Annotated in this window: 39 protein-coding genes, 1 tRNA gene, 2 rRNA genes and 1 pseudogene (1 of these 43 only partly in view); 30 read left to right on the top strand and 13 right to left on the bottom strand. The window is 65.0% G+C overall.

Translation table 11 applies throughout. The features are described 5' to 3' along the window. The 20 genes from NUW87_RS01870 to NUW87_RS01775 form a co-directional block, all read left to right on the top strand. Window positions 1-124: ribosomal RNA gene (locus NUW87_RS01870) — 23S ribosomal RNA — on the top strand; the annotation flags it as partial. Between the two features lie 167 nt (window positions 125-291). Continuing rightward, window positions 292-409, top strand: a 5S ribosomal RNA gene (rrf, locus tag NUW87_RS01865). 1,018 nt (window positions 410-1,427) lie between these two features. Beyond that, window positions 1,428-2,420, top strand: coding sequence for a tetratricopeptide repeat protein (locus NUW87_RS01860; RefSeq protein ID WP_269027008.1), 993 nt, complete (start codon window positions 1,428-1,430; stop codon window positions 2,418-2,420). 4 nt (window positions 2,421-2,424) lie between these two features. Beyond that, window positions 2,425-3,408, top strand: coding sequence for an HAD-IIA family hydrolase (locus NUW87_RS01855; protein ID WP_269027007.1), 984 nt, complete (start codon window positions 2,425-2,427; stop codon window positions 3,406-3,408). 5 nt (window positions 3,409-3,413) lie between these two features. Further along, entirely contained in the window at window positions 3,414-3,584 is a 171-nt protein-coding gene (locus tag NUW87_RS01850; RefSeq protein WP_239218988.1) for a hypothetical protein, read from the top strand. Window positions 3,585-3,605: 21 nt separating this feature from the next. After that, window positions 3,606-4,430, top strand: coding sequence for a TlyA family RNA methyltransferase (locus NUW87_RS01845; protein ID WP_269027006.1), 825 nt, complete (start codon window positions 3,606-3,608; stop codon window positions 4,428-4,430). Beyond that, on the top strand, window positions 4,431-5,345 hold the full coding sequence (locus tag NUW87_RS01840; protein ID WP_269027005.1) for an NAD kinase: 915 nt from the start codon (window positions 4,431-4,433) through the stop codon (window positions 5,343-5,345). Window positions 5,346-5,366: 21 nt separating this feature from the next. Then, window positions 5,367-7,094, top strand: coding sequence for a DNA repair protein RecN (gene recN / locus NUW87_RS01835; RefSeq protein WP_269027004.1), 1,728 nt, complete (start codon window positions 5,367-5,369; stop codon window positions 7,092-7,094). Between the two features lie 52 nt (window positions 7,095-7,146). Then, window positions 7,147-8,379: a putative cytokinetic ring protein SteA gene (gene steA / locus NUW87_RS01830; protein WP_269027003.1), complete on the top strand. Its 1,233-nt coding sequence runs from the start codon at window positions 7,147-7,149 to the stop codon at window positions 8,377-8,379. A 14-nt stretch (window positions 8,380-8,393) separates the two neighbouring features. Beyond that, window positions 8,394-9,242 carry a copper transporter gene (locus NUW87_RS01825; RefSeq protein ID WP_239218978.1) on the top strand — a complete coding sequence of 283 codons (849 nt, stop codon included), beginning with the start codon at window positions 8,394-8,396 and terminating at the stop codon, window positions 9,240-9,242. Window positions 9,243-9,261: 19 nt separating this feature from the next. Next, complete coding sequence (locus NUW87_RS01820) at window positions 9,262-9,909, top strand: NUDIX domain-containing protein (RefSeq protein WP_239218976.1); 648 nt, start codon at window positions 9,262-9,264, stop codon at window positions 9,907-9,909. Window positions 9,910-9,912: 3 nt separating this feature from the next. Continuing rightward, entirely contained in the window at window positions 9,913-10,833 is a 921-nt protein-coding gene (xerD, locus tag NUW87_RS01815) for a site-specific tyrosine recombinase XerD (RefSeq protein ID WP_269027002.1), read from the top strand. 45 nt (window positions 10,834-10,878) lie between these two features. Then, on the top strand, window positions 10,879-12,012 hold the full coding sequence (locus NUW87_RS01810) for a hypothetical protein (RefSeq protein WP_269027001.1): 1,134 nt from the start codon (window positions 10,879-10,881) through the stop codon (window positions 12,010-12,012). Window positions 12,013-12,073: 61 nt separating this feature from the next. Further along, a complete protein-coding gene (locus NUW87_RS01805; RefSeq protein WP_034999074.1) occupies window positions 12,074-12,943 on the top strand; it encodes a ParA family protein in 870 nt (289 codons plus the stop codon). Next, entirely contained in the window at window positions 12,943-13,764 is an 822-nt protein-coding gene (locus NUW87_RS01800; RefSeq protein WP_269027000.1) for a segregation and condensation protein A, read from the top strand. Before NUW87_RS01805 ends, NUW87_RS01800 begins: the two co-directional genes overlap by 1 nt. A gap of 40 nt (window positions 13,765-13,804) precedes the next feature. Next, entirely contained in the window at window positions 13,805-14,377 is a 573-nt protein-coding gene (gene scpB, locus NUW87_RS01795; protein WP_269026999.1) for an SMC-Scp complex subunit ScpB, read from the top strand. Window positions 14,378-14,388: 11 nt separating this feature from the next. After that, a complete protein-coding gene (locus NUW87_RS01790) occupies window positions 14,389-15,318 on the top strand; it encodes a pseudouridine synthase (protein WP_269026998.1) in 930 nt (309 codons plus the stop codon). Beyond that, the gene (gene cmk, locus NUW87_RS01785; protein ID WP_269026997.1) at window positions 15,319-16,020 is read left to right on the top strand and encodes a (d)CMP kinase; all 702 of its coding nucleotides are present in this window, start codon (window positions 15,319-15,321) and stop codon (window positions 16,018-16,020) included. After that, window positions 16,017-17,660 carry a ribosome biogenesis GTPase Der gene (der, locus tag NUW87_RS01780; protein ID WP_269026996.1) on the top strand — a complete coding sequence of 548 codons (1,644 nt, stop codon included), beginning with the start codon at window positions 16,017-16,019 and terminating at the stop codon, window positions 17,658-17,660. The genes cmk and der overlap by 4 nt, the downstream gene beginning before the upstream one ends. A 4-nt stretch (window positions 17,661-17,664) precedes the next feature. After that, window positions 17,665-18,378 carry a CE1 family esterase gene (locus NUW87_RS01775; protein WP_269026995.1) on the top strand — a complete coding sequence of 238 codons (714 nt, stop codon included), beginning with the start codon at window positions 17,665-17,667 and terminating at the stop codon, window positions 18,376-18,378. Here NUW87_RS01775 and NUW87_RS01770 read toward each other — a convergent pair. Continuing rightward, a complete protein-coding gene (locus NUW87_RS01770) occupies window positions 18,375-19,157 on the bottom strand; it encodes a class I SAM-dependent methyltransferase (protein ID WP_269026994.1) in 783 nt (260 codons plus the stop codon). The genes NUW87_RS01775 and NUW87_RS01770 overlap by 4 nt on opposite strands. Before the next feature lie 20 nt (window positions 19,158-19,177). Here NUW87_RS01770 and NUW87_RS01765 point away from each other — a divergent pair, with 20 nt between their 5' ends. The 4 genes from NUW87_RS01765 to NUW87_RS01750 are packed head-to-tail and all read left to right on the top strand — an operon-like array spanning window position 19,178 to window position 22,650. After that, the gene (locus NUW87_RS01765; protein ID WP_269026993.1) at window positions 19,178-20,119 is read left to right on the top strand and encodes a CE1 family esterase; all 942 of its coding nucleotides are present in this window, start codon (window positions 19,178-19,180) and stop codon (window positions 20,117-20,119) included. 48 nt (window positions 20,120-20,167) lie between these two features. After that, window positions 20,168-21,133, top strand: a complete 966-nt coding sequence (locus tag NUW87_RS01760; protein ID WP_269026992.1) for a diacylglycerol/lipid kinase family protein — start codon at window positions 20,168-20,170, stop codon at window positions 21,131-21,133. Between the two features lie 43 nt (window positions 21,134-21,176). Next, window positions 21,177-21,713: a gamma carbonic anhydrase family protein gene (locus NUW87_RS01755; RefSeq protein ID WP_269026991.1), complete on the top strand. Its 537-nt coding sequence runs from the start codon at window positions 21,177-21,179 to the stop codon at window positions 21,711-21,713. A 46-nt stretch (window positions 21,714-21,759) separates the two neighbouring features. Beyond that, complete coding sequence (locus NUW87_RS01750; protein WP_336296906.1) at window positions 21,760-22,650, top strand: 3-hydroxyacyl-CoA dehydrogenase; 891 nt, start codon at window positions 21,760-21,762, stop codon at window positions 22,648-22,650. A gap of 415 nt (window positions 22,651-23,065) precedes the next feature. Here the strand turns inward: NUW87_RS01750 and NUW87_RS01745 are convergent, their stop codons facing one another. From NUW87_RS01745 to NUW87_RS01735, 3 genes are read right to left on the bottom strand one after another with little or no spacing between them, the layout of a single operon-like run. After that, window positions 23,066-26,245 (bottom strand): type I restriction endonuclease subunit R, EcoR124 family, encoded by a 3,180-nt coding sequence (locus NUW87_RS01745; protein ID WP_269026990.1) that lies wholly within the window; start codon window positions 26,243-26,245, stop codon window positions 23,066-23,068. 15 nt (window positions 26,246-26,260) lie between these two features. Then, window positions 26,261-27,445 (bottom strand): restriction endonuclease subunit S, encoded by a 1,185-nt coding sequence (locus tag NUW87_RS01740; protein ID WP_269026989.1) that lies wholly within the window; start codon window positions 27,443-27,445, stop codon window positions 26,261-26,263. Window positions 27,446-27,503: 58 nt separating this feature from the next. Beyond that, window positions 27,504-30,116, bottom strand: a complete 2,613-nt coding sequence (locus NUW87_RS01735) for a type I restriction-modification system subunit M (protein ID WP_269026988.1) — start codon at window positions 30,114-30,116, stop codon at window positions 27,504-27,506. A 122-nt stretch (window positions 30,117-30,238) separates the two neighbouring features. Here NUW87_RS01735 and NUW87_RS01730 point away from each other — a divergent pair. Further along, window positions 30,239-30,361, top strand: a pseudogene (locus tag NUW87_RS01730) (glutathione-dependent formaldehyde dehydrogenase); the annotation flags it as partial. A gap of 60 nt (window positions 30,362-30,421) precedes the next feature. Here the strand turns inward: NUW87_RS01730 and NUW87_RS01725 are convergent. The 3 genes from NUW87_RS01725 to NUW87_RS01715 all read right to left on the bottom strand — a co-directional run bounded on the left by NUW87_RS01725 (window position 30,422) and on the right by NUW87_RS01715 (window position 32,217). After that, window positions 30,422-30,495: transfer RNA gene (locus NUW87_RS01725), tRNA-Pro, on the bottom strand. Between the two features lie 97 nt (window positions 30,496-30,592). Beyond that, window positions 30,593-30,991, bottom strand: a complete 399-nt coding sequence (locus tag NUW87_RS01720) for a YchJ family protein (protein ID WP_269026987.1) — start codon at window positions 30,989-30,991, stop codon at window positions 30,593-30,595. After that, window positions 30,991-32,217, bottom strand: coding sequence for a bifunctional alpha/beta hydrolase/OsmC family protein (locus NUW87_RS01715; RefSeq protein WP_269026986.1), 1,227 nt, complete (start codon window positions 32,215-32,217; stop codon window positions 30,991-30,993). Before NUW87_RS01715 ends, NUW87_RS01720 begins: the two co-directional genes overlap by 1 nt. Window positions 32,218-32,326: 109 nt before the next feature. Between NUW87_RS01715 and secA2 the strand changes: the two genes are divergently transcribed. The 5 genes from secA2 to NUW87_RS01690 all read left to right on the top strand — a co-directional run bounded on the left by secA2 (window position 32,327) and on the right by NUW87_RS01690 (window position 37,158). Next, on the top strand, window positions 32,327-34,618 hold the full coding sequence (gene secA2 / locus NUW87_RS01710; protein ID WP_269026985.1) for an accessory Sec system translocase SecA2: 2,292 nt from the start codon (window positions 32,327-32,329) through the stop codon (window positions 34,616-34,618). 87 nt (window positions 34,619-34,705) lie between these two features. Further along, window positions 34,706-35,131: an oxoglutarate dehydrogenase inhibitor Odhl gene (odhI, locus tag NUW87_RS01705; protein WP_034999061.1), complete on the top strand. Its 426-nt coding sequence runs from the start codon at window positions 34,706-34,708 to the stop codon at window positions 35,129-35,131. A gap of 20 nt (window positions 35,132-35,151) precedes the next feature. After that, a complete protein-coding gene (ftsR, locus tag NUW87_RS01700) occupies window positions 35,152-35,913 on the top strand; it encodes a transcriptional regulator FtsR (protein ID WP_377734526.1) in 762 nt (253 codons plus the stop codon). Further along, complete coding sequence (locus NUW87_RS01695; protein WP_269026984.1) at window positions 35,913-36,473, top strand: bifunctional nuclease domain-containing protein; 561 nt, start codon at window positions 35,913-35,915, stop codon at window positions 36,471-36,473. The genes ftsR and NUW87_RS01695 overlap by 1 nt, the downstream gene beginning before the upstream one ends. Window positions 36,474-36,600: 127 nt before the next feature. Next, the gene (locus tag NUW87_RS01690) at window positions 36,601-37,158 is read left to right on the top strand and encodes a MerR family transcriptional regulator (RefSeq protein WP_034999379.1); all 558 of its coding nucleotides are present in this window, start codon (window positions 36,601-36,603) and stop codon (window positions 37,156-37,158) included. 185 nt (window positions 37,159-37,343) lie between these two features. Here NUW87_RS01690 and NUW87_RS11735 read toward each other — a convergent pair whose 3' ends face one another. The 6 genes in view from NUW87_RS11735 to gnd are tightly spaced (at most 48 nt apart) and all read right to left on the bottom strand, a layout consistent with a single transcriptional unit that may run on beyond the window. Further along, window positions 37,344-38,795: a vWA domain-containing protein gene (locus NUW87_RS11735; protein ID WP_269026983.1), complete on the bottom strand. Its 1,452-nt coding sequence runs from the start codon at window positions 38,793-38,795 to the stop codon at window positions 37,344-37,346. 48 nt (window positions 38,796-38,843) lie between these two features. Then, window positions 38,844-39,701, bottom strand: coding sequence for a 3-methyladenine DNA glycosylase (locus NUW87_RS01680; RefSeq protein ID WP_269026982.1), 858 nt, complete (start codon window positions 39,699-39,701; stop codon window positions 38,844-38,846). Beyond that, on the bottom strand, window positions 39,701-40,753 hold the full coding sequence (locus NUW87_RS01675) for a hemolysin family protein (protein ID WP_269026981.1): 1,053 nt from the start codon (window positions 40,751-40,753) through the stop codon (window positions 39,701-39,703). Before NUW87_RS01675 ends, NUW87_RS01680 begins: the two co-directional genes overlap by 1 nt. Continuing rightward, entirely contained in the window at window positions 40,750-42,144 is a 1,395-nt protein-coding gene (locus NUW87_RS01670; RefSeq protein WP_269026980.1) for a hemolysin family protein, read from the bottom strand. The genes NUW87_RS01675 and NUW87_RS01670 overlap by 4 nt, the downstream gene beginning before the upstream one ends. Window positions 42,145-42,161: 17 nt before the next feature. After that, complete coding sequence (locus NUW87_RS01665; RefSeq protein ID WP_269026979.1) at window positions 42,162-43,472, bottom strand: DEAD/DEAH box helicase; 1,311 nt, start codon at window positions 43,470-43,472, stop codon at window positions 42,162-42,164. Window positions 43,473-43,514: 42 nt separating this feature from the next. Continuing rightward, window positions 43,515-44,941, bottom strand: the 3' portion of a protein-coding gene (gnd, locus tag NUW87_RS01660; RefSeq protein ID WP_269026978.1) for an NADP-dependent phosphogluconate dehydrogenase. It continues 43 nt past the right edge of the window; 1,427 of the gene's 1,470 nt are visible here — the last part of the coding sequence; its start codon lies beyond the right edge, outside the window; its stop codon occupies window positions 43,515-43,517.

Raw genomic sequence — 44,941 nt, 5'->3', positions numbered from 1 at the left:
AAGCCTGTTTTAAGATGAGGTTTCATTTGAGGTTCCCAGGAGACTACTGGGTTGATAGGCCGGACCTGGAAGCACAGCAATGTGTGGAGGCGACCGGTACTAATACACCAATAAACACCATTCACACACACCAACAAGGTTGTGAACACCGCGAAGAAACACAAAAGCATTCTGCTTGCGTCCACTGTGCAGTCACTGACACAACACACCACCACCGCCACTAAGCGGAGGTTGGCCAACATAATTGCATAACGCTGACTTTGATCAGCCGAACATGCCCCGTATAGGTGTGTCGGTGGTTGATGGCGGCGGGGAAACGCCCGGTCCCATTCCGAACCCGGAAGCTAAGCCCGCCCGCGCCGATGGTACTGCTCCCGGGAGGGAGTGGGAGAGTAGGTTACCGCCGACCCAACAACTTCACACACAAACACCCGCCGCACCAACACTGATGGTGCGACGGGTGCTTTGGCATGTGCGCCGGCAGTGACCCACCGAGACCACCCCGCTGGACTCCGCATTGCGGACAACCACAGCACCACCCATGATTGGCCCACACCCACCAAATCCTTGCCCGGTCCATGCTCCGCATTGCGGACAACCACGCCGGCACCAACAATGGGTGCTTACCCACGGACCATGTCGCTGGCGGTGTCGCAAAAGTTCACGCCGGCGATTTTCCACCTGGGTAAACAGCCGCCGAAAACGGCCGACTCGTCAGCTTTTACGAGACCAACCCGGTGATGATCCGCATTGCGGACAACCACGACGGCACCCATCATTGGCCCACACCCATGAAAAGCCGGGGCGAAACTACCCGGCGGGGCGCGACCTGCCAACTGGGGGTCACAGAGGTCGCGGGGCCAGCACACGCAGCCACGATGACGTCTCCTGTTCGGCGGAAGTCGAGTACCGGACGTCGAGCACACCCGCCTGCACCGACGGACTCGACCTCCACCACTCGACCAACAACACACCCACAACAACCCGAGACCGGTCCACACTCCGCACTGCGGACAACCCCAGCAACACCCATCATTGGTGCGCACCCACAAATATTTCCGAGTGGCACCCCCACAAACCGACAATCCACCTGGGCAAACAACGGCCGAAAATGGGCGGATCGTCAACGTTTACGAAAACCGCCCCCGCGAACATCCGCAATGCGGACAACCACGACGGCACCCATCATTGGCGCACACCCACCAATTACCGGGTCAGGCACCCTGCACCGGCACCCCACGAACCGACAATCCACCAGGGCAAACACAGCGCGACGTGTACGACCAGTGCGATAGCCCGTAGGTAGGTTCTGGTTGCGGGGGCTGCGAGCGCGGGAGCGCGCGGCGGAACCTGCAGGTGGTGGGAGTCATCTGTGCCGGAGTGCGCAGCTTTCCTATAATGGTCGAGATTAGAAACGGAGGTCCCCTATGGCAGATGTGGACGAGGGAAGAGAGCGGGAGCGCTCTTTCGGCGACAACGGTCGCAAGGACGGCTCACGCGGGGAACGCGGCGGCCGCGATGCCCGTAACCGTGATGGTCAGAGCGGATCCCGTGGTGGTGGATCCCGTCGGGGCGAAGGCCGTGGTCGAGACGGTGAGCGTCGCCGAGATGGAGGACGCAACGGCCGGCGCGGCGACGGTCGGCGCGGTGAGGGCCGCGGACGCGATGGTGACCGTCGCAGGGGCCGTGGCGGCGTGCGTCACGACCGTTCCAACCCGCGCCGTGAGGGCTTCCGCGAGGACCGCATGGCGCAGAAGGAGCAGGAGCCCGATCTGCCGCAGGGCCTGGAGGTCTCCGACCTGGATCCTTCTGTGCTACAGGATTTGAAGGTGTTGTCGAAGGATAATGCGGAGCGCGTCGCAAAGCATATGCTCATGGCGACCGACCTGCTTTACGACGATCCGAAGCTCGCGCTTCAGCACGCGCGCGCAGCGAAGAACCGCGCGGGGCGCGTCGGAGTGGTGCGCGAGACCAACGGTGTCGTCGCGTACCACGCCGGCGAGTGGAAGGAAGCGCTGTCTGAGCTGCGTGCCGCTCGTCGTATCTCAGGCGGTCCTGGCTTGCTGGCTGTGATGGCGGACGCTGAGCGCGGTCTTGGGCGCCCGGAGAAGGCGCTGGAGCTTGGCCGCAGCCCTGAGGCGCGCGAGTTGGACGAGGCCGGCCAGATTGAGTTGGCGATTGTCCTGGCTGGTGCTCGTCATGATCTCGGCCAGCATGAGTCTGCAGTTGCGCAGCTGCAGCGGTTGAACCCGTCGCTGGATTCCCAGGGCTTTGAACACGCCCGCCTGAGCTACGCCTACGCGGACGCGCTTCTGGCTACTGGTGAGAAGGCTGAGGCGAAGCGGTGGTTCGAGCACGTGGCCAAGATTGACGTCGACGGCATGACTGACGCGTCCGAGCGTGTGGCGGAACTGGGCTAGGCCTATGACGCTTGCGGCGAACCACGACGGCCTGCTGCTGGACCTCGATGGCACCGTCTGGTCTGGTGGCGAGGCGATTGAGCACGCCGTCGAGGCGATTAACGCCTCGGGCCTGCCAGCGATGTACGTGACCAACAACGCCTCTCGCAGTGCCAAGGATGTTGCGGAGATGCTCCGGGCCATTGACCTTGATGCGGCTGAGGGGGACGTGCTCACGTCCGCGATGGCGGCGGTGACCATGGCGGCGCGCTATCTCGATCAGGGCGATGCGGTTTATGTCGTGGGCGCGCCGTCGCTGCGTCAGCTCGTTCAAGAGGCCGGCTACCGGATCGTGGACAGCGCCGACGACGCGCCAAAGGTGGTGCTGCACGGCCACAACCCGGACACCGGGTGGCGCCAGCTGTCGGAGGCGGCGCTGAGCCTGCAGCGAGGGGCGAAGTACCTGGCCACGAACCTGGACACCTCGCTGCCGATGGAGCGCGGCTTCATAGTGGGCAACGGGTCCATGGTCGCGGCTGTGACCTCGGCGACCGGGGTTGTGCCGGAGGCGGCAGGCAAGCCGGAGCCGGCAATGTTCACCCAGGCTGCGCAGTCGCGCGTCATGAAGAAGCCCCTCGCCGTGGGCGACAGGCTGGACACGGACATCGCCGGCGGCGTCGCCGCAGGCATGACCGCTCTGCACGTGCTCACCGGCGTTTCCGGCCCGCACGCGCTGCTGCAGGCGCCGCCGGAGCACCGCCCGACCTACATCGCGGCGGACATGCGCGGTCTCAGCGAGTCGCCTGAGCAACTCTCTCCGGGTGCGCAGGAGGGCTTTGCGGCGCGTATCGACGGCTCCGCCATCGTCCTCACCGGCGGCAACGCCAACGCCTCCAGCTTGGCTGCCCTCCGCACCGCGCTCGACGTGGCGTGGCAGCAGCCTGACCCGCCGGCTGAAGTGCGCGCGGATTCTGACGCCGCTGAGGCGGCGCTCGCAGAGTGGTGGTGACGCTGATGAACCCCGCTCCGATTCCCCGCGATCCGCGGGCACCGAAGGTCAGCGCCGACGAGGTGACACAGCGCGTTGAGTCGATCCTGGCCGAGCCGACGGATGGCCTCGCAGCGGAGGTGGACGCGCTGACTCGGGCGCACGCGGTGCTGCACGAGGCGCTGTCCGACAATTAGTTAAGAAAGGGGGCCGCTACCGTGGCACCGAAACGCACCCGGCTCGACGCGGAACTGGTCCGCCGTAAGATCGCGCGCTCGCGTGAGCAGGCGCAGAACTGGATCAAGGAAGGTCGCGTCCAGGTCGGCGGTTTTACCGCCACGAAGCCGGCGACGGTGGTGGAGCCGGATGCTTCCATCAAGGTCAACACTGACGATGTGGACGATTGGGCATCGCGCGGGGCGCACAAGCTGCTTGGCGCGCTTGAGGTGTTTGGCGGGGGCGGGCTTGTCGTCGAGAAGCGAAAGGCGTTGGATGCTGGCGCCTCGACCGGCGGGTTTACTGATGTGCTGCTGTCGCGTGGCGTAAGCGAGGTCGTCGCGGTGGATGTGGGCTACGGGCAGTTGGTGTGGCGGCTGCAGAACGACGAGCGCGTGCGCGTGCTGGACCGCACCAACATCCGCAACCTCACCCCAGAGATGATGGGCGGGCCGGCGGATCTGATGGTCGGAGACCTGTCGTTTATCTCGCTGAAACTGGTGCTGCCAGCGCTGGTGGAGTGCATGGTCGACGGTGCGGACATGCTACCCATGGTCAAGCCGCAATTCGAGGTAGGCAAGGACCGCCTCGGCAGCGGAGGCGTGGTGCGCTCCTCAGAGCTGCGCGCGGAGGTCACCCTGGACGTCGCGCGTTTTGCGCAGTCGCTGGGCCTGTCCGTGCGCGGGGCGACGGCGTCCCCGCTGCCGGGGCCGAGCGGCAACGTGGAATACTTCCTGTGGCTGGTCAAAGACGGGGGCGAGCAACAGCTTGACGACGACCCACTGGCCGCGCTGGTCAACCGCGCGATCGAGGAAGGACCGAAGTAGATGGGAACACGCCGCGAGATCCTGTTGGTGCCGCACTTGTTCAGGGCCTCCAACATTGATTCGGCGGCCCGGGCGGCGCAGCTTCTGCAGCAGGCGGGCATTGAGGTCCGCCTGCTCGAACAGGAGCAGATGGATGTCATCGAGACCAACCCGGTGCTGTGCGGGCTGACCCGCGCGAAGGCGGACGACTCCGCGGCTGCGGGGTGCGAGTTGGTGCTGGTGCTCGGCGGCGACGGGACGTTTCTGCGGGCGGCGAGCTACGCGCGTGCGCAGGATATTCCGGTGCTGGGCATCAACTTGGGCCACGTGGGGTTTCTCGCGGAAGGAGAAGCGTCGAGTCTGGAAAAGGTCATCGGCCAGGTGATCGACCGCTCGTACCGCGTGGTGGAGCGGATGACGTTGGACGTTTCTGTGCTCGGCGAGGGCGGCGAGGTGCTCGGCCACAGCTGGGCGCTCAACGAGTGCAGTATTGAAAACTCGGATCGCACCCGCGTGCTGGACGCGACGCTGGAGGTGGATTTCCGCCCCGTGTCCTCATTCGGCTGCGACGGCGTGCTCATTTCCACACCGACGGGCTCAACTGCGTACGCGTTTTCCGCGGGCGGGCCGGTGATGTGGCCGCAGCTGGAGGCGATCCTGGTGGTGCCGAACAACGCCCACGCGCTGTTTGCCAAGCCCCTGGTGGTCGCGCCGACGTCGACTGTTGCGGTGGAATCGGAGCGGCAGACCACGCAGGCCACCGCGGTGATGGACGGCCAGCGCCGCCTGACGGTGCCCGCCGGTTCGCGCGTGGAAGTGGTGCGGGGCGAGCGTGGGGTGCGCTGGGTACGCTTGGACGACAGACCGTTCACGGACAAGCTCGTGGACAAGTTCCAGCTCCCGGTTTCCGGGTGGCGCGGCCCGCGCGGGGCGTAAATCTGACAGGGAGGCACGTTTTTGCTCGCTGAGATCGCTATCTCCAACCTTGGCGTGATTAGCCACGCCTCGTCTGAGCTTTCGCCGGGGTTGACTGTGCTCACCGGCGAGACGGGCGCGGGTAAGACGATGGTGGTCACAGGCCTGCGCCTGCTCACCGGCGGGCGTGCGGACGCCTCCCGCGTGCGCACCGGCGCCAACAGTGCGGTGGTGGAGGGCGCGTTTGGCACCCAAGGCTTGCCGGATGAAGTGCGCGAGGCTATCGACGCTATTGCGGCCGGCGCAGGAGCCGAACCGGACGAAAATGGCGAGTACCTGGTGTCGCGCTCTGTGAAGGCCTCGGGGCGCTCCAGCGCGCACCTCGGCGGGCGCAAGGTGCCGGCGGCGACGCTGAGCGAGCTAGCAGGCCACCTGCTTACCATCCACGGTCAGAACGACCAGCTGCGGCTGATGGCGCCGGAACAGCAGTTGGCGGCCCTCGACCGCTTCGATCCGGCCATCCAGACCAAGCTGGACGCGTACCGCGAGGCATACACCGCGTGGCGCAGCGCCGCGAAGGAGCTGAAGGAGCGCACGGAAAAACGCCTGGAGCTGGCGCAGGAGGTGGACCGCCTCCAGTTCGCCATCGACGAGATCGATGCGGTAGCACCGCAGGCCGGCGAGGACGAGGAGCTGGTGGCCACCATCAACCGTCTCCAGGATGTGGACGCGTTGCGCGAGGCGGCCGAGACCGCGCTTGTGGCTATCGACGGCGCGGACGCCGTCGGCGGTGTCGGCGGGGAAGAAGAGCCCGCCTCCGACCTGATCGGCCGCGCCCAGGCCGCACTCGAAGGCGCGAGCGACCAGGAGCTGCGGGACCTGGGGGCCAGGCTGGGCGAGGTCGCCGGCGTGCTCTCCGACGTCTCCGCGGAGCTGGGCAGCTACACCAGCGGCCTTCCGTCCGACCCCGAGGAGCTGGAGCGGTACCTGCAGCGCCAGCAAGAGATCAAGGGTTTAACCCGCAAGTACGCCCCGGACGCGGCTGGTGTGGTGGCGTGGCGCGACAAGGCTGGGGCACGGCTGGCGAAGATCGATACGTCGGAAGGTGCCGTCGAAAAGCTCAAAGCGAAGGTGGCCGAGCTCGAGCGGGCGATGACAAAGCATGCGGCCGCGCTGACGAAGGCGCGCACGAAGGCCGCGGGCAAGTTGGGCGAGGCGGTGACCGAGGAGCTGCACGGGCTGGCGATGCCGAAGGCGCAGCTCACCGTCAACGTCACACAGGCCCAGTACGGCCGCGACGGGGCCGACGCGGTGGAGATTCTGCTCGCGCCGAATAGCGCGCTTGAGCCGAAGCCGCTGGCCACGAGCGCCTCCGGCGGCGAGCTGTCGCGCGTGATGCTCGCGCTGGAGGTCATCTTGTCTGAATCCTCCAGTGGCGCAACGCTCGTCTTCGACGAGGTGGACGCGGGCGTGGGCGGGCGCGCAGCAGTGGAGATTGGCCGGCGCCTTGCGCGTCTGGCCCGCGGCAACCAGGTCATCGTGGTCACGCACCTGCCGCAGGTCGCAGCCTATGCTGACACGCACCTGCACGTGTCCAAGGACATCGGTGACGTGGCCGTGACCTCCGGTGTTGCTGCACTGCAAACGGAAGAACGCATCGAGGAGTTGGCCCGCATGATGGCCGGCATGGACGATTCGGACACCGGCCGCGCCCATGCCGCCGAGCTGTTCGAGCGCGCACAGGGTGAGGTGGCGCAGTTGCGCGGTTAGTTCCCCGCGCGCCTCCCCGGTTCAGGCAGGTCATCGTTGCACAATGGTGCGCATGACTGTTGCACCCTCCGCTCAAGAACCGACCAAGGAACCGCCCGCGTCCGAGCTGCGCGGCACCTTGCGCGACTGCTCCCCGCAGGGCAAGGGACTGGGCAAGCTTAGCGAGGGCGACATCGTATTCGTGGACGCACCCGACATGCAGCGCCGCCTGGCTGAACAGATCATCGCGCGTCGCCCCGCGGCGGTGGTCAACCTCGCGCCATACTCCACTGGCACGCTGCCCACGTTCGGCCCGCACTTGCTTCTCGACGCCGGCGTGCCACTGTTCGAGGCAGCTGGCACGGACCTGCGCGGGAAGATCCGCGACGGCAAGAAAGCTACTGTCTCGCCGACCGGCCAGATCACCGTGGGGCGCAAGGTTGCCGGCCAAGCGCAGCCGGTGACCCGCACCGAGGTGGACGCCACGTTCTCCCAGGCTCAGCGCGGTCTGGTGGAGAACATGGAGGCTTACTTCGGCAACACCATCGAGTTCATCCACTCGGAGGCGGCGCTGCTTATCGACGGCGTCGGCGCCCCGGAACTCGGCGACATCATGACAGAGCGCAAGGTGTTGGTTGTCTCGCCGGCTCCCGACACTCGCCAGCGCATGGAGGAGCTGAAGAACTTCATGCAGGAATACACGCCGGTTGTCATCGGCGTTGGTGCCGCCGCGGACACGCTTGCGTCCATGGGCTACGCGCCGGACATCATCGTGGGCGACCCGAAGGACGTGGCGTCTGAGAACCTGCGCTCGGACGCGAAAGTGATCCTGCCCGCGGAGCCGGACGGCTACGCGTCTGGTTTGGAACGCATTCAGGATCTGGGCGTGGGGGCCATGACGTTCCCAGCTGCGACGGATTCCCCGACGGACCTTGCGATTTTGCTGGCGACGTTCCACGACGCCGAGATGATCGTCACCGTGGGCCAGCCGGTGGAACTGGACCGTATCTTCGCGGATTCCGCTACCACCGCGGGCACCCCGGCCACGGAACCGGCGGCGCTGCTCGCGCGGCTGAAGGCGGGGCGCAAAATCGTGGATTCCTCCGTGATTACCAACCTGTACGCTGTCGAATCCAGCGCAGGTGTGGCATGGGCGTGGGCGATCCTCGGCGTACTGGTCGCCGCCGCGGTGGCGATCCTGATTGCCGGGCTGGGCGGCGACGGCAACTTCGCCGACAACCTCGTAGACACCTGGAACACCATCGCGCTGACGGTGCGCGGCTGGTTCGACGGCTGGACTAACTAGGAGGGCAGTGTCTGATGGCAAAGACTCAAGGCAGGGTAGGCCTCATCGCAGCTGGCCTGGGATGGGGCGCAGCGCTCGGAATTGCGCTGGGCGCTTTAGTGCTGGCACCAGCGATGCCGGGAAAGGTGGACCTCGGCTTCTCCCAGTACAAGGCTGACGCCGCCGCGAAGCCCGCTGTAGACGACGCGGAATTCGAGGCGGCACAGGCGCGAGCAGAGGAGGCGAACGACCTGTTGGCGCAGGAATCCGGCTCCATCGTCTCTGGTGCGCTGAAGGACGTGCCGGTGACCATCGTGCGCACGGCCGCGGCGGACTCGGAAGATGTCGAGTCCGTGCGCTGGCTGCTCAACGCCGCCGGAGCGTCCGACTCCGGCGAGCTGACACTGACGGAGCGTTTCTCCGACCAGGCAGGCGCGGACGAGCTGTCAAGCATCGTCGCAAACACGCTGCCCTCGGGTGCGAAGCTGTCGGTGGAGGACCGCTCCCCGGGACTTCACGCAGGACAGTCTCTCGCGACCGTGCTGTTCGACGACGGCACTTCCGGGGAATCCAAAACTTTGCCGGATGACCGCACGCTTGTGCTGGATTCGCTGCAGCAGGCCGGGTTTATCGAATTCAGCGGTTCCATCGTGCCCGCCGGCGCGGTGGTGATCGTGGACGGGCCAGCGCGTAGCAGCGACTTCAGCGCACAGGTCATCGGCGACTTTGCCAAGGCGCTCGGGGCAGAGGGCAAGACCGCCCTGGCTTCCCAGGGTGCAGAGCCCGATGCCATCAGCGGGGTAAAGACTGTCGGCGGCGTGGACGCGGAAGCTGGGCGCATCAAGTCCGTGCTCGCAGTGTCCAGTGGTGGCGGCGGGGCTTAAGGCTCGTAGGCTTGTGCCCATGAGCCACGAATTCACTGTCACTGGATCCGAAGTCGTCCTTGACGCGCCAATTATCGCGGTGCGCCGCGACCAGGTAGTTATGCCGGGAGGCAACGAGGCTGCGCGCGAGATTGTGGAGCACTTCGGCGCCGTCGCCGTGGTCGCGTTGGACGATCAGGGACGCGTGGCGCTGGTGGAGCAGTATCGCCACAGCGTGGGTGAGCGCCTGCTGGAGCTACCCGCCGGGCTGTTGGACATGCACGCGGAGGACGAGCTGACCTGCGCGAAGCGCGAGCTGCAGGAGGAGGCGGGCCTGGCTGCGGACGAGTGGGGCGTGCTGGTGGACTTAGTCACCTCCCCAGGGTTCGCGGAGGAAGCAGTGCGGGTGTTCATTGCCCGGGGCCTGCACGAAGTGGAACGTCCCGAGGCCGAAAACGAGGAAGCCGACATGGGCTTTGCGTGGGTGGACCTGGAGGAGGCCGCCGATAAGGCGCTACGCGGCGAAGTGGTCAACTCGATTGCGGTCTCCGGCATCCTCGCCGCCGCGCGTTTGGTGGCCCGGGCTGAAAATCCCAGGTCAGTCAACGAGCCGTTTCACCTGCGCCCGACTTCGTTGGCCAGCCGCCGCGCGGAAGAAGGCATCGTGCCGGACATGAAACGGGTCTAGCCGGTGGACGCGGAGGCGCTGGCGAAGCGCTGGCTGACGCATCTTGCCGTCGAAAGGGGCGTGTCACCCCACACGCTGAGCAACTACACCCGCGATGTGCACCGCTACACCGCGTGGCTGGCCGCGGCAGGCAAAACGGATTTGAGTCAGGTCAGCGCCGCCGACATCGAAGCGTACGTCGCGGACCTGCGCCGGGGCGTGGACGGGGCGAAGCCCCTGGCCGCGTCTTCGACGGGGCGCGCGCTGACCGTCGCGCGCGGTCTGCACAAGTTCGGTGTGGACGAGGGCGTCCTGCCAGCTGACGCGGCCGCTGAGGTCTCGCCGCCTCGGACCGGCGAGCGGCTGCCAGACACCTTAAGCATCGAAGAGGTGGCCAAGCTTCTCGACGCATGCCCGACCGAAACCCCATCCGGCCTGCGCGACAAAGCACTACTGGAGACGCTCTACGCCACCGGCGCCCGTGTCTCGGAAGTGTTGGGCTTAAGCGTCGACGACGCCAGCGCCGCCTTGGACGGCGAGTACGGCGGCGTGCTCGCGGTGACCGGCAAGGGCAACAAGCAACGTTTGGTGCCGCTGGGATCAAAGGCGCAGGAAGCGCTAGAGGCGTACTTGGTGCGCGGGCGTCCGGCGTTTGCCAACGGGACCTCGCACGCGCTGTTGCTAAACAAGCGCGGGGGAGCGTTGTCCCGCCAAAGCGCGTGGAACGCGATCAAGGCTGCGGCAGCCCGGGCGGGGATTGAGAAGGACATCTCGCCGCACACCCTGCGGCATTCGTTTGCCACGCACCTGCTGGAAGGCGGGGCGGACGTGCGAAGCGTTCAGGAACTCCTCGGGCACGCCTCAGTGACCACCACGCAGATTTACACCCACATCACAGCCGATAACCTGCGCGAAGTTTGGCGCAGTACGCACCCACGTGCGTAGACTCGGCTGCTTGATTGACCCACACAATTAACGGGAGAACTATCTATGCGACCCGCATCTTCTACATCGCGCACCACGCGCCGCGCTGCGCTTCTCGCCGCGCCTGCCGCGCTACTTCTAGCGGCTCCGATCGCTCCGGTGGCGCACGCGCAGCTTCCAGAGGGCATGAGCCCGGAGGAGGTGCAGTCCATGATCCCCGGGGAGATTTCTGTTCCGGCGGGCGAGAGCACGACCGTGGACGTGGGCGTTCCGGTGGACGTGAACTACTCCTCGGGTGGATGGACGGTAACGTCCTCGGGCACGTCTGTGACCGTGAGCGCACCGAACCAGCCGGGTGCTACGGCGGCGGTGCCGGCTAGCGCGGGCGGCTACTCGGCGACGGTGAACCTGGTCGCTGTCGACGATGGCTCCGCGGATGTCGGCGGGGACTCCGGCGAGTCCGGTGGTACCAGCGGGGGAGGCGCCGGTGCCGCTGCTGCCGGCGAGGCCGCGGATGGTGAGGCTGAAGGTGGCGCTTCCGGCGGGGAGGGTGATGCCGGCAGCTCCGGCGGCGGGGCCAGCGACGGCAAAGACGGCCAAGGTGGCCAGCCCGGCGAGTCCAGCACAGAAGATAACGGAGGGGGCGGCAGCGCCCCGGCGGTGTCGCGCCCGTCGCGATCCAAGGCGGAGCCCGCTGACGATGCTGCCGCGACCAAGCTGTACTTCGATGGCGAAATTCGGGACAACACGATCGTGGTGAAGGTGCCGCTGAGCCGCGTCAAGGACCTGATGAAGTACGCCAGCTACGACACGGAGGGCGCCACGCTGCGGTACCTGGACGTCAACGGACAGGTCATTGAGGGCGTGAAGCGCGAGATTGATAAGGGCAAACGCACGATCACCCTGACCTATCCGGAGGGGGAGACGCCGGACAACCCGTTCATCATGGAAATGGTGCGCGACGGCAAGGCGGATTTCGTCGCGGTGATCACCTCGACCAACGTTCCTGTGGAGCAGGCCGGCGACAGCAACGGGGACAATCAGTACGGCAGCTACGCGAACCAGGATGGTCAAGGTCGTGGGGTTGACGGGACGTCGTCGTTAAGCGATGTTGTGCCCCTTGCGATCGCTGGAGCTGCGTTGCTGGCAGCAATCGCGGTGTTGATTGTGTTCCTGCGCCGGAGGCGCGCGCAGGCGTAATGACAACGTTGTAAGATGGCGGAAGTCAAGGGTTTGGACGTGATTGAGGGAAGGACCGGCCATGGCGGACGAGGCGCTGTTTGACGCTGCGGACCAGAAGACGTTTCTGACCGGGCGGCCGTGGCGCGAATTTGCCCAGCCGAAGGAGCTGGACAAACACGGGCCCGCCACGGTGATCTCCATGGTCAACCAGAAGGGTGGCGTGGGCAAAACCACCTCGACGATCAACCTCGGCGCCTGCCTGGCGGAACAGGGCCGCAAGGTGCTTCTCGTGGACCTGGACCCGCAGGGCGCGCTTTCAGCGGGGCTCGGCGTTTCATACGAAGAGGAGCAGGTCACCGTCTATGACCTGTTGTTCGACAACACCGCAAGCATTCACGCCGCGATTAACACGACCAACGTCTCCGGCCTGGATGTGGTGCCCGCCAACATTGACCTTTCGGCGGCGGAGATCCAGCTGGTCAACGAGGTTGGTCGCGAGCACACGCTCGCCCGCGCCCTGCGTCCGGTGCGAAACGAGTACGACTTCATCATCCTCGACTGTGGTCCGTCCCTCGGCCTGCTCACTGTCAACGCGCTTGCCTGCTCCCACGGCGTGATCATTCCAATGGAGTGCGAGTACTTCTCCCTGCGCGGCTTGGCACTGCTCACGGACACGGTGGAGAAGGTGCGCGACCGCATCAACTTCGACCTGGACATTGTGGGCATCCTGGTGACCATGTTCGACCGCCGCACCACCCACGCCCGCGAGGTGATGGACCGGGTGGTGGAGGTCTTCGGCGAGCGCGTCTTTGACACCGTGATCACCCGCACCGTGCGCTTCCCGGAGACGTCTGTGGCCGGCGAGCCGATCATCACCTGGGCGCCGAACTCCCAGGGCGCGGACCAGTACCGCAACCTTGCGCTCGAGGTGCTGGAGCGCACCAGCTAGTGGCGGCGGCAGCGCCCGATCCGTACCCCCAGCCGGAGATCACCGGGTTTACCCTGGCTCTGCAGAACTTCGAGGGGCCGTTCGACCTGCTGCTCACGCTGATCCAGTCGAAGAAGCTGGACGTGACAGAGGTGGCGTTGGCAGAGGTGACCGACGAGTTCATCGCGTATACGCGCGCGCTCGGGGAGACGGAGGCGCTGGATGAGGTCACCGAATTCCTCGTCGTCGCAGCGACCCTGCTGGACCTGAAAACCGCGCGCCTGCTTCCAGGAAACGACGGCGAAAACATCGAGGACCTCGAGCTTTTGGAGGCGCGCGACCTGCTGTTCGCCCGCCTGCTGCAGTACCGCGCCTACCAACGCGTGGCCGACCAGTTCGCCGAGTGGCAAAAACTCGCGCTTCGGCGCTACCCGCGCGCGGTGTCCATGGAGCCTAGGTTCGTGGACCTGCTGCCGCCGGTGGATCTCGGACACACGGCTGCGAGTTTCGCCGAGCTTGCCGCCAGCGTGTTCCGCCCCCGGCCGCCGGAGGAGGTGCGCACAGACCACCTGCACGCACAGGCGGTGTCTGTGCCAGAACAGGCGGGCAAGATCCTGGACACGCTGAAACTGGCGGGTACCGGCTCCTGGCTGACGTTTGCGGCGCTCACGCGCGATTGCACCCGTTCCATGGAGGTGGTGGGCAGGTTCCTGGCACTGTTGGAGCTGTACAAGGCCAAGGCCGTGGAGACGGAGCAGCCGGAAGCGCTGGGACGCCTGGACGTGTCCTGGACCGGGCTTGAGGTGGACCCAGCGGTCGTTGCCGCCTCGAACTGGACGTAAGCGTCGGGCCGGCACACGGTACCCGATACACTGCCGAATCATGGATAGCTTGCCCATGGTCTCCCAGCTGCGCTCCCGCATTGAGTCGGTGCTGCTGGTCATCGACGCGCCTGTTGCGGTGGAGCAGCTGGCAAGTGCGCTCGGCGCGACGAACGAGGAAGTATCCGACCTGCTGCGCGAATTCGCCCGCGAGCTGGACGAGCGCCGCTCCGGCATGGACCTGCGCGAAACCGCGGAGGGCTGGCGCCTCTACACCCGCACCGACAACGCCGACGCGGTCGAGGCGTTCCTGCTGGACGGCACGCAAAAGAAGTTGTCTCGCGCGGCGATGGAAACACTCGCGGTGGTGGCCTACCGTCAGCCGGTCACCCGCGCGCAGGTCGCGGGCGTGCGCGGCGTGAACGTGGACGGCGTGATGCGCACGCTCGCACTGCGAGGCCTGATCGCCGAGGTGGACCCGGGCGAGGCCGGGGAGGACGTGCCGGATCACGGCGCGCACCGCTACGTCACCACCGAGCTGTTTTTGGAGCTTTTAGGCATCGATTCCTTGGAGCGCCTGCCGGAGCTTGCGCCGCTGCTTCCGGACATCGATTCCATCGAGGATGCCTGGTAAACTCCCGGGGCATGACACCACCCGCTCGCCGAGATGGCACACCGGATAAGCGTGGGAAGGACGATACGTTCTACATCTCCTACGCCAAGCCGGCTAAGAAACAGAATGTCCGCCTGAACAAGAGGCGCCAAAACGCCGCGAAGAATCAACCCAACCCGCTGGACGATAACTGGTGGGACGAAGACCCAGCAGCGGCGAAGGCCGCGGCTGAAGGCGTTCGACTGCAGAAGGTGCTCGCGCAAGCGGGCGTAGCTTCCCGTCGTCACGCAGAAGCGATGATCGAGCAGGGCCGCGTCGAGGTTAACGGCGAAATCGTGATGCGCCAGGGCATGCGCGTGAACCCGAACGTGGATATCATCCGCGTCGACGGCGCGCGCATCAACGTCAACGAGGAGCACGAGTACTTCGTCTTCAACAAACCCCGCGGCGTGCACTCGACCATGAAGGACGAGATGGACCGCATCTCCGTGGGCTCCTACCTGGCGGAGCGCACCGCGTCCGGTCAGCGCCTGTTCCACGTTGGCCGCCTCGATGCGGACACCGAGGGCCTGCTGCTGCTCACCAACGACGGCGAGATGGCCAACCGCCTGACGCACCCGAAGTACGAGGTGGCCAAGACGTACTTGGCCACGGTGCTCGGCGAGGCCAACAATGCGGTGGTCAAGCAGCTCAAGGAGGGCATCGAGCTTGACGACGGACCCGCGAAGGTGGACTACGCGCAAATCGTGGACGTGCACAACGGCCAGTCCATCATCCGCGTGGAGCTGCACGAAGGCCGCAAGCACATTGTGCGTCGCATGCTGAAACATGCCGGGTTCCCGGTGCAGCGCCTCGTTCGCACGAAGTTCCACACGGTACAGCTCGGCGACATGAAGCCGGGCTCCATGCGCGCGCTGAACTCTTCTGAGCTGGCGTCGCTGTACAAGGCGGTGGAGATGTAAATGACTGACACACTTTCCAATATGGAAAACGGCGGGCTCATCGTGGCTGTGGACGGGCCTTCGGGCACCGGCAAGTCCACCATGTGCCGCGCGCTGGCGAAACGCCTGGACGCGAAGTACGTGGACACCGGGGCGATGTACCGCGTTGCCACCTTGGCTGTGCTGCGCGCGGGAGTTGACCCGGCCGACACGGCAAAGGTAGTTGAGACGACCGCGGACCTGCCGTTGGAGGTCTCCGACGATCCGGATTCCACCGAGGTGCTCTTTGCTGGCGAGGACGTCAAGGCGGAAATCCGCGGCGCCGAGGTGACCAAGCACGTCTCCGCTGTCTCCGCCATTCCCGAGGTTCGCGTGAACCTGGTGGAGTTGCAGCGCAAGCTCGCCCGCGAGTCCGGGCGCGCGATCGTGGAGGGCCGCGACATCGGCACCGTTGTGTTGCCGGATGCACCCGCGAAGGTGTTCATGACGGCGAGTGCGGAGGTGCGCGCGAAGCGTCGCTACGACCAGGACGTTGCGGCGGGGCGCGAGGCGGACTTCGACGCGGTGCTTGCGGACGTGCAACGCCGCGACGAGGCAGATTCCTCGCGCGCGACCAGCCCGCTCAAGCCCGCGGACGACGCGGTGCTTGTGGACACCTCCGAGATGACCCCGGAAGAGGTCCTGGCGGCACTGACCGAGGTCGTGGAAAGGAGCGCACGATGAGCGAGCGCAACAACAACCCCCGTTCCAACGACGAGCACCTCGAGCCGGAGACGCAGTTCATCCAGCCCGGCATCGACCGTTCCGGCTACACCGACGTGGACGCCTACGTGGTCGGCGCCGATAGCGCCGAGTACTACGAGAACAAGGACTTCAACGCGGAGGAGGACCTGCAGGGCTTCGAGGACGCCGGCATCGACGAGTCCGAGTTCGGCGAGGCAGACTTTGGCGAGGGCTACGACTCCGATGACGAGCTGACCGAGGAGGAGTGGGCCGAGCTCGAGGCGGAGTACGGCATCGCCCAGCCTGACGTGGTTACCGAGGCGCTGCCGACGGTTTCCATCGTGGGCCGCCCGAACGTGGGCAAGTCCTCGCTGGTCAACCGCTTTATCGGCCGCCGCGAGGCCGTGGTGGAGGACCACCCGGGCGTCACGCGCGACCGTGTCAGCTACATCACCGACTGGGGCGGGCGCCGCTTCTGGGTGCAGGACACCGGCGGCTGGGACCCGGACGCGAAGGGGATCCACGCCGCGATCGCCCGCCAGGCCGAGGCCGCGATGGCCACCTCCGATGTCATCGTCATGGTCGTAGACGCGAAAACCGCGATCACGGAGACGGACGCGGTGATGGCCCGCAACCTGCAGCGCTCCGAGGTTCCCGTGATTCTGGTGGCGAACAAGTTCGAGTCAGACAGCCAGTGGGGCGACGTGGCCGAGTTCTACGCGCTCGGCTTGGGCGACCCGTGGCCGGTCTCCGCACTGCACGGCCGCGGCGGAGCGGATGTGCTGGACGAGATCATGCGTCTGTTCCCGGACGAGCCGCGGGTGAAGGAATCCATCACCGGCGGCCCGCGCCGAGTGGCGCTGGTGGGCCGGCCTAACGTGGGCAAGTCCAGCCTGCTGAACAAGCTGACTAAGTCCAACCGCTCAGTGGTGGACAACGTTGCCGGCACCACCGTGGACCCGGTGGATGAGCTAGTAAAGCTGGATGAGGACCTGTGGACCTTCATCGACACCGCCGGCCTGCGCAAAAAGGTCAAAAACGCCCAGGGCCACGAGTACTACGCGTCGCTTCGCACCCGCGGCACCATCGAGGCCGCTGAGGTGTGCGTCGTGCTCATCGACGCCTCGGAGGAGATCTCTGAGCAGGACCAGCGGGTGATCTCCATGGTGTTAGAAGCAGGCAAGGCGATGGTCATCTGCTTTAACAAGTGGGACCTGATGGACGAGGACCGCCGCTACGACTTCGACCGCGAATTCGACGAGACGATGGGCCAGCTTAAGTGGGTGACTAAGCTCAACATCTCCGCCGACACCGGCCGCGGCCTCCACCGTCTAGAGCCGGCGATGAAGGAGGCGCTAGAGAACTGGGATAAGCGCATCTCCACCGGCCAGCTGAACAATTGGCTGCGCGAGGCGATTGCGGCGAACCCTCCGCCGATGAAGAACAACCGCCTGCCCAAGCTGCTGTTTGCCACCATGGCCAGCACCCGTCCGCCGACAATCGTGCTGTTTACCACCGGGTTCCTCGACGGCGGGTACCGCCGTTACCTGGAGCGCAAGTTCCGCGAGCAGTTCGGCTACCACGGCACCCCGGTGCGCATCGCGGTGCGCGTGCGCGAGCGGCGCGGCAAGAAGGGTTAGGCCTATGCGGCAGCGCACACTCGACGTTGGTGGCGTGGAGCGCAGCTACCACGTCAGCGTTCCCGCAGGTGACGCTGGCGCGCTGCCGGTGATCGTCGCGCTGCACGGCAAGGGCGACAATGGCCGCGATTTCCTCGCCGGCACGGGCCTGCACCGGGCGCGTGCCATCGTCGCCGCGCCGACGGGTGCGGGCCTTGCATGGTCGCCTGCGCCGTACGCCCGCACCACCTTCGATGAGGATGCGGCGTTTGTGCGTGCGCTTATCGACGACCTCCGGTCCACCTTCGCCACCACCAACACCTATCTTGTCGGCTTTTCCAACGGTGGGGGACTGGCGGTGCACCTGAGCCTGACCGACCTCGACCTGGCTGGCGTCGCCACTGTTGCAGCGGCCGTGCGTGCAACCCCAGACGAGCTGGCTGCGAGAGCGCAGCCGCTGGATTACTTGAACATTCACGGCACCTTCGACGACGTGGTGCCGTTTGCCGGCGAGCAGCGCTCCCCGTACAGCGGGGGAGAAGACGACACCACCTTTGGCGCACCCGACGTGGTGGCGGCGTTTGAGCGCCGCAACGGCGACCGCGCCCGCGCCGAACTGATTGCGGTGGAGGGCATGGGCCACGAGTGGCCCACTGGGCCGTGGGCCGCCCGGCGCGGCGTGGACGCCACCAAGGCGATTGTTGAGTTCTTCGGTCTGGAATTCGACCGCGCCAGCTAGGCGCGCTCGTAGACGAACGCGTCGGTGCGGTACGGCAGCGGGATGCTGTCGCCGGGGTCGAAGCCGAGGCGCTCGTAGAGGTACCAGGCGAGGTTCGCCTCCATCTTGGCGCGAGTGCGCTCGTTCGCTTTCAGCCAGTAGGAGCGGGTAGCCATGAGCTCGAAGCAGTCCTCGACGGCGATGGGGTGGAGCCACTCCTGGCGCAGCTCGTCTGTCAGCTGCCAAGGGGAGGCAACCTCCGGATAGAAGCCCTCGCGCTGTACGTCTCCGGAATGCATGATGCGGCTGAGCCTCAGCACCCAGGGGTGGCGCACGGCCAGGGTGTTCCAGCACAGCACGAGGCGCCCGCCGGGACGGATGACGCGGTCAGCCTCCGCGCTAGCCGCGTGTACGTCTACCCAGTGCCAGGTTTGCGCGCACGTCAACGCGTCGACCGCGTTATCCACCAGGCCGGTCGCCTCGGCGGTGGCGCGCCACACGGGCACCTGGGGAAGCACTGTGCGAAACACGCGGGTCATGTCTCCGCTGGGATCGCAGGCGAACACGGAACGTGAATCGTCGCAAAGCAATTGTGTGAACTTGCCGGTACCTGCGCCTATGTCGCAGACAGTGCCGGGGCCGACGAGCTTACCTAGCGCGTCGGGGTAGGTGGGGCGGGCGGCGTCGTAGCGAGTTGCGTCGCGGGTGAACGCCTCGGCGGCGCCGCTGCGGTGCGCGGAGTTTCTGAACGTGGGGCCAGCTTTCCTGCTGGGGCCTGGCTGTGTTCTGCTCGCGTGCACAATGGTCTAATCTACCTTGCGTGTTTCTCCGCCAAATGACCCGCGCCGTGGCCGCCATCGGCTTGGCCGTCACCTGTTTTAGCGTCGCAGGGTGCGTGGGGGATACGGCACGGCTGCGCACGGCGATAACCACGCAGCCGGATCCTCCCCAGGACGTCGTGCGTGAAGTGGAGCCGTGGTCCGACCCGGCGATAGAACACCGGCAGATGACGTCCGCCGGGCTCAAGCGCGGCTACATCCTGTCGGTGCCGAGGGGTGCGAAGCAGCGCGACAGGCTGCCGCTGATCCTGGTGTTCCACGGCTACATGGAAGACGCGGAGCGGATCCGCCAGCACTCGCAGCTGGACAAGGCGGACGCCATCGTGGCGTTCATGGACGGCGTGGGCAAAGCCTGGGCGCCTGCCCCGTACGCGGAAACGACCGGAGAGCAGGACCTCGCGTTCGTCGACGATGTGCTGGGTCAGGTGGAGGGCGAATACTCCATCGACCGCACCCGCATCTTCGCCGCCGGTTTTTCCAACGGCGGCGGGTTCGCGGCGTTTGTGGGCTGCCAGCGACCGCAGGAGTTCAGCGGCGTGGCCACTGTGGCTGGCGCGTTTTACCAGCGCGTTTCCTCCGGGTGCTCCAGTATCCCGATGAAGCACGTGGACATCCACGGTACCGCCGACCCGATCATCTCCTACGACGGCGGCGAGCGACACGAGACGGTGTACAACTCCACACCCGAGATGCTCGAGGAAGCGGCGGTGCGCAACCACTGCGCGGGTCGTAGGGAAGACGTTGCGCTGTCGCCCACGGTGACGAAGCTGAGCTGGGAGGACTGCGATGCCGCGCTGTCGCACTACCGCATTGAGGGCGGGCCGCACGTGTGGCCCGGCGGCACCTCCGACAAGACTGGCCTGGTGTCCGACGGGTTTGCCGCGCGCACGCTGCTGGAATTTTTCGGCGTCGGGTTGTCGTAGCCGCGCGGTGCGACGCGGTTGTGCCCAGGCACCGCTACGATGAGTCGCGTGAATGTCGCGTCTAGTTCTCGGGTGACAGTGGTGTTCAACCCCGTCAAAGTCCACCTGGGACGGCTGCGCCGCGCCGTGGAGCGCTACGCCTGGGAGGGTGCGGATATCGAGTGGGCAGCAACGACCGCGGAGGGGCCCGGGTTTTCCCAGGCCGTCCGAGCGCTCGAGCACGGCGCCGACTTGATCATCGCCGCTGGTGGTGACGGCACGGTGCGCATGGTCGCGCTGGCCGTGTCCGGTTCCAAAACTCCCATGGCGATCGTGCCGGCGGGCACAGGCAACATGCTCGCGCGCAACCTGGGGGTGCCGCTTGTGCTGGAAGCGGCGGTGCACCGGGCGTTTTCCGGCACCGACCGGCTCATCGACCTCTGCCGCGCCGAGATGGTCTACCCCGACGGCCGCACTGAGCACTCCGGCTTCGCCGTCATGGCCGGTGTCGGAGTGGACGCGGGCATGATTCACCGCACCCGCGACAGCCTCAAGGCTGCGGTCGGGCCGCTGGCGTACGTTCCGGCCGTGTTCCAATCGCTCGGCGGCGGCAATAGCGTAGACGTGGACATCACGCTTGATGGCGACCCCACGGTCACCACCTCCTTGCACACGTGCATCGTCGGCAACTGCAGCGACCTCGTCGGCGGGATCCCGCTGTTGCCGGACGCGCTGCCTGACGACGGGGTTCTCGACGCTGTGGTACTGCGTGCCGAAGACGTCGCCGACTGGGCGGGCATCGGCGGCAAGCTCGCGCTGGACACCGTCCGCGGCGGCATCAACGCGCTGTTGCCCAGCGAGGCGCAACCGCGGCCGCTAGCGTCGTTGCCGCCGACCATGGAGTACCTCGAGGGCCGCCGAATCACGCTCGAGTTTTCGGAGCCCGAGCAGCTCGAGCTAGACGGCGATGCCGCCGGTGCCGTCAGCGCTGTCACCTTCGACGTGATGCCGGGCACCCTGCGCGTGGTGTGCTGAAAACCTTCTGCCGTCGCTTTGGCGGACAGGCACAATGGTGTGCATGATCTACAGCTTTGAGGGCAAAACCCCGCGGATCCACCCTTCGGCGTTTATCGCCGATGAGGCCACCATCATCGGCGACGTGAGCATCGGCGAAGACGCGAACATCTGGCCAGGCGTGGTCATTCGCGGCGACGTGGGCGCGATCCGCATCGGCAACCGCGTCAACGTCCAGGACGGCTCGGTGTTGCACGTGGACACGGAGGGTAAGACGGTGCTGGAAGACGATGTGACCATCGGCCACTTGGCAATGGTGCACGGCTGCCACATCGAACCCGGCTGCCTGATCGGCATGAGCGCGACGGTGCTGTCGCGCTCGCGCGTGGGCAAGGGCAGCATCGTCGGTGGCGGGGCAGTGGTGCTCGAAGGCCAGCAGTTGCCGGAGTTCTCTCTTGCCGCCGGTGTGCCGGCAAAGGTCAAGCGCACACTCGAGCCGGACACCTTTGAGGCGCGGTTGAGGCACGCGGCGTACTACGTGGGGCTGGGACGGCGGGCAGCGACTGGTCTCGTGGCGGTGGACCGGGCGTCGCTTGCGTAAAACTTCACACTAGAACTGCCGCTGAAGTCACATTTTCAGGAGTAGCGTGACTGGTATGACATTCAATAACGTAACAGTGCTTGGTGCAGGTGTACTGGGCGCGCAGATCGCTTTCTGCTCTGCGTTCGCGGGCAAGAAGGTAGTGTCCTACGACATTAACGAGGAGGCCCTCGCGGCCGGCAAACAGCGTTTCGACGCCATCGGCGAGCAAATGAAGGCAGAGCTCGAATCCGCCAACGACGAAACCATCGCGGCGGCGCACGAAAACCTCACCCAGACCTCGGACCTCAAGGAGGCGGTAGCGAACGCGGACCTGGTCATCGAGGCTATCCCGGAAAACCTCGAGCTCAAGCGCAAGGTCTGGGCCGAAGTGGGGCAGTACGCCCCGGAGACTACCGTCTTTGCCACCAACACGTCCACGCTCATGCCGAGCAAGTTCGCGGACGCGACGGGTGCGCCGGAGCGCTTCTTGGCACTGCACTTTGCCAACCACATCTGGATCCAGAACACCGCCGAGGTGATGCCGCACGAGGGCACCGCCCCGAAGTATGTGGATCAGCTCGTGGAGTTTGCGGAGCAGATCAACATGGTGCCGGTCCCGCTCAAGCGGGAGCAGCCCGGCTACGTCCTGAACACGCTGCTGGTGCCGCTGCTCAGTGCTGGCATGTACCTGCTGCACCACGACATCGCTGAACCCGCGGACATCGACCGCGACTGGTGCAACTCCACCGGCTCGCCGCGCGGTCCGTTCGAGATCATGGACCTTATCGGCGTGCGCACCTTGGTCGCCGTGATCGAGTCCAACGAAAACGCCCCGCAGTGGCAGAAGGACTTCCTTGAGACGACGCTCAAGCCGATGGTCGCAGAAGACAGGATTGGCCTGGAGGCTGGGCAGGGCTTCTACACGTACGACGCGAACGGCAAGATCGTGTCCTAACCTACAGTCGCAAATAACCCTGGAGCTTGGCGTTTATCGCCGCGGCCCCAAGGGTAAAAACATTCGGCAAACCCACCTAGATACCTGTCCCTAACCCGCTGCTTGCCCCCATCGGTTTGCGCTCATATTCTGTGTGTTTCCTCAACACTCGGCTTGCCTGAAAGGTTAGTCTGCCCGCGCTCTGGTAATGACTCTCATACGGACAGCGAACAAGCACCGCCGAGGTCGTGGCCCGGGTTGCGCGGTATTCTTTCGGGAATCGCTACGGTACCGAAATTGCCGGGCTCAACCCCGCGTGAGCGAGGAACAGTCTCACTGACCCGCGAGCCCGTCGGGTCGAAGGTAAGTGGAGGTCCAACCCGCCGCAGGCACCAGGCTGACACACGGCGGCTGTCGTCACGGCCCCAACCTCGTGCTATTTACCCAGCAGCTCCCAGGTTTCTAAGTCGAACCCGCCGCGGGTGAAGTAGTCCGTGAGCAACCGGTCCGCGAGGTCGTAGCACTCGAACGTGGAGACCTCAACGCCGTGGTCGGCCAACCAGCCGCCGAACACGTCCATGTCCACCCCGCTTTGGAGACGGTCAAAGCGTCCGTAGGCACGAATCGGGGTCATGGTGCCGTCGACCAGGGTGAGTGTCTCCTCGACGAGTGAGCGGTCGAGTGCGGTAGCGGAGAGCAGTTGCTCGACGTGGCTGTCCTGCTTGCGGGCCTTGTAGAGTTCGATAAGTTCGCGCAGGCTGCGGGTGTCGGTCGCCGCGTCGATGACACCCATCATCACGTCCTGGATAATCTGGTCTGCCGCCTCCTGGTCCTCGGCGGGCAACTTCGCGTACTCGCGGCGCAGTTGCTCCATCAGGTCGTCGCGTTCTTCTTGTGGCGCTTGCGGTTGTGCCACCGCCTCACGCCACAGTCGGAACCTCTCATCGAGGTACTCGGCGTCGATGACCTGCGCGGTGCGAGCCCGCGCCATCGCCTCCAAATCGAGCGGGATACCTTCGGTCTCCGGGTTGCGCTCGGCCTCCTCGGCCAATTCGGCGTACCGCTGCGTCCAGGTGTCGTACTCGTCCTTGGTCAGCCCGACCTCGATGACGTTGCCTTCGTCGTCGGTAAGCGTGTCCATGTCCCACTCGAACCCCTGGATACGCGCCGACTCGATACGCCGAGTGAGTTCCGCGTAGGCGCTCGCAAACTTCTTGCGCGCGGTCGGGTCGTCCGGCAGGCGCGAGTAATCAGCAATACCCGCGTTGGTAAAGACGCTGGCAATAACCCCGGCCTGTTCGTTTGCGGCGGCGATGGTGGTGGGCAGCGGGTCGACAAACACCGCAAGCGAGTCACGTCCCGCATACAGGTCGAACGCTTGCTCGATGTTGAGTTTCATCGTGTGGACCTGGCGGAAGTACACGATGGTGCCAAACGGCTTCAACAGGTGGTTGAACACGCGATTCGTGCGCGAAAACGCCTGGACCAGCGCGGCGTAGTCGAGAACCTTGTCGAGGTAGAGCGTCGAGATGTATTTCGAGTCGTATCCAGTAAGGAGTTGGTCGACAACGATGACGAGGTCGAGTTGTTCGTCCTTCGGGACGTGCTTGTAGCCGCGGCGGTGAGCGAGCCTATCGGCGGCGTCGGAGCGGAAGTCCGCGTGGTCCGAGACGGTGAACGTAGTGCCGAACGCGGCGTTGTAGTCGGCGAGAATCTCCTCGATTCCCGCGTCACGCTCTAGCGCGTCGGCGGTGTTCTGGTTCGCGTCGGTGAACACGGCGGTGACGCGGAGCCTGCCGTCGGATTTGAACCGGCGGTAGTAGTCGATGGCCTCCAACACGGAATTCGTGGCGAACAGCGCGTGGAGTTTACGCCCGCTGCTGTGCTGGTCCCAGTGTTTGAGCATGTAGTCGACAACTGTCTGGCGGTGTGCCCCGGTTTCCCACGTCGAGGTCTTCGCTAACTGCTCGATACCGAGCACGCGCTTTCCCTCGGGGTCGCGCACGGTCGTCCACGGGACCGCCGTTTCGTCCATGTAGGTGTTGTAAAACTTGAGCCGCTTCTCGTCCGCGGTGACCTCGCTCATGTCTTTCGCGTCGGCTTTGCGCAGCGCGACCGCGTGGCGCAGGTCGTTGTCGTCGAACGTTGGCACCGGAACCGTGTGGAATGACAGCACGTTGCCGTCGCGCAGGCCGTAGTAGATGGAGTAGCGGTGCAACTCATTGCCGAACAGGTCGGCGGTGATGGTGTCTTTCCGAGCGTTCTGCTTGCGAATCGGGGTGCCGGTGAACCCGAAGTAGACCGCATGGGGAAAGCGGGTGGTCAGGTCGCTAAACATCTCGCCGAAGGTCGTTCGGTGGGCCTCGTCGACAACGAACACGAGTCGCTTGTTGTCCACCGCGGTGAAGTCGGTGTCTTTGAAGTCACCTTTCGGGTCGGAGATGATTCCGAGTTTGTGCAGGGACGTGATGATAAGCGGGGCGCTCTTGGACTTGAGGTCGCGGACCAACTCGTAGGAGTTGGCAGGCCGGGTCAACTCGACCATGTCGCCCGCGAAATTTGTGTACTCAATCTCGGACTGCTCGGACAGTTCCACACGGTCGAGGACGAACACTACCTTGTCGGCGAGGTGCTCGCGGGCGATAAGTTGCGCGGCGGTGAAGGACGTCATGGTCTTTCCCGACCCCGTGGTGTGCCAGATGAACCCGCCTTTGTGGGTGTTCTTCGTCCACGAGTCGCGGTGCTCGCGGTTAATTTTGCGCAGGGCTAAGAGAATCGACTCGACCGCATGCACTTGGTACGGGCGCAGCACTTTGAGCGCCCCGTCACCGCCATCGGCGACGAGGTAGTCACCGATAAGCCTGTGCGCCGGAGGGATACCGAGCACATGCTGGGTGACCCCCTGCCAGTCGGAGTATCTCTCGTTGTCCTCGTCGGTCCAGATGAAGAAGAAGTCGTCGTTGAACTTTGCCGGGTCGCCGGGATTGGCGAAATACCGCATGTCCGTCGGGGTCATTGCAACAAAGACCTGCACGAGGTTGAAGAACCCGCTCCACACGCCCTCGCGGGCGTACCGCTGTGCCTGGACAGCGGCCTCGGAGACGTCGTGAGACTCGTTTTTGAGTTCAACATGAATCAGTGGCAGACCCCAAATGAGCAGCGTGAAGTCGCCGCGGCGGTCACGCGAGATGGGGTTTTTGCGGTTGAACCGTGGTTGGCGGGCTATCTGATATGTCGAATCGCCGCCGCCTACCTCGGACGGGGAGAAGATGGTCAAGGGAATCTCGCGCCCGTGGTTGAGCGCGTCTGCAGGGTTGTTCCGCCGAAGAATAACCTCACGTCCCTGGAGCCAGCGTTGCACGGCGGCGGGGGAGTGCAGCGCCGCTATCTCCTGGACGAGGGTTTCGACCTCGACATCGGATAGTGGTACGCCGTTGAGCCGGTCTGGGGTGTTGTTGTTCTCGAACACAATCCGTGCCCAGTTGGCAATGAGGTCCGCCTCGCTGGGCCGGTTGAGGACGTTCGGTGACCACCCGTACTTGTGGGTGAGGTTGAAGATGACCGCGTCCTCGAACTCGGCCTCGTTGCGGAACTTCACGGGTGCAGGGGTGGTCATGGTCTGTCCTTGGTCTTACACGAACATCTGGGTCAGCAGTGCGATTCTGAGGTTACGCAGGGTATCGAGTTTCTTTTGCTCCGCGTCGATGAGCGCGTCGAGGCTGCGGAAGTACGAGCCGATGGCCTGCTGCTCGGGGAGGGAGGGGTAAAGAACCTCGGTAGTGGAGAGTGCCGGTTTGTTAATCGAGGTCACCTTCGACCCCTGCGACTTCAAGACGACCTGCGTGTGGAAGTGGTGCGAGTTGAGCGTCTGCCCCAGGAACCCGGGTGCGAGGTCAATCAACGGGCGGCAAGCGTAGGTGTGAAGCCCAGAAACAACCTTGCGGCTCCCGACATCGAGAATCTCCGTCACCTTGCCGACACTGTCGTCCTCGGCGGTATCGGCGATAACGACGTCACCGTCTTGGAGGAAGGACGCGGGTGACAACCGCTTCTCCGCGTCCACATTCGATATTGCGGGGACGCCACCGCCGCTCACATCGAGCACGTTTCCGAATTTGACCAGGACGTCGCCGTAGTGGACGTTCAGGACACCATCGCCGGAGGGGGTTAGGTCCCCGCGAGAAAGAGTGTTCGTCGGTAGGTGGGTGAAAATGTTCCCGAACTCCGCCCGTTCCCAATCACCCTCGAACCCCTCGAACCGCACCTCCGGCGTGCTCGCCGTGCCCTGCGGGAACATCTTGACAAGCATGGTTTTCTTGAGGGACGTGAGAGATTGAACACGGCCGGTAGCCGATGAAATCATCCGTTCAACGTGGTCGAATACTCCAGAAATTGTTTTCTGCTCCTCAACCACGGGAACCGATACCCCGATTCGACTAAGTGCTGGGAACTTGAGGTTCCAGGTATCGGACGTGAGGCCCTGCGAGTTCTTCTCAAAGGTTTGAATCATGCCTTCGTTTTTGAACAAACGCGCAAAGAACCCCGTACATACGCCTTCTTTGGGTGCGAGAACCGTGTAGGCGGGACTCACAATGCCAAGGTAGGGCGACCGTCCACTGGCGCCTTGCCACATGCGCATGGAGTTGTACGCAATATCTCCTATTTCAACTCGGCGATATTTCGACTTGTCGGCGTTGGACGTGTCGTGCCTTCCCACCTCGGAGAACCTCTTGATACCCGAGGAGGTCGTTACTGACAGAAGTTCCCCTTCGGGGAACGACTCGACGCGCTCGTTGAACACGTCCCCGATAGTCATGCGCTCCCATTCACCCTCGAACCCCTCGAAACGAAGGGCGGGGGCGCGAACCTCATCGCTATGCACGTCCCTCACCACCCATCATCTCCACAAGCGCGGCAATACCGGCCATATCCGACTCCGGTCCGCGCAACTTCGACATCATCTCGGCCAACTCCCGCTGGGTGGACTGAATCGTCTCCTCAACCTCGCCCAGCGTGGTCGCATACTTCGCGTCGAGACGCTCAACCTCGCTCACAAGAGCGTTCAATTCCTTGTCCACAACCTCACCGAACGACTCGAACACCCGGCAAACCCACTTGACTTCCAGCAGGTCACGAGCCATATCGTCAGTGAGCGACTCAATGGCCGTCTTGGTTTCGTCGTCCAACTCTTGCGCGAGTCGCTTCTTCTCGGCAGTGAGTTTCTTGGCGGTGTTGACCTCTTCGAGCGCCTCGCGCAACACGTCGAGGAGTTCTTCGTCGTGTTCGTCGCGCTCGGTGCCCTTGGTCAGTTCCGTCACCCTGCGGGCAAGCCCCGCAGGCGCGAACGCAGTACCCGCGGCGTTGGTAATCGACGCTTTGCCCTCGCCATAGTCTTCCTCGTCCACCTCGGCGAACAGTTCGTCGCGCCTGGCGGTGGCGGCGGCAAGACCGCGCTCGACCTCTTCCAACTCGCTTAGCCGCTCCGGCATGAGGACAGACTGTGCCAACTCGAACGGGATGACGCGGCCGACCCAACCATCTTGCACCTCGGTGTCCTTGCCGGACTTCTTCTTCACCACGATGTTGGGGTCGACAGCGCGCACCGCGTCGACGCCCTCGCCTCGAAGCACCTCCAGGTCCGTTTCCGTCTGCTCCCAGGAGTCAGCGAAGAGTTGATACACCTCGTAGGGGTCGACGAGGGTCGTATCCGACAGCCGCTCGAACAGGTTGAAGCGCAGTTCGCTTTCGGCGACGGCCGGGTTCACCTTCGTGGGGTTTTCCAGGAGCGTCGCGGTAGCGTCGGCGTCGAAGCCATGCAGTTTCCCGGCGAAACGCTCGCGGAAGTCCGCGACCGCGCTATGGCCCGCCACCGCCGCGTCGACGTCGTCCACCTTCACTCGGCTGTGGGTGTCGGTGACGCGCTCGAACAGTGCGTCGCGCAGGCCCGGCAGCGCCTCCCAATAGCGGTCTAGTGCGTCAATCTCGGAGTTGGGGACACCGCCGAACATCGTGGAGTAGATGTCGTAGGTCTCCGGCGCCTCGGACGAGTCCACGTAGCGGGGGATATTGAGGTTGAAGTCGTTGGCCTCAATCTCCTCGCGGCTCACCAGCCGGGAGTAGCCGTCGATGGTTGTGCGCTTGGTGACGGTGTCGACGATTTTGCGCACGTCCCGGGCACGAAGTTCGTTCTTCGTCCCGGCCTTGATGAACTCCTTGGAGGCGTCCACAAACAGCACGTCGGTGTCCGTCCCGCGCTGCTTTTTCAGCACCATGACCAGCGTGGCGATACCCGTGCCGTAGAAGATGTTCGGTGGGAACCCGATGACGGTTTCGATGTGGTTGTTCTGCACCAGATTTCGGCGGATTGTCTCCTCCTCGCCACCGCGGAACAGCACGCCGTGGGGGAGAACAATGGTCAAAATGCCGTCGTCTTTCAGGTGGTACAACTCGTGCAGCAGGAAGGCGTAGTCGGCGGTCTTCGCGGGCGCCATGCCGTATTTGAAACGCGGGTCGCCTTTGTGGCGGTCGCGGTCCCACTCCGCGGAGTACGGCGGGTTAGAGACCACCGCGTCCACGCGCAAGAGGTCGTAGTTGCCGTTTTTATCGATGTAGGGCCAGTCCTGGTCCAGAGAGTCGGCGTTTCTGGTGACGATGTTGGCTGGCTGCACACCACGCATGACCAGGTTCATACGCGTGAGGTTGTAGGTGTCGGTTTTGAGTTCTTGCGCGTAAAAACGCACGCGGTTAGCGTCGCCGCTTCTCCGAGCGATGGACTCGCCAATGTTGAGCAGCAGCGAGGCCGAGCCGGAGGTCGGGTCGTAGACGTCCACATCTTCACGCCCCTTGAGGTGCTCCGCGACAATCTCGGCCATGACGAGCGCGACCTGGTGCGGGGTGTAGAACTCGCCGGATTTTTTGCCCGCACCCGCCGCGAACTGCCCGATGAGGAACTCGTAGACGAATCCGAGCACGTCGTAGGCTGGCTCGCTGCCGGAGGGCAGTTGAATAATCACACCGATAATCTGGCGGAGCTTGCGGGATCGCGCGCCCGCGTCAGTGCCGAGCATGGGAATTGAGCGTTGGAACGACTCGAAAATTCCGCCGAAGACCTCCTCATAGGACTCAGCGACATGGCGGTCGAAGTGGTTGAGACCGTCGAGGACGTCGGAAGTAGCAAGATCCCCGCCCTTATCAACCCACGTGGAGAATAGGTCGTCGTGGGAGATGAAGTAGCCGATGTTGGACTTCGCCATCTCGACCACGCGGGTGTTGCCGTCGATCAACCTCTCCGGCCACTGCTCACGGGGCAGACCGCGACCTGCGAAAAATTGCTCTTCTTTCTCAGAGAGGAACTTGTAAAACATGAACCCCAGAATGAAGTCCTTGTAGTCGTTGGCGTCGAGGGTGCCACGTAACTGGTTGGCTGCCGTCCACACTTTTCGGGCGAGCGCTTGCTTGTCCATAAGTTGCCGCTGCACGTCAGTCATACCGAGCAAATCTATTGCCTCACCCGCCGGAATTCGGGACGCGCGCCGAGATGTGCAGCCAGGGGAGGCCGATGGGGGAGAGGCGGCTCTGCGCGGCCGCGCCCGGAGATATAGACGAAGTCAAGCAGGTGCAGATGCGGATGGGCCAGTGCAACGTGCGCAACTGGACCGATGACCTCCTCCCGCTGGTGGACGACCCGTCAGATCCGCTCGGTGTTTTGGATCTGACCACCCACACCGCGCCCAAGCTGTAAGAGGGCTTCGACGCATAAACCCCCAGCTCAGGCCGGGGGTTGCACACTTTGTCGGACTGACAGGATTTGAACCTGCGACCCCCACACCCCCAGTGTGGTGCGCTACCAAACTGCGCCACAGCCCGATCCGCTACCGAAACGGTAACTGCGCAAATATTACAGCACTGTCATACGGACCCAAAACCGGCAGGTCACCAGACAGTCACCGGTGACACCCCAGGGTTAGCGGACTACGCCGTCGACGTAGACCCAGCGCCCGGCGCGGCGCTCGAAGCGGGAGCGCTCCCGCATTACCCCGCCGGGGTGGTGGGCAGCGAACTCCACTACGCCCTCGCCGTCGAAAGGCCCGCCGCCGGCGGTGTGCAGTAACTGGAGGCGGGTAAACGGCTCGCCGGACGGGTCCACGGCCAGATCCGCCGGCCGCGTCTCATCCGCCCAAGTTTCCGCGACGTAGGAGCCCGCGCCACGCACGTAGGCGGTGTAGCGCGAGCGCATCAGCGTCTCAGCGGTGGGCGCCGCGGCAGCGCCGTCGATGTAGCGCCCGCAGCACGCCTCGTACGGCAGGCCCTGCCCGCAGGGGCACACGGCCCGCACGTCCGCCCACAACCCGGATTCAGCCATTACTTGCCCAGGCGCTCCGCGCGGTGGAGCTTGTTCTGACGGCGTCGGCGCTCAAGCGAGGCGGTCTCTGCAGTCGTTTCGATGTCGCCCTTGGCCACGTAGCCGTCCACGGTGGAGGATGCACCTGCGGCGCGCAGGGTCTCCACCTCGTCGTCCGTCAGGTCTCCGTAGAGGGTGATCAGGCGGGTGAAGGTTCCGTCGCCGTTGTGGTTGACTTCCACGCGGACGTCGTCAAGCTGCATGCCCTTGGCCGCCTCGCGCACCGCCTGCGAGCAGCTGACGGCGAGCGCGGACATGTACAGGCCGGTGGAAGTGACACCCTGGCCCTTGCCGCCGGTGTTCTTGGAACGGTCGGTGGTGATCGCGCGGTCGGAGGTGCGCACCACGTCGCCGTACTTCGTGCCGCGCGCGGAGTAGGACACGGCGTTGGTGTCCGTGGTCTTCGCGGGGACGAACAGCGGCTGGATGTATTGCTGCGCCCAGGAACCGATGATGTCTGCGGCGCGCTGCGCGGTGCCCTGACGGGTGAGCAGGTGGTCCGCTTTGTCCAGCGCCATCAGGGATTTGGGGTAGCGCGCCAGGGAGAAGATGTTCTGGGCGTTGTCGATGCCGACGGTGACGTCGATAGGCGAGTGCACGACGAGCAGCGGCTTGCGCAGTTTCGGCAGGTACTCCTCCGGGTTGGTCTCAGCCAGATCCTCGAGGAACTCGCGCGAGATGGTCAGCTCGCGGCCGCCGAGCACCACGCCAACGGAGCCGTTCGCATCAGCCTCACCGATGGCGTGGGCGTAGTGCAGCACCGAGTGCGCCGGGTCGAACGGCGCACCGACGGTGGCCACAGCCTTGATCATCTTCTTCAGCTCGGGGCGGGTGGCGGCCTTCAGGGTGGCGGCGCCGCCGAGGGAGTGGCCCATGAGCAGCTGCGGGGCCTTGTAGTTCTCCTCCAGCCACAGGGCAGCGGCGACGATGTCATCCACGTTCTCGGAAAACGAGGTGTCCTTGAACTCGCCCTCGGACTGGCCCAGGCCGGGGAAGTCGAAGCGCAGGGTGGCAATGCCGTGCTCGGTCAGGCGCTTGGCAATGCGGGAGGCGCCGGGCGTGTGGCGGGAGCCGGCGAAGCAGTGGGCGAAAATGGCGTAGGCCTGCGCGGGTCCGTCGGGGCGGTCGATGGTCGCAGCCATCATGTGGCCCTTGGACGACGGGACTTTCACGTTCATAGACAGCATGGGTAGCCGTTTCCTCCTGCGGCTCGGCGGTTCAACGCAACGGTTACTTTCGCTGCAAGACTAATCGTCGCACCAACTGTTTGGCACGTTGGCGTTATTCTTAGCCCTTATGGGCAAGTTTGACTGGTTCTGGAAGGCCATGGGCTCCACTGCGGAGCGCAACAACAAGAAGTCGAAAGCCGTTGTCGCCAACGCACACGGGTTAATCGAGGAGCTTTCGCTTCTCGACGATGCTTCGCTCGCCTCCGCAGTCGCCTCCACCGTGCGCGACGGGGCCATCGCCGACAAGCCGCGCTTTCTCGCCGGTCTTTCCGTCGCCTCCCAGCGCACCCTGGGCATGACGCCGTTCGAGGTGCAGAATCAGGCCGTGCTGCGCCTGCTGGAGGGCGACGTGATCCAGATGGCCACCGGCGAGGGCAAAACGCTCGTCGGCGCGATGGCCGCCACCGGGTTCGCGCTGCAGGGCAAGCGCGTCCATCTGATCACGGTGAACAACTACCTGGCCGCGCGCGATGCGGAGTGGATGCGCCCGCTCGTGGAGTTCTTCGGGTTGACGGTGGCGGCGGTCACGGAATCGTCGACACGCGAAGAGCGCGTCACGGCGTACCGCAGCGACGTGATCTACGCGCCGGTGACCGAAATCGGCTTCGACCACTTGCGCGACAACCAGATCACCTCCCGCGAGCAGACCGTGCAGCCGCCTGCAGACGTCGCGCTCGTCGATGAGGCCGACAGCGTGCTTGTGGACGAAGCTCTCGTGCCGCTCGTCCTCGCCGGTTCGGAAGGGTCGAAGCAGGCCACCGGCCAGATCACCGAGGCCGTGTCGAAGCTGGACGAGGAAACCGACTACACCATCGACGCGGACGGGCGAAACGCCTTCCTCACCGATAACGGGGCGAAGAAGGTGGAGCGCCTGCTGGGGATTGACTCGCTGTACTCCGACGAGCACATCGGCACGACTCTCGTGCGTGTGAATCTGGCACTGCACGCGAAGGCGCTGCTGATCCGGGATGTCCACTACATCGTCGACGACGGCAAGGTCGCGCTCGTGGACGCCTCCCGCGGGCGCGTGGCGGAGCTGCAACGCTGGCCCGACGGCCTGCAGGCCGCGGTGGAATCCAAGGAGGGGCTGGACGTGTCCGAAGGCGGACGCATCCTGGACTCCATCACCCTGCAGGCGCTCATGCGCCGCTACCCGCTGGTGTGCGGCATGACCGGCACCGCCGTCGAAGCGACCGACCAGCTGCGCAGCTTCTATGGCCTGCACGTGTCTGTGATCGATCGCGCCAACGAACTGCAGCGTTTCGACGAAGCCGACCGGATCTACGCGACGATGGAGGAGAAGAACTCGGCAATCGTCGACGAGATCGCGCGCATCAACTCCACCGGCCAGCCGGTACTCGTAGGAACCCACGACGTGGCGGAGTCCGAGGCTTTGGCAGAGGCATTGGAGGCCCGAGGCATCGCGGTCAACGTGCTCAACGCGAAAAACGACGCGGAAGAAGCCCGCATTGTCGCGGAGGCCGGCGACGTGGGGCGGGTGACCGTCTCCACGCAGATGGCGGGCCGTGGCACCGACATCCGCCTGGGCGGTGCAGATGAGCGCGACCGCGACAAGGTGGCCTCGCTCGGCGGCCTGGCCGTCATCGGCACCGCGCGGCACCGCACCGCCCGCCTGGACAACCAGCTGCGCGGCCGCGCCGGCCGCCAGGGCGACCCCGGATTGAGCGTGTTCTTCGTCTCCCTCGACGACGACATTGTCACCTCCGGCGGTGACGGCGAGCAGTTTTCCGCCCAGCCGGAACCGGACGGCCGCATCACGGGTAACCGCGCGCAGCACTTTATCGAGCACTGCCAGCGCGTCACCGAAGGCCAGCTGCTGGAGATCCACTCCCAGACCTGGAAGTACAACAAGCTGCTGGCGGACCACCGAGACATCCTGGACGAGCGCCGCGCCGCCCTGCTGGACACCGACACCGCCTGGCGCGAGCTGTCTGAGCGCTCCCCGCAACGCGCCGCCGAGCTTTCGCACCTGCCACAGGAGGTGCTCGAGCAGGCAGCACGGGAGATCATGCTGTTCCACCTGGACGCGGAGTGGTCCGAGCACTTGGCGCTGATGGACGACGTCCGCGAATCCATCCACCTGCGCGCCATCGCCCGCGAAACGCCGATCGACGAATACCACCGCATCGCCGTGCGCGAGTTCAAGGACCTGGCCAACCGCGCGGTCGCCGCGGCGGTGGAAACTTTCGTTTCGGTGGACATCGACGCCGACGGCGCGCACCTGGCGGATGCAGGGTGGAGGCGTCCGAGCGCGACGTGGACATACATGGTCTCCGATAACCCGTTGGCGGGTTCCGGCAACTCCGTGATTTCCGGAATCGGCAACATTTTCCGCTAGGCATTCTCCGGTAGCCGCCCCTTCGGGCGGGCCGGACGCTATTATGGCGAGAGATCTCAACCACGACTCGAAAGTCAGGAGTTACCCATGAGCGACAACACGCCGCAGAACCAGGTCGAAACCACCTCGGTATTCCGCGCAGACCTGCTCAAGGAGATGGAGTCCGGAGCTGCGACGTCTGCGGACACCGCCGCCGGTGCAGACCAGCTGTCGGATGGGGAGGCGCTCCTTGTAGTCAAGCGCGGCCCGAACGCCGGTGCGCGCTTCCTGCTGGACCAGGATTCCACCACCGCAGGCCGCCACCCGGAGGCGGACATCTTCCTCGACGACGTGACCGTGTCTCGTCGTCACGCAGAGTTCCGCCGCAACGACGGCGGCTACGAAGTCGTGGATGTGGGCTCGCTCAACGGCACCTACGTCAACCGCGAGCCGCGTAACTCCCAGGAGCTGACCAACGGCGACGAAATCCAGATTGGTAAATTCCGTCTGGTCTTCATCACCGCCGGCAACTAGTTAGAGAAGAGTTCGATCACGTGAGCGCAATCCGTCAGACGGCACCTGCCGCTACCCCCGCGAAGCCGGCAAAGGCCGCCAAGGCAACCAAGACCGCGAAGACGATGTCCATCGGCGTGGTGCTTGAACGTCTGCGCACCGAGTTTCCGGACGTGACCGTCTCCAAGATCCGCTTCCTCGAGTCCGAAGGGCTCATCACGCCGCAGCGCACCGCCTCCGGCTACCGCCGCTTCACCGAGGAAGACGTGGAGCGTCTGCGCTACATCCTGGTCACGCAGCGAGACAACTACCTGCCGCTGAAGGTGATCCGCGAGCAGCTCGAGGCGATGGACTCGGGCCACGTCACCGCGATCCTTTCCGCGGGCGAGTCCGAGCCGATGATCTCCCCGGAGAACTTCCGTGCACCGGCAGCGACGCAGCTGACCGACACGGACGTGGCGGAGCAGGCCCAGGCGGATCCGTCCACTGTGGAGGAGTACATCAAGGTCGGCCTGATCACCCCGGATGCTGCCGGGCTGTTCACGGCCGACGACGTTCGTACCGTCACCACCGCGCTGTCGCTGTCCGAGTTCGGCTTTGACGCCCGCCACCTGAAAACGCTGCGCACGGCGGCTGCCCGCCAGGCAGACATGATCAACCAGGTCGCGGAACCGGTGTCGAAATCGGGCAAGGTCACCGCGAAGCAGAAGGCCGAGGAGATTGGCCAGCAGATGTCCGCGCTGGTGGTGTCCCTGCACGCGTCGCTGGTGAAGAACGAGCTGCGCAAGCAGCTGGGGAGCTAATGGAGGCCGTCAACCTCATTGGCGTGTTTCCGGTCGGCCCGGAAGATTTTCTGTGCGCGTTGCTCCAGCGGCCCACGAACGGGAGGTGCATCCCCGTGTGGCTGCCGCCGATGGAGGGCGCTGAGCTGGCCGCCCGCCTGGACGGGTGGGCCCCGAGCCGCCCGCGTCCCGTCGACGCAATGGCCGAGATCATCCGAACGTCCACAAGCGGCGCCGAGGGGCTTGAGCTGTCCAGCTACGTCGACGGCACGTTCATGGCCACGCTGACGCTCTACGGTGGCACCGAGATTGATCTGCGTGCCTCGGATGCGCTGCTTTTAGCCAGCGAGTTGGACATGGAGCTGACTGTCGACGACACGGTCGCCGCCCATGCCTCAGTATTTTTGTCGCAGGAGGATGCCGAGCGCTACCTGCAGGCGGAGATCGAAGTTGAGGGTTTCACCGATGAGCCCGCATCCGCTAGCGGCGACGCCCAAGCGGACGCGGACTTTGAGGCGTTGATGCGCAGCCTCGGCGTGGAGGACTCGGATTTAGAGGAGGGCACCCCCGAAGAGGAGTAAAACCCTCAAGTATTCCTTGAGAGTTTCGGCGTGTTACGCATGTGACTATTGACCGGCTGCGTATGCTTACCCTTTAATAGTCATTAGGCTTCGAGCTAACTTTCATGGGAGTAATTACGTGAGCATCATCGAGGAAAATCAGGACGGCCTGTTCGACGCTGTGCAGGAATCGCTTTTCGACGTCGGCCCGTCCGACGAAGTCGGCTACCGCGTGCCAATCGCCTGCCAGGTCGCCGGCATCACCTACCGTCAGCTCGACTACTGGGCACGTACCGGCCTGGTGCGCCCGTCCATCCGCGGCGCCAAGGGCTCCGGCTCCCAGCGTCTGTATTCGTTCAAGGACATCCTGGTTCTGAAGATTGTCAAGGGCCTGCTCGACACCGGCATCTCGCTGCAGAACATCCGCCTCGCAGTGGATAAGCTGCGCGACCGCGGTGTCTCCGACATCGCCGAGATCACCCTCGTCTCGGATGGCGTAACCGTCTACGAGTGCCGCTCCAACGAGGAGATCATCGACCTTCTCGGCGGGGGACAGGGCGTGTTCGGCATCGCTGTGCCGCAGATTATGAAGGAACTGACCGGCACCATCTCCGCGTTCCCGTCGGAGCGCGTGATCGACGACGGTGCAGACAACGTCATCGGCTTCGACGAGCTGGCGGACCGCCGCCGTCGCAAGACCTCTTAAGAGGCACACAGACCTTCAAGGCCCGGGCTGGGATCACTCCCACCAGCCCGGGTTTTTTCTATGCTCCCGCCCCACAAACCCTGGGAGGCAGAGCCTGGGTTCGCTCGATTTTGACACGCTCCCAGGGTATGCCTCCCAGGGTCTGTGACGCAGGGCCGGCCAGGGCATCCGGGGGAGCCGGGAACCTACAGGCCGGAAGCCTGCTTCACGGCGCCCTCGATGGCGTCGGCCTGCGCAGCGTCGACAGCCTTGGCGGAAAGGGCCTCGACCGCCCGGTCCGCCTCACCCTCGCCGACGCGGACAACGGTGAACTCCACCTTGTCACCGGCGGCACCGCGAACTGCATCTTCGAAGGCCTTGTCGTCGCCGGCATCTGCCGTGCCAGTGGTAACCAGGACGATGCGGGTTTTCGCATCCCCGGTGCCATAGGCACCCGCGGCGGCTTCAACTGCCTGGCGAGTCTGTGGCACACCACCAGTGAGGAAGCGACGCACTGCCACTGCAACGGAGTCAGCATCGGGGGAGACCGTGATGTTCTGGCGGTAGCCCACGACAACACCCGGGTTCAGCGGGGAGGAGTAGTTCCATAGTCCGACCTGTTTGCCCTGGGCGCCGAGCTCGAGCGCGGTGTTCGCGATTGCGTCCTTCGCCGGCTGGATGTACGGGCTCATCGCGTCGGAGGTGTCCAGTAGAAACAGCGTGTTCTCTGGCTGCAGGGCGGCGACGTTGGAACCGGCTTCGTCCGCCGCCTTGTCCGCATCGGCGGCGTTTCGTGCGTCGCTGTCCTCCTTTTCGTCCGCGGTGATGGCCTCGCCGCCAGCGGGTAGTGCTGCGGCCCAGACCAGGTCGGAGACGGCCGGCTGGTCCTTAGCGGAGCCGTCGAAGCGCTCGGAGGCGAAGCGGGCGAAGTCCTGGCCGGCGCGGGCCTGGTTCTCGTCGACCTTGTCGTTCTGGTTCAGTGGGAACGCGGTGTAGACGGCGTCAGCACCGACCGGGGTGAACTTCAGACCCTCCGGCACGGCGTCCTCGGCGGTGGCGAGGTACTCGCCGGCGTCGGCGTTGAGCTCTGATGCGCTGGCGATGCGCTGCTCGGTCAGCGCCTTCACGGCGTCGTTGTCGTTGCCAGCCACCTGAGACGCCACCAGTGCCGAGGCGGCGGATTCCTCAGAGACGGCGAAGCGGAGTTTGTCCGGAGTCAGGTCTTCGAGCTTGACTTCGTCCTTGCCTGCCACGCCGACGGTTTCGCTGTACGCGGGCTGCGCATCGGACACGGCGGGCGTGCGGCCGGCGCTTTCCAGCGACTGGTGCGTCACCGTCGTGTTCGGTGCAACAAAAACTGCAGCGTCAGCGACGGAATCCACCAGCTGGGGCTTCACGCAGTAGTCGCGGACGACGGGGGAGGACGCACCGTAGGCGTCGACAAGCGATTGGCCCGCCCCCTTGTCGGAGGCCGCAACAGGAAGCACCAGTTCGCCCGCAACGCAGTCCTCCGGCTGCGCCTCAGCACTGCCGGCGTCCTCACCGCGCGTAGACAGCCACCAGATAACGGCGGCTGCGATCAGGGCCAGCACCACCAGTAAGGCGATGAGCTCTCCGGACAGCCTGTAGTTGTTTTTGCCGCTTGCGTGCTTCGCCACCGGAATCGCCGCCTTTATCGATCGAACGAGTGAAAACCGTCTTCGAGTCTAGCCGTCATAGGCGGCGTCGATGACCGCGACAAGCCGCTGGCGCAGCGGTTGTGCGCGGCGGCTGAGTTCGCGCTGGCGGGCGACGTACTCGGCCTTACCCTCAGGCGTTTCCACGGCCACAACGCCGAAGCCCAAACCCCGGCAGTCGTACGGGGAGGCCTCCATGTCCAGCCTGCGAGCGTCGGCGGCGAGCTCGAAACAATCCATGAGCAGCTCGCCTGGAACTAAAGGTCCGAGCTTCATCGCCCACTTGTACAGGTCCATGCTCACGTGCACGCATCCTGCCTGGTCGTTGTCGGCTTGCCCCTCGCGGGTGAGCACGGTGAGGTTCAGCGGCCGCGCCGCGGGGGTGAAAAAACGGAAGGCGTCGAAATGCGTGCACTTCACGTTGTGCGACTCGACTACCTTGTTCGTGCCCTCAGCCCCGAGCCGCAGCGGCAGGCTGTGGCGCGGGTTGTCGGTGCGGTACACCATTGCCCATTCATGCATGCCGAAGCAGTCGAAATGGGCTTCTCGCTTATCGACGGACCGAAGGATCGCCGCCGCCTCCTCCACGTCGTGGCGGCGGTGGGTGAGAAACCTTTGGACGTCGAGAAGCACTGTGTCTTCGTCGCAGACATAGTCGCGCCAACCGGCGTGGGGGAGCGTGGCGGCGTCTTCGAGCGCAACACCGACACCCGGGTGCCACCGCTTCAGGTGGGCGGGGCGCTGCGGGTAATAATCGAAGAGGAAGTCCCACACGGGGTGGTACTGGCCGCGCGCCCGGCGCGCCACCCTCGGTGCGGTCCACCGCTCGGCGCGGGCGGCGTGTGCCTTCATGCGCGGCAGGTATTCCTCGGGCGCGAGCACCTGCATTATTCGCCCTCGTGCGTCCAGTCGGAGACTGTGCCCACGTATTCCTCGATGAGGTCCTCCAAGGCGACCACGCCAACAAGCTTGCCGTTGTCGTGCACCTCCGCCATGTGCGCGGAGCGGCGGTGCAGCTGTGCAAGCGCGTCATCCATGGACTGGGTGGCCTCGACAGTGCTCAGCGGGCGGATGCGCTTGAGCGAGACCCGCGGGTCGCCTTGCGGGAACTCCATAAGGTCGAGGATGTCCTTGACGTGGACGTAGCCCGCCAGCGAACTGGCGTCGATGCGGACGGGGAAGCGGGAATAGCCGGTGTCTTGCACCGCCTGTTCGATGACGGAGAGGCGGATGCCGCGTGGGTCGTACGGGATGGTGGTGACCTGAGAGAGGGGGATCATGGCTTCCTTCAGTTGGCGGGAATCCTGGCGCAACGCCTTGGCCAGGCGGACCGTCTCCTCGGCGTCCAGGAGGCCCTCCTCGCGCGACTCCTGAATCATGGTGGCCAGCTGCTCCTGGTCCACGGTGGACTCCAGCTCATCGCGCTGCTCGATGCCGAACAGCTGCAGTGTCTTGCGCGCGACCCAGTTGAGGAACTCCAGCAGGGGGCGCGTGAGCTTCATCCACAGCGTCATCGCCGGCGTCAGCCACATGGCCATGCTCTCCGGGCCCGCGATGGCCAAGTTTTTCGGCACCATCTCTCCAAACAAGATGTGCAAAAACGAAATGATAAGCAGGGCGATGACGAAGGCGACTGGGTGCAGCAGGTCAGCGGGCATGCCCAGGGCCGTAAAGGGAGCCTCGATGTAGGAGGCGATGGCGGGCTCGGCCACCTTGCCCAGAATCAGCGACGCCACGGTGATGCCGAACTGCGCGCCGGCGAGGTAGATCGAAAGATGCTCGGTAGCGTAGAGCACGCCCTCAGCCTTGGGTTTGCCCTGCGCGACCAGGGATTCCAGGCGGTCCTTTCGCGAGGAGACCAGGGCGAACTCGGTGGCCACGAAAAACGCGTTGGCGGCGAGCAGCGCGACGATCAGTAGGACGGCTAGCCAGATACTCACTTGGCGTCCACCGCCTCTCCTGCATCTTGCTCGGGAGGAACAGGCCGCAGCAGTGCGCGGTCGATGCGGCGGCCGTCCATCTCGGAGACCTGCGCGAGCCAGTTGCCGGCGCCGCCGGACTGCAGCTCCTCCTTGAAGTTCGCCGCGGAAGCGGTGCGCAGCACAACCTCGTCACCAAGCTCGGGGATGCGCCCCAACGTGGCCATGATCAGCCCGCCGAGGGTTTCGTAAGGTCCGTCCACTGCTGCGAAACCGGTGCGTTCCTCCAACTCGTCCAAGCGCACCAATCCCGCGACTTCCCAGGACGTGCCGAAGCGGGTGAAGTCCTTTTCGCTTTCCTGGTCGTCGTACTCGTCGTAGACCTCGCCGAGGATTTCCTCGACAAGGTCCTCGATGGTCACCAGTCCCTGGGTACCGCCGTACTCGTCGGCCACCAGCACCACCTGGGATCCGGCGGAGCGGACACGATTGAGCACAGAGTCACCGTCGAGAGTGCCCGGCACGAACGGCACGCGACGGGCAAGGGAGGCCAGCTTCGTTGTGGAGCGCAACTCGTGCGGGACCGAAAAGGCGTCCTTGATGTGGACCACGCCGAGGGTGTCGTCCAAGTCGCCGCGACGCACCGGGAAGCGGGAGTGGCCGGTTTCGCGCGCGAGGGTGATCAGGTCCGCGACCGTCTCGTCGGCATCCAAGGAGTCGATGGTGGAGCGCGGCGTCATCACCTCTTCGGCGGTGGTCTCGCCGAAGCGAAGCGAGCGGTCGATCACCGCCGCTGTTGCCGCGTCCAGGCCACCCGCCTCAGCGGAGTTGCGGACCATCGCCCCCAACTCTTGGGAGGAACGGGCGGAGGCGAGCTCGTCGGCAGGCTCGATGCCCATCTTGCGCACGACCCAGTTCGCGGCGGTGTTGAGGAACAGGATGAACGGCTTGGTTGCCGTGTTGAAGTAGTGCACCGGGCGCACCACAGTGCGGGCCGTGTTCAGCGGGTCCGTGATAGCGACGTTTTTCGGCACCAACTCACCGAACACCATGGACAAAAACGTCGCCACAATCAGTGCGAGGACGAGCGCGACGGTGGTGGACGCGTTCGCGGAAAGGCCGATGAGTTCCAGCGCCGGAGTAAAGAACTTGCCCAGCACCGGCTCCGCCAGGAAACCGGCGGCGAGTGTGGTCACCGTGATGCCCAACTGCGCGCCGGAAAGGACGAACGAGAGGTTCGCATGGTCGCGCGCAATCGCACGCGCCGTGCCGTCGCCGCGCTCTTTGACGTGAGTTTCAATCGTGGACCGCTCCAGGCCGGTCATGGCAAATTCGATTGCGACGAAAAGCCCGGTCGACGCGGTGAGCACCACGAACGCCAGCAGGGCGAGAATGGATAAGAATATGTCCATGGATGGTGGTCTGTGCCTTAGCGGCCGTTGCTCCTTCGACTTCGGTCTGAGCGGCGAGCGCGGCTGCGGTTGTTTCCGCGGCCGCGGTTAGCATTGCGGCTCCGGTTGCCGGAGGCAGCGGGCTTCTTGGTCCGCCGGGGCTGGCCCGGCGGAGGAAGTGGCGCGCCTTCCGGTTTGCGTGCACCGGTGATTGTAACTAAGGATTCCGACAGCGGAGCCACCCGAACCTCGGGCGCGTTAACGCCAGCCTTGCGCAAAAGCTGCGCAACTTCCTTGGTTTGGTCGTCCATCACGAGTGTGACCACGGTGCCGGACGTGCCCGCGCGCGCCGTGCGGCCGGCTCGGTGCAGGTAGGCCTTGTGCTCCGCGGGCGGGTCAACGTGCACGACCAGGGAGACGTCGTCGACGTCGATGCCGCGCGCGGCAATATCTGTCGCGACCAACACTGGGGTGGAGCCGTCGGCGAAGCCCTCCAGTGCGCGGGTGCGCGCACCCTGGCCCTTGTCGCCGTGCAGGCCCTGGGCGTGGATGCCAGCGCGGCGCAGTTTCTTCACCTGGCGGTCCACGCCGTGCTTCGTGCGCATAAACATGATCGTCTTGCCCTCGCGCGCGGCGATCTGCAGGGCGATCTCGTTGCGTTCCTCGCGGCCGCCCACCAGGAGGCGGTAGTGGTCCATCGTGTCCACCGCGGCCTGCACTGGGGCGGTGGAGTGGGTCACGGGATCGTGCATGTAGCGGGTGATGAGCTTTTCCACGTCCCCGTCGAGGGTGGCGGAAAACAGCAGGCGTTGGCCGTCTTTCGGGGTGCGGTCCAAAAGCTTGCGCACCTGCGGCAAAAAGCCCATGTCTGCCATCTGGTCCGCCTCGTCGAGCGCGGTGATCTCCACTGCGTCGAAGAAAAGCTTTTTCTGGTTGATCAGGTCCTCGGCCCGGCCGGGGGTGGCCACAAGCAGGTCCACCGGAGAGGCCAGGGAGCGGATGTGGTGGTTGATGTTCACTCCGCCCACGACGTCGAGCACGCGCAGACCCAGCGCGGCCGCCGGGTCTTCGAGGCGCTCGCGGATCTGTGCGGCGAGTTCACGCGTCGGCGCCAGCACCAGCCCGCGCGGGTGGCCCGGGGTGCTCGGCGCGCCGGTGAGGCGCGCCAGCATGGGCAGACCGAACGTGAACGTCTTGCCGGAGCCCGTCGGCCCGCGGCCGAGCACGTCCTGGCCGGCGAGCGCGTCGGGGATCGCCGCCTTTTGGATGGGGAAGGGTTCGGTGATGCCCTGCTTGCTCAAGACGTTGACAATGGCCCGGGGCAAACCGAGGTCGGCGAAAGTAGTCATTCGGTGCAGTCTACGCGGTCAGGGGTACCGGGAAAAGCCGAGCTAATAGCTAAGTTCCTCGCGCTCGCCGGACCAGGTCGTGTGGAACGTGCCCTCCATGTCCACGCGCTTGTACGTGTGGGCGCCGAAGAAGTCGCGCTGGCCCTGAATCAGGGCAGCCGGCAGGCGCTTGGTGCGCAGCGAGTCGTAGTAGGACAGCGAGGAAGCGAACACCGGCACAGGCAGGCCCAGCTGAGTCGCGGTGACGACCACGCGGCGCCAGGAATCCACCAGCCCCTTTTCTAGCTCGCCCTTGAAATACGGGTCCAGCAGTAGCGACGGCAACTCCGGGTCCTTCTCGTAGGCCTCGGTGATGCGGTCCAGGAACTTCGCGCGGATGATGCAGCCGCCGCGCCAAATACGCGCCAGATCACCCGGCTTGATGTCCCAGTCGTGTTCCTGGGAGCCGGCGTTGATCTCGTCGAAGCCCTGCGCGTACGCCACCAGCTTGGAGGCGTAGAGCGCGCGTCGCACGTCCTCAATGAACGATTGCTTATCGACGCCTACGGTGTCCAACGTCGCCGTCTCACCCGCCGGCAAACCGATTTCCTGGGCCGCTTCGCGCTGCGCAAGGGCAGAAGACAACGCGCGGGCGAAGACGGCCTCGCCGATGGCAGTGGTGGGCACGCCGAGGTCCAGGGCCTCCTTGACTGTCCAGCGGCCGGTGCCCTTCTGGCCGGCCGCGTCCACGATGATGTCGATGAACGGCTTGCCGGTCCGCGCGTCCACCTGGCGCAGCACCTCAGCGGTGATTTCGATGAGGTAGGAATCCAGGTCGCCCTTATTCCACTCCGTGAAGATGTCGGCGATCTCTGCGGGCTCAAGGCCCGCCGCATAACGCAGCAGGTGGTAGGCCTCACCGATGACCTGCATGTCGGCGTACTCGATGCCGTTGTGCACCATCTTGACAAAGTGCCCGGCGCCGTCAGGGCCGATGTGGGTCACGCACGGGGTGCCGTCCACCTTCGCGGAGATGTCCTCCAGCAGCGGACCGAGGGTCTCCCAGGACTCCGCCGGACCACCGGGCATGATGGACGGCCCGCGCAGCGCGCCCTCCTCGCCGCCGGAGATACCAGCGCCGACGAAGTGGCGGCCGGCAGCGGCGACCTCGCGTTCGCGGCGGATGGTGTCGGTGAACAGGGCATTGCCGCCGTCGATAATGATGTCGCCCTCATCCATCGCCTCCACGAGCTGGGCGATCACCGCATCCGTGGCGGCGCCGGCCTGGACCATGATCACGGCCTTGCGGGGGCGCTGGAGCGACGCGACAAACTCCTCGATCGTTTCCGCCGGAATGAAGTCGCCCTCGTGGCCGAACTCGTCGATCACCGCACGGGTCTTTTCCGGGGAGCGGTTGAAAATGGCCACCGTGTGGCCTTTGGAGGCGAAGTTACGGGCGAGGTTGGAGCCCATCACCGCCATACCGACAA

The organism is Corynebacterium pilbarense (assembly GCF_026930265.1).
In the GTDB taxonomy this organism is placed as follows: Bacteria; Actinomycetota; Actinomycetes; order Mycobacteriales; family Mycobacteriaceae; genus Corynebacterium; species Corynebacterium pilbarense.
The sequence above is the reverse complement of the archived record's forward strand: the minus strand, read 5'-3'. Positions and strand labels throughout refer to the sequence as shown.

Bases quoted from the DNA above. Each gene is read 5' to 3' on its own strand.
- NUW87_RS01695 (WP_269026984.1), top strand. From the start codon at position 35,913: ATGGAGGCCGTCAACCTCATTGGCGTGTTTCCGGTCGGCCCGGAAGAT.
- NUW87_RS01665 (WP_269026979.1), bottom strand. From the start codon at position 43,472: ATGACTACTTTCGCCGACCTCGGTTTGCCCCGGGCCATTGTCAACGTC.
- NUW87_RS01775 (WP_269026995.1), top strand. From the start codon at position 17,665: ATGCGGCAGCGCACACTCGACGTTGGTGGCGTGGAGCGCAGCTACCAC.
- NUW87_RS01825 (WP_239218978.1), top strand. From the start codon at position 8,394: ATGGCAAAGACTCAAGGCAGGGTAGGCCTCATCGCAGCTGGCCTGGGA.
- NUW87_RS01805 (WP_034999074.1), top strand. From the start codon at position 12,074: ATGGCGGACGAGGCGCTGTTTGACGCTGCGGACCAGAAGACGTTTCTG.
- NUW87_RS01820 (WP_239218976.1), top strand. From the start codon at position 9,262: ATGAGCCACGAATTCACTGTCACTGGATCCGAAGTCGTCCTTGACGCG.
- steA (WP_269027003.1), top strand. From the start codon at position 7,147: ATGACTGTTGCACCCTCCGCTCAAGAACCGACCAAGGAACCGCCCGCG.
- NUW87_RS01810 (WP_269027001.1), top strand. From the start codon at position 10,879: ATGCGACCCGCATCTTCTACATCGCGCACCACGCGCCGCGCTGCGCTT.
- NUW87_RS01670 (WP_269026980.1), bottom strand. From the start codon at position 42,144: ATGGACATATTCTTATCCATTCTCGCCCTGCTGGCGTTCGTGGTGCTC.
- NUW87_RS01860 (WP_269027008.1), top strand. From the start codon at position 1,428: ATGGCAGATGTGGACGAGGGAAGAGAGCGGGAGCGCTCTTTCGGCGAC.
- NUW87_RS01715 (WP_269026986.1), bottom strand. From the start codon at position 32,217: ATGCTGTCTATGAACGTGAAAGTCCCGTCGTCCAAGGGCCACATGATG.
- cmk (WP_269026997.1), top strand. From the start codon at position 15,319: ATGACTGACACACTTTCCAATATGGAAAACGGCGGGCTCATCGTGGCT.
- NUW87_RS01740 (WP_269026989.1), bottom strand. From the start codon at position 27,445: ATGACTATCGGGGACGTGTTCAACGAGCGCGTCGAGTCGTTCCCCGAA.
- der (WP_269026996.1), top strand. From the start codon at position 16,017: ATGAGCGAGCGCAACAACAACCCCCGTTCCAACGACGAGCACCTCGAG.
- NUW87_RS01855 (WP_269027007.1), top strand. From the start codon at position 2,425: ATGACGCTTGCGGCGAACCACGACGGCCTGCTGCTGGACCTCGATGGC.
- NUW87_RS01735 (WP_269026988.1), bottom strand. From the start codon at position 30,116: ATGACTGACGTGCAGCGGCAACTTATGGACAAGCAAGCGCTCGCCCGA.
- NUW87_RS01790 (WP_269026998.1), top strand. From the start codon at position 14,389: ATGACACCACCCGCTCGCCGAGATGGCACACCGGATAAGCGTGGGAAG.
- NUW87_RS01840 (WP_269027005.1), top strand. From the start codon at position 4,431: ATGGGAACACGCCGCGAGATCCTGTTGGTGCCGCACTTGTTCAGGGCC.
- NUW87_RS01745 (WP_269026990.1), bottom strand. From the start codon at position 26,245: ATGACCACCCCTGCACCCGTGAAGTTCCGCAACGAGGCCGAGTTCGAG.
- NUW87_RS01680 (WP_269026982.1), bottom strand. From the start codon at position 39,701: ATGCAGGTGCTCGCGCCCGAGGAATACCTGCCGCGCATGAAGGCACAC.
- NUW87_RS01850 (WP_239218988.1), top strand. From the start codon at position 3,414: ATGAACCCCGCTCCGATTCCCCGCGATCCGCGGGCACCGAAGGTCAGC.
- scpB (WP_269026999.1), top strand. From the start codon at position 13,805: ATGGATAGCTTGCCCATGGTCTCCCAGCTGCGCTCCCGCATTGAGTCG.
- NUW87_RS01720 (WP_269026987.1), bottom strand. From the start codon at position 30,991: ATGGCTGAATCCGGGTTGTGGGCGGACGTGCGGGCCGTGTGCCCCTGC.
- odhI (WP_034999061.1), top strand. From the start codon at position 34,706: ATGAGCGACAACACGCCGCAGAACCAGGTCGAAACCACCTCGGTATTC.
- NUW87_RS01755 (WP_269026991.1), top strand. From the start codon at position 21,177: ATGATCTACAGCTTTGAGGGCAAAACCCCGCGGATCCACCCTTCGGCG.
- secA2 (WP_269026985.1), top strand. From the start codon at position 32,327: ATGGGCAAGTTTGACTGGTTCTGGAAGGCCATGGGCTCCACTGCGGAG.